Genomic DNA, 57,671 nt, shown 5'->3' with positions numbered 1-57,671 from the left:
TGACGCTGGCGCTCGTTATCGTCAATGTTGCGCTGATTGTTTTTCTGATCCTGCTGATTTGTCGTGAAGTCTATCGCATTGTGTCGGCGCGCCGGTCAGGAAAGGCTGCTTCCCGGCTGCACGTCCGTATTGTCGCGCTGTTCTCACTGATTGCGGCTATTCCGGCCATCTTGGTGGCAATCGTTGCGTCGGTGACGCTCAATCTTGGGCTTGATCGCTGGTTTGATACCAATACGCGCGACATTGTGAGTTCATCGCAAAGTCTGACGACTGCTTACATTCGTGAAACGGCACTCAATCTGCAAAGCACATCGTTCTCGATGTTGCAGGAACTCGATGCTCAGCGCACGCTTTACAGCCTCGATCGGGGCGGCTTCATCCGCTATATGACGCTCCAGGCCGGTGGTCGTGGGTTGCTTGGCGCATTCCTTGTGCGTGAAGGCGGCGATGTCATTGTCAAAAGTGAAACCGGTGTTGAGACGCGCCTTCCACCTCCTACCGAAGATGCATTGAAAACTGCCGTTGATGGCAAGCCTGTGATCATCCCTCCCGGCAACAGTAATTTCGTCGGTGCGGTTATAAAGATGCGCGAGATTCCGGATCTTTATCTTTACACGGTTCGTGCCGTTGATCAGCAGATTCTGGAAGCCATGCGCCTGATGGAAGCGAACACACAACGCTATCAGGAGATGGATGCCAATCGTATTCCGACCCAGATCGCTTTTGCGTTGCTCTATTTCGGTTTGACGCTGATTCTTCTGTTATCGGCTATATGGACCGGTATTGCGGTTGCTGACCGTCTCGTACGTCCAATTCGCCTGTTGATTGGGGCAGCTGATAATGTGGCGGCGGGTAATCTCGATATTTCCGTGCCTGTTCGTTCATCGGATGGTGACGTGGGGGCGCTTTCGGGAACGTTCAACAACATGGTTGCGGAGCTGAAGAGCCAGCGTAACGAACTTATTTCTGCAAAAGATCAGATCGATGAGCGTCGCCGCTTCTCCGAAGCCGTGCTTTCGGGGGTGACTGCCGGTGTTATTGGCATTGAGTCCGATGGATCCATTTCGATCCTCAATCGCTCTGCCGAACACATGTTCGGGGTGAGCTCACAGGATGCAATTGGCAAAAGCCTTACCAGTATCGCGCCGGAAATTGGACAGGCCTTCGAGGTCGCACGCACTACAGGACGCACTGTGCATCGCGAACAAGTCAGCATGACTCGTGGAGGTGCTGCACGCAACTTCAACGTGCAGGTTACGGTAGAGGACGCGGAATCTGACGATTATTCCTATGTGGTGACGGTCGATGACATTACCGATCTTGTTCAGGCACAGCGTTCTTCCGCATGGGCCGATGTTGCGCGTCGCATTGCACATGAAATCAAGAACCCACTGACCCCGATCCAGCTTTCAGCAGAACGCATTCGCCGTCGTTACGGCAAGGTGATTACGGAAGACCGGGAAGTCTTCGATCAATGCACGGAAACGATCATCCGGCAGGTCGGTGATATTGGTCGCATGGTTGATGAGTTTTCGGCTTTTGCGCGTATGCCGAAGCCGGAAATGCGTGCAATGGACCTGCGAGAAGCGCTTCGTGAAGCATCCTTTCTTATCGAAGTCAGCCGGAATGATATTCATTTCAACCATGAATATGGTTCTGAAAAGCTCATCGGCTCTTTCGATAGCCGATTGCTGGGACAGGCCTTTGGTAATGTCATCAAGAACGCCAGTGAGGCTATTGATGCAGTTTCCAAGGAAGAGCGTGGGGATGGATATATTCTCGTTCGGTCGCAAAAAATCGACGGACAACTCGTGGTCGATGTTATCGACAACGGTAAAGGTTTGCCGGGCGATGACCGTCAGAAACTGCTCGAGCCCTATATGACCACGCGTGAAAAGGGCACGGGACTTGGTCTCGCTATCGTTCGCAAGATTGTTGAAGAACATGGCGGACATTTGGAATTGCATGATGCGCCAGCAGATTTCCACGGAGGACGTGGCGCAATGATACGTATGATCTTTCCTGAGATTTCCACCGGTGTGACCGGTACGGAAGAGGGGAATCACGGAAACAAGATAATTGGACAGGTGAATTGATATGGCAGCCGATATTCTTGTAGTTGATGATGAAGCGGACATTCGGGAACTCGTTGCAGGTATTCTGAGCGACGAAGGCTATGAAACCCGTACTGCTTTTGACGCTGACAGTGCGCTCGCAGCCATCGATGATCGTGTGCCGCGTCTGGTGTTCCTCGATATCTGGTTGCAAGGCAGCCGTCTTGATGGGCTAGCGCTGCTTGACGAGATCAAGAAGCAACATCCGGAGCTGCCTGTTGTTATGATTTCCGGTCACGGCAATATCGAGACAGCAGTGTCCGCGATCCGCCGCGGAGCTTATGATTTCATTGAAAAGCCATTCAAGGCTGACCGCCTCATTCTGGTTGCGGAGCGCGCTCTGGAGACATCCAAGCTCAAGCGTGAAGTTTCCAACCTGCGTAAGCGCAGTGGCGATAATCTGGATTTGATCGGTGCGTCGCTGGCTATCAATCAGCTTCGCCAGACAATCGAGCGCGTAGCGCCGACCAATAGCCGTATTATGATCACTGGTCCTTCCGGTGCCGGCAAGGAGTTGGCCGCGCGTGCCATTCATGCGCAATCAACGCGCGCCAATGGGCCGTTTGTAACGGTCAATGCTGCAACCATTACGCCGGAACGCATGGAAATCGAGCTGTTCGGTACGGAAATGGATGGTGGTGAGCGTAAAGTTGGTGCGCTTGAAGAAGCACATGGGGGTATTCTCTATCTCGATGAAGTTGCCGATATGCCGCGTGAGACGCAGAACAAGATTTTGCGTGTTCTGGTCGATCAGCAGTTTGAGCGGGTGGGTGGAACCAAGCGTGTGAAGGTTGATGTCCGCATCATTTCTTCGACCGCACAGAACCTTGAAGGCATGATTGCTGAGGGTACATTCCGCGAAGACCTTTTCCATCGTCTTTCGGTGGTGCCGGTGCATGTGCCAGCCCTTGCGGCGCGGCGCGAAGATATTCCAGCGCTGGTCGAATATTTCATGACGCAGATTGCCGAACAGGCCGGTATCAAGCCGCGCAAGATCGGTTCCGATGCTATGGCGGTTTTGCAGTCCCATAGTTGGCCGGGCAATATTCGTCAGCTGCGCAATAATGTGGAACGCGTGATGATTCTGGCGCGTGGCGATGATCCGGAAGCGCCAGTAACCGCCGACCTTCTGCCAGCAGAAATTGGTGACACGCTGCCGCGTGCACCCACTGAGTCCGATCAGCATATCATGGCCCTACCTTTGCGCGAGGCGCGTGAGCGTTTCGAGAAGGAATATCTGATTGCACAGATCAACCGCTTCGGTGGCAATATCTCGCGTACTGCTGAATTCGTCGGCATGGAACGCTCGGCTTTGCATCGCAAACTGAAATCTCTCGGCGTATAAGAGAATTACAAGTTTAAAGCAGGCGGGATGATATGCGGGTAATCGTATGCGGAGCAGGGCAGGTTGGCTATGGCATCGCCGAGCGGCTTGCTGCTGAAGAAAATGACGTCTCCGTCATCGATACGTCTGCACGACATATCGAGATCGTCCGCGATACGCTGGATGTACGCGGCTTTGTTGGTCATGGGTCTCAACCCGATGTGCTGGCTGCTGCTGGTGCCAACGAAGCTGATATGATTATCGCAGTCACCCTATCTGACGAAGTCAATATGGTGGCGTGTCAGGTGGCGCATTCAGTTTTCAACGTGCCGACCAAGATCGCACGCATTCGCGCGCAGTCTTACCTCAAGGCCGAGTATCAGGACCTGTTCCTGCGCGAAAACTTGCCCATCGACGTTATTATTTCACCGGAGCTTGAAGTCGGTGAAGTCGTCTTGCGGCGTATCGCCTTGCAGGGGGCTACTGATGTTCTGCGATTTGCCGATGATAAAATCATCGGTCTTGCAATCGAATGCCTTGATGAATGTCCGGTTATTAATACGCCGCTGAAACAATTGTCAGACCTGTTTCCCGATCTCGCGGCAACGGTCGTTGGCGTTGTTCGCAATGGCAGCCTTTTTATTCCGCGTTCGACGGATCAGCTTCATGCCGGCGATCTCGCCTATGTGGTGACAACCCGCGAACAGGTTCGCAGAACGCTTTCATTGTTCGGGCATGAAAAGCCGGAAGCACATCGTATTGTCATTGCTGGCGGCGGAAATATCGGACTTTATGTTGCCAAAGCGATTGAAGAACGCAAATGGCAAACACGGATCAAGATGATCGAAAGCGAGCACGACCGCGCTTTTGCGATTGCTGATCAGCTTAACAGAACAATGGTTCTGCATGGCAGCGCGCTTGATCAGGCGCTTTTGCAAGAAGCAGATATCGAAGATGCTGATCTTTTTGTGGCACTGACCAATCAGGATCAGGTCAACATTCTATCGAGCATCATGGCGAAGCGTCTTGGCTGCAAGGCTAACATGGCGCTGATCAATACCGTCGCTTATCAGGATTTCACCCACATGGTGGGTATCGATGCATACATTAATCCGAAGGCAGTGACTGTATCGAAGATATTACAGCATGTTCGGCGTGGCCGTATCCGGGCGGTTTATAGTGTCTATCGCGATATGGCTGAAATTATTGAGGCTGAAGCGCTTGAGACCTCCTCATTGGTTGGAGCACCTTTGCGCGACCTCGACCTGCCGGAAGGTTTGCGAATCGGTGCGATTTATCGCGACGGGCAAGTTATCCAGCCAAACGGTAATGTAAGGATCAAACCGCGGGATCGTGTTGTGATTTTTGCAACTGCGGATGCGATCAAACATGTGGAACAGATGTTCCGCGTCAGCCTTGAGTTTTTCTGATCACCCGGCTTTGATTAAAATAGGGCAGTACTTTCATCGGGGCTTATATGGATATCTGCACTTTTTGGTACGGACCGCGTCTGCGTGAAGTTGATCAAATCTGTCTGGCCTCGATGGTCATGACGGGTCAACGCGTGAAATTGTTTTCTTACGCGCCAATAGAAAACGTGCCACAGGGAGTAGAACTGTGTGACGCCAGCGAGATATTGCCCGAACAGGTCTTTAAACGGCTGGATCCGGGATATCCAAACTTTCGCAGCAGGACGACCATCGTTCAGTTCAGCGATATTTTCCGTATAATGCTGATGAAGCACAAGCAGGGCGTCTGGCTTGATACAGATGTCTATCTGCTCAAACAATTTCATCCTGATCCGTTAAAGCCGTATCTCGCACGTGAGAATCGTTTCCGAGTGGGAGTTTCAGCGCTTTATCTGCCGCACGACCATCCTATCATCCGCGAATTTGAAGCTTATGTTGCTGCGAGCTATCCATTGCCTCGCTGGCTTGGCCTGAGACGCGGTAAGCTGCGTCCGCTTTATTATCGAATGACTGGCAAAGACATTACACCAGCCGCCATCGGGATCACGATCTTCGGCAATGATGGTATTTCGCGTTTGGCCCGCAAGTACGGCATATTCAAAAATGCGGCACCGCAGGAGAATTTCTACTACTGGGTCGGGAGGGAAGCTACACGCATTTATGACCCTGCTTATGGCCTGGAACCAACGAAGCATCCGGACTTTATCGGATTTCATATCCATAAGAAGCACAAGGAAGTGGTTTTTCTTAAGCCCGGTAGCTTTTATATGTGGGCGATTGAGCGTGTTAAACCACTACTCGATGGACCATTCCAAGATGTCGTTGAGACAATGTAACAAATTGGCCTAAGGCTTTTTCCTCTCAGCTCCTTGAAAAGAATGCCAGATTTGTGGGGCCTGAAAGATTTGCCTGCATGCATTTGAAATTGCCGGTTGCGCAAAGATTCCCATCCTGTTAACCGAAGCTAAAGAGCGAAGCAGTTGTCTTTCCACAGCAATTGCGATCAGTGACCGGTTTTGCGCAATCCGGGAGCTTGATTTATGTGTGTGCGCGTGCTCGTCTGGCATTTGGCGAGCTGACTGCTGATCGATTAAAGGAATAAAAACAATGGCTGAACGATCGCAAAATCTTCAAGACCTTTTTCTCAATTCTGTACGCAAGCAGAAAATTTCACTGACCATCTTCCTTATTAATGGCGTGAAACTCACGGGTATCGTGACGTCCTTTGACAATTTCTGCGTATTGCTGCGTCGCGATGGCCATTCGCAGCTTGTATATAAGCATGCAATTTCGACCATCATGCCAAGTCAGCCTGTGCAGATGTTCGAGGGTGAGGAAGTCTGACGCTTACCAGTTATTGGCCAGCTTAACTGGCCAGTTTTTGCTGGAGCGTGGTGATTTCGCAAAGCTGTCACTCCGCTCCAGTTTTTTCGATTCCAATCTCGCCAGATCTGGTGTTCGGATTGTAATTTGATTAGCCGGGGCGTCGTCTGCATAATTTCTTAAATCGGGATCGATTTAAGATTGAATTATTCAGTAAACTTAAACTGTTAGAGCGACCTTTGTGCGCCCGTTGGGACGCACGGTGCTCTAATGTTTGAAACCGCTTGTGCGGAGACCTATCTGCATGGGTAGTTCGTTTCCGTATCCCGGAGTAAATCTATTTGTCGAAATTCAAGGATAAGAACATATCGCCTGCCGATGAAAACAAGGGATTTGGCCTGTCTGAGCCAGAACCCACCAGAGCAGCGGTTATCGTTCCTATATTGCCAGAACGGCACAATACAAGCACTGCAAGTGAAGAAGGTGAAAGACCCCAGTTCCAGCGCTCTAACGAAGCGCGGCTGGAGGAAGCTGTCGGTCTTGCGCGTGCGATCAATCTCGAAATTGCTCATGCCGAAAATGTAGTGGTGAACACGCCACGCCCCGCAACCCTGCTGGGGACAGGTAAGGTAGAGACGATTGCTGAAATTCTTGAAGACAAGTCAATCGGGCTTGTCATCGTAGATCATTCACTGACACCGGTGCAGCAACGCAATCTGGAGAAGGAATGGAACGTCAAGGTTATCGACCGCACGGGCCTCATTCTGGAGATTTTCGGCGAGAGAGCGCGCACCAAGGAAGGTGCGCTGCAGGTTGAACTTGCACATCTGAACTATCAGAAGGGGCGTCTTGTCAGAAGCTGGACCCACCTTGAGCGTCAGCGCGGTGGTGGCGGGTTCCTTGGCGGTCCGGGTGAAACACAGATCGAAGCCGACAGACGTATGCTTCAAGACAAGATTTTGAAGATCAAGCGTGAGCTGGAAACAGTTGTTCGCACGCGTACGCTGCATCGCCAGAAGCGCCGTAAGGTGCCACATCCCGTTGTTGCGCTCGTCGGTTATACAAATGCGGGCAAATCGACACTGTTCAACCGCATGACCGGCGCTGATGTTCTGGCTGAGGACATGCTGTTTGCTACGCTGGACCCGACGCTTCGCCGTATCCGTCTTCCGCATGGCGAAACGGTTATCCTGTCCGATACCGTGGGCTTTATTTCGAACCTTCCTCACCATCTGGTAGCGGCGTTTCGCGCGACGCTTGAAGAGGTCGTCGAGGCTGACCTGATTTTGCATGTGCGCGATATTTCCGATCCGGATAATGCTGCACAGGCAGAGGATGTAGAGAGCATTCTTGCAGGTCTTGGCGTCGAACCTCATGACCACAAACGCGTGATCCAGATATGGAACAAGATCGACAATCTGGATGAAGCGGGGCGCGAGGCAGCATCTCGTCTTGCTGCTGCAGGCAGTGACGAAGGCCGTCCGATTCCGCTTTCAGCCTGGACAGGTGAAGGCGTTGACAGGTTGCTTTCGCTTATCGAGACCCGCATTGCAGGGGCGCTCGGTTCGGTAGACGTCGTATTGTCTCCGTTTGAGATGCAAATCCTTGACTGGATTTACCAGCACGGCAGTGACGTAAAGCGAGAAGATCTGGAGGATGGGTCGGTTCGTATCCGCGCCCGCCTGACTGAAACATCGCGTAAAATGCTGGATGAGAAACGTGGCATTAAGCCTGTCATTGATGATTCCGACTGGGATTGATCGGCATCTTGCGGAACAGGGCTGCAAAGCCCTATGTATGGAACATCCAAACGATTCATATTCGTCATAAATATGCAGAGGCCCATTATGAGAGATCCCATTGAAACCGTCATGAACCTCGTGCCGATGGTGGTCGAGCAGACCAACCGTGGTGAGCGGGCCTATGATATCTTCTCGCGCTTGCTGAAAGAACGCATCATCTTCGTCAACGGTCCTGTCGAAGACGGCATGTCCATGCTGATTTGCGCGCAGCTTCTCTTTCTTGAATCGGAAAACCCGAAGAAAGAGATCAACATGTACATCAATTCGCCCGGTGGCGTTGTGACCTCCGGTATGGCGATCTATGACACGATGCAGTTCATTAAGCCGCCCGTTTCCACGCTTTGCATGGGGCAGGCTGCGTCGATGGGCTCTCTGCTGCTGACCGCCGGTGCAACCGGCCAGCGTTTTGCGCTGCCAAATGCACGCATCATGGTGCATCAGCCATCAGGTGGTTTCCAGGGACAGGCGTCGGATATCGAACGTCATGCGCAGGACATCATCAAGATGAAGCGCCGCCTCAACGAGATTTACGTTAAGCACACTGGCCGTGATTACGAGACGATTGAGCGCACACTTGATCGTGATCATTTCATGACGGCGCAGGAAGCTCTTGAATTCGGTTTGATCGATAAGGTGATCGAATCACGCGAAACTGGTGCTGAAGAATCGAAGTAAACAGAGGCCGGTTTACCCGGTTTGCTGGATTTTTAGCGTCCGTTGCCACAAAAGCGGCTTATTTCTTGGTCGTACGTGAAGGTTAACGCATCGCGTTAAGCATCTGTTGGGGTTCCGGGCGCTAAAATTGTTCAGATTATGCGGAATCTCGTCGGGGAACCTGATTTTTCAATTGTTCCCCGCTTTAGGTTCTGCAAAAGTCACCACTTAGGGCTTCTTCGGTCGGGAAGCCTGCGGTGACTGGAATCCCGAGACTAGAAGCAGCGCGTTGAAGCTGCTGATGGACCGTCAAGGAAGTGTGTTTTGCTTCCCCAAATGGATCCGAACCGGAAAAAACGATCGGAATGAACACGCGATGAGGTTGTTGTTCATTTCGGTTTATTGAAAGGAAACTGCAATGAGCAAAGTCAGCAACAGCGGCGGCGATTCAAAGAATACGCTTTATTGCTCGTTCTGTGGCAAAAGCCAGCATGAAGTGCGTAAGCTGATTGCAGGCCCGACCGTATTTATCTGCGACGAGTGCGTCGAACTTTGCATGGATATCATCCGCGAGGAAAACAAAACCTCGATGGTGAAGTCGCGCGAAGGTGTGCCTACGCCGCAGGAAATTATGGACGTTCTTGACGATTATGTTATTGGCCAGAAGGGCGCTAAGCGCGTTCTCGCTGTTGCCGTGCACAATCACTACAAGCGTCTCGCGCATCAGACGAAGAGCAGCGACATCGAACTGGCAAAGTCCAACATTCTGTTGGTCGGCCCGACGGGCTGCGGCAAGACCTATCTTGCTCAGACGCTCGCTCGTATCATCGATGTTCCATTCACCATGGCTGATGCTACGACGCTGACAGAAGCAGGCTATGTCGGTGAAGACGTCGAAAATATTATTCTGAAGCTGCTTCAGTCGGCTGATTACAACGTTGAACGTGCGCAGCGCGGCATCGTCTATATCGATGAAGTCGACAAGATCAGCCGCAAATCGGACAATCCATCGATTACCCGTGACGTATCGGGCGAAGGCGTTCAGCAGGCGCTTCTGAAGATCATGGAAGGTACTGTCGCTTCCGTGCCGCCGCAGGGTGGTCGCAAGCATCCGCAGCAGGAGTTCCTGCAGGTGGATACGACAAACATTCTGTTCATCTGTGGTGGTGCTTTTGCCGGTCTCGACAAGATCATCTCTGCTCGCGGTGAAAAGACGTCGATTGGCTTCAGTGCAACCGTCAAGTCGGTAGATGATCGTCGTATCGGCGATGTCTTCAAGGAACTCGAGCCTGAAGATCTTCTGAAGTTCGGTCTTATTCCGGAATTCGTTGGTCGTCTGCCAGTGATTGCAACACTCGAAGATCTCGATGTTGACGCATTGGTGCAGATCCTGACTGAGCCCAAGAATGCGCTCGTGAAGCAGTATCAGCGTCTGTTCGACATGGAAAATGTCGAGCTGAGCTTCCACGACGATGCCCTGCGGGCGATTGCCAATAAGGCCGTGGAACGCAAGACGGGTGCACGTGGTTTGCGCTCGATCATGGAAAAGATCCTGCTCGATACGATGTTCGAGCTTCCGACGCTGGAAGGCGTGCAGGAAGTGGTCATTTCTGGCGATGTTGTGGATGGTAGTGCACGTCCACTGTATATCTACGCCGAGCGTCAGGACGAAAAAGGCAACGCGTCAGCCTGACGATTGCCGGATTTTCTGAGATAAGGCCGCGAAAGCGGCCTTTTTCTTGTCTATGTGTTGGCGCAGGCTGGATACATCGCGCAGTTGTTATTGTACAAATTCCTGTGACGGCGCAGGATAGATGACGATTCTATGAATGCTGCTCTGAAAGCAGCTTGAATTTAGGAGTTCGACACTCCAATTATGGACCGACGCACTGGTTGTGGACTGCCTCATAATGAAAGGGGACACAACCTGTGGCAATCGGGTCGAATGACCTGAGAAAGGACTGAATAATGACGGGTATTGAACAGAAGACGCCTTTGGGTGGTTCTGCTGCGGGCGGCGAAGACGGGCTGTATGCCGTTCTGCCGTTGCGTGACATTGTAGTCTTCCCCCATATGATCGTCCCGCTGTTTGTCGGACGCGAAAAGTCGATCAAAGCACTTGAAGAAGTGATGGGTGTCGACAAGCAGATTCTGCTCGCAACGCAGAAGAATGCGGCTGACGACGATCCGGCACCGGATGCAATCTATGAAATCGGCACGATTGCCAATGTGCTGCAGCTTCTCAAGCTGCCAGATGGGACCGTCAAGGTTCTCGTCGAAGGCACTGCACGCGCCAAGGTTTCCAAGTTTACTGATCGTGAAGATTATCACGAAGCCTATGCCGCAGCTCTTCCAGAGCCTGAAGAAGATGCCGTTGAAGTTGAGGCATTGTCTCGTTCGGTGGTCTCGGACTTTGAAAACTACGTCAAGCTGAACAAGAAGATTTCGCCGGAAGTGGTTGGCGCTGCCAGCCAGATTGACGACTATTCCAAGCTTGCGGATACGGTGGCTTCGCATCTCGCGATCAAAATTCCTGAAAAGCAGGAAATGCTGTCGATTCTCTCGGTGCGTGAGCGTCTTGAGAAGGCGCTTTCGTTCATGGAAGCCGAGATTTCGGTTCTTCAGGTTGAGAAGCGCATCCGTGGCCGCGTCAAGCGTCAGATGGAAAAGACACAGCGCGAATATTACCTTAACGAGCAGATGAAGGCGATCCAGAAGGAGCTTGGTGATGGCGAGGATGGTCGCGATGAAGCGGCTGAGCTCGAAGAACGCATCAACAAGACCAAGCTTTCCAAAGAAGCCCGCGAAAAGGCCCAGGCTGAGCTGAAGAAGCTGCGCAGCATGAGCCCGATGTCTGCCGAAGCAACGGTCGTCCGCAACTATCTCGACTGGCTGCTGTCCATTCCGTGGGGCAAGAAGTCGAAGATCAAGCAGGACCTGAACTTTGCCGAAGGCGTACTCGGTGACGATCACTTTGGTCTTGAAAAGGTTAAGGAGCGCATTGTCGAGTATCTCGCAGTGCAGGCTCGTTCGACCAAGATCAAGGGTCCGATTCTTTGCCTCGTTGGACCTCCCGGTGTTGGTAAGACCTCGCTTGCACGTTCGATTGCCAAGGCTACCGGCCGTGAATATGTCCGTATGTCGCTTGGCGGCGTGCGTGACGAGGCTGAAATTCGTGGTCACCGCCGCACATATATCGGTTCGATGCCTGGTAAGGTCATCCAGTCGATGAAGAAGGCGAAGAAGTCCAATCCGCTCTTCCTGCTCGATGAAATCGACAAGATGGGCCAGGACTTCCGCGGCGATCCGTCATCGGCAATGCTCGAGGTGCTGGACCCGGAACAGAACTCGACCTTCATGGATCATTACCTTGAGGTTGAATATGATCTGTCGAACGTCATGTTCGTGACGACTGCCAATACGCTGAACATTCCTGGTCCACTTCTGGACCGTATGGAAGTCATCCGTATTGCCGGTTACACCGAAGATGAAAAGCTCGAGATTGCCAAGCGGCACCTGCTGCCAAAGGCGATCAAGGATCATGCTCTGCAGCCGAAGGAGTTTTCGGTCACGGACGATGCGCTGCGCAATGTTATCCGCCTTTACACACGTGAAGCCGGTGTGCGTAGCCTTGAACGTGAAATGATGACTCTGGCCCGTAAGGCCGTGACCGAGATTCTGAAGTCGAAGAAGAAGTCGGTGAAAATCACTGATAAGAATCTCTCCGATTATCTCGGCGTTGAGCGCTTCCGTTACGGTCAGATCGATGGTGAAGATCAGGTCGGCGTTGTCACAGGTCTCGCCTGGACTGAAGTTGGCGGCGAGCTGTTGACCATTGAAGGTGTCATGATGCCGGGCAAGGGGCGCATGACCGTCACGGGTAACCTCCGCGATGTGATGAAGGAATCGATCTCTGCGGCGGCATCTTATGTTCGTTCGCGTGCGGTTGATTTCGGAATTGAGCCTCCGCTGTTCGACAAACGCGATATCCACGTGCACGTACCGGAAGGTGCGACGCCAAAGGATGGTCCGTCGGCAGGTATCGCTATGGTTACTGCAATCGTCTCTGTTTTAACCGGCATTCCGGTTCGCAAGGACATCGCAATGACGGGTGAAGTTACCCTTCGTGGCCGTGTGCTGCCAATCGGTGGTCTCAAGGAAAAGCTGCTTGCCGCATTGCGTGGCGGCATCAAGAAAGTTCTGATCCCGGAAGAAAACGCCAAAGATCTGGCGGAGATTCCGGATAATGTGAAGAATAATCTTGAGATCGTTCCTGTGTCGCGTGTCGGTGAGGTTCTTGAGCATGCGCTGCTCCGCAAGCCAGAACCAATCGAATGGACAGAGCCTGCGACTCCTGTTGCAGCCGCTCCAGCGGACGATGAAGCAGGCGTTTCGACAGCTCATTGATCGTTGCTAGTGGCTAATAAGATAACAATGCCGGGCAAAATGCCCGGCATTTCTGTGTTTAACCCCGGTTTTCCGGGGTTTTTTCATGTTGACAGGCTTGGTTTGTCAACCGATTTGAATAAACTGCACGCAATCCGGTCGCGTTATTCGTTCCGGTAGATAAAGAAAGGAAATGCCTATGAACAAGAACGAATTGGTCGCCGCTGTAGCGGAAAAGGGCGGTTTGACAAAGGCCGACGCAGGAACTGCTGTTGACGCTGTACTCGCAGCTGTCACCGGTGCACTCAAGGCTGGTGAAGAAGTTCGCCTGCCAGGTTTCGGCGTTTTCTCCGTTTCGCATCGCGCAGCATCGACTGGCCGTAACCCGTCGACTGGCATGGAAGTTGCCATTCCGGCCCGTAACGTGCCGAAGTTCTCGGCTGGCAAGGGCCTGAAGGACGCCGTTAACGGCTAATCCTATAAACTGACGCGATATGATCGCGAGCAGTTTTGCGAGAAGGCCCGGTTTGACCGGGCTTTTTTCATTTCAACGGTCTATGGTTTTGATTGGGGGAGGTTTCGCGATGCGCTTTCGTAAAATGAGTATGGCACTCCCGGCTATTGGCTTTGCAGGCTTGCTTTTCGGTATGCAACCGGCGCTGGCGGAAACCTGCGACGATCAGGTCTTTCAGGACACAAAATTCATAATCTGCACAGTGAAGGCCAAAGAAAATCTACGTCTCTTCTGGAAGGGCTCTGATGGCGAGCCATATCGCAATTTCTCGAAGGTGGCAGACGCTGTAACGCAAGACGGCAAGACGTTATCATTTGCCTTGAATGCGGGAATGTATCAGGTCGATTTTACGCCTATGGGACTATATGTCGAGAATGGGCAGGAGTTGGTTGCGGCCGACACCAAAGCGCCCACGCGTTCCTCCGGCCCGGTTCCAAACTTTTACAAAAAACCCAATGGCATTTTCTATTTCGGGGATGACAGCGCCGGTATTGTTTCGACCGACAGGTTTTTGAAGCGCAAACCGCAGGCGCATTTTGCCACGCAATCCGGACCGATGCTGGTCATTCAGAACAAGCTCAATCCGATTCTGATCAAGGGATCGACTGACCGGACCCGCAGAAGCGGGGTTGGTGTCTGCGCGGATCAATCCATCCGCTTTGCCATCAGCGAAGATGCGGTGAATTTCTACGATTTCGCCATGTTATTTCGAGACGGGCTCAAATGCCCGAATGCGTTGTTTCTCGATGGCGGCGGCGGTGCCGGGATCTACAGCCCTGCCATGGGAAGAAACGATATCTCATGGCATGGTGGATATGGCCCGGTTGTCGGCTTTATCGAGTAATAAAAAAAGCCGGGTGTGAAACCCGGCTTTTTATGCTCATTCAGCAGCTTCAGCTTTGCGCCTAGGACGGCGTTCAAGCAGATCCTTGAGGAACTGGCCTGTGTAAGAGCGTTTCTCCTTCACGATGTCCTCCGGGCGGCCCACAGCGACGATCTCACCACCACCGTCGCCACCCTCTGGACCGAGATCGATCACCCAGTCAGCAGTCTTGATGACTTCAAGATTGTGCTCGATGACGACGACCGTGTTGCCCTGTTCGACCAGCTCATGCAGCACTTCGAGAAGCTTTGCCACGTCGTGGAAGTGCAGGCCGGTGGTTGGCTCATCAAGAATGTAGAGTGTGCGTCCGGTTGCGCGGCGCGACAGTTCCTTGGCAAGTTTCACACGCTGTGCTTCACCGCCGGAAAGTGTCGTTGCCTGTTGACCAACTTTGATATAGCCGAGGCCAACCTTGACGAGTGTTTCAAGCTTGTCCCGAACCGCCGGAACAGCGGTGAAGAACTCAGCGCCTTCTTCAACCGTCATGTCGAGCACGTCGGCAATTGATTTGCCTTTGAAGTGCACTTCAAGCGTTTCACGATTGTAGCGCTTGCCGTGGCAGACGTCACAAGTGACGTAGACGTCGGGCAGGAAGTGCATTTCGATCTTGATGACACCATCGCCCTGACAGGCTTCGCAGCGCCCACCCTTTACGTTGAATGAGAAGCGGCCTGGCTGATAGCCGCGTGCCTTTGCTTCTGGCAAGCCAGCGAACCAGTCGCGGATCGGCGTGAATGCGCCCGTATAGGTGGCAGGATTGGAACGCGGTGTGCGGCCAATCGGTGACTGGTCGATATCGATGACCTTGTCGAGGAACTCCAGTCCTTCAATACGGTCATGTTCTGCTGGATGCTCGCGCGAGCCCATGATGCGGCGCGATGCAGCCTTGAACAGGGTTTCGATCAGGAAGGTGGACTTACCGCCGCCTGAAACGCCTGTGACCGCGGTAAATGTTCCCAGTGGAATATCTGCGGAGACATTTTTCAGGTTATTGCCGCGCGCACCGACGACCTTGATGCGCTTTGCCTTGGAGATTTCGCGGCGTTCCGCCGGAACGGCTACTTCCAGCACGCCCGACAAATATTTGCCAGTAAGCGAGTCGGCATTGGACATGACATCATCGGGCGAACCCTGCGCGATGATCTTGCCACCATGAACACCGGCAGCTGGACCGATATCAACCACATAGTCAGCCGTCAGGATGGCATCTTCGTCATGCTCAACGACGATAACCGTATTACCGAGATCGCGCAGATGGCGCAGCGTGTCGAGAAGACGGGCATTGTCGCGTTGATGCAGGCCGATAGACGGCTCATCAAGAACATAAAGCACACCCGTAAGGCCAGAACCGATTTGCGAAGCCAAGCGGATGCGCTGGCTTTCACCGCCCGATAGCGTACCGGAGTTACGCGCCAACGTCAGATAATCTAGGCCGACGTCGTTGAGGAATTCCAGACGTTCGCGGATTTCCTTGAGGATGCGCGCCGCAATTTCACGCTGCTTATCGTTGAAGCTGCCGTCTACATCGCGGAACCATGCGTCAGCATTGCGGATCGACATGCTGGTGATTTCACCAATATGCTTCATGCCGATCTTTACGGCTAAGGATTCTGGCTTCAAACGATATCCGCTACAGGCCGGGCAGGGCGTCGAGGACATGAAACGTTCGATTTCCTCACGCGACCAGGCAGAATCGGTTTCTTTCCAGCGGCGTTCCAGATTGGGAATGACGCCTTCAAAAGCCTTCGTAGTCTGATAGGAGCGCAAACCATCATCATAGTTGAAGGTGATTTCGCGTCCCTTCGTGCCATGAAGTATCGCGTCCTGCGCTTCATCTGGCAGGTCCGCCCAACGAGCGCTGACCTTGAACCCATAGGCTTTGCCAAGTGCTTCAAGTGTCTGATTGTAATAAGGCGATGAAGAGCGCGCCCACGGTGCAACTGCGCCATCTTTCAGAGGTACGGACTCATCGGGAATGATCAGGTTCGGATCAATCGCCTGTTGTGTGCCAAGGCCATCACAGGTGGCGCAGGCACCAAAGGGATTGTTGAACGAGAAAAGGCGCGGTTCGATTTCAGGAATCGTGAAGCCTGAGACCGGGCAGGCAAATTTTTCTGAAAACATAACGCGTTCATGCGTTTCATTTGCAGATTTGTTCGCACCACCACCTGCTGATGTATCTTCAGCCAGTAGCGGCTTGTCTGCAAATTCCGCTATGGCGAGACCTTCTGCCAGTTTGAGGCAGGTTTCAAGACTATCGGCAAGGCGGGTCGAAAGATCAGACCGCACCACGACACGGTCCACGACCACATCGATATCGTGCTTGTACTTCTTGTCGAGCGCTGGAACGTCAGCGATTTCGTAAAAAGTGCCATCGACCTTGACGCGCTGGAAGCCCTTCTTCTGAAGTTCTGCCAGTTCCTTTTTATATTCGCCCTTACGGCCACGCACGATGGGGGCCAGAATATAAAGACGGGTGCCTTCCTCCAGCATCAGGATGCGGTCAACCATCTGGCTGACTGTCTGGCTTTCAATAGGCAAGCCAGTCGCCGGGGAATAAGGAATGCCCACGCGCGCAAACAGAAGGCGCATATAGTCGTAGATTTCGGTGACAGTGCCGACGGTCGAACGCGGATTGCGGCTCGTGGTCTTCTGTTCGATGGAAATGGCAGGAGACAGACCGTCGATCTGGTCCACATCCGGCTTTTGCATCATTTCGAGGAACTGGCGCGCATAGGCCGAAAGGCTTTCGACATAACGCCGCTGACCTTCCGCATAGATCGTATCGAAAGCGAGTGAGGATTTTCCTGAACCCGAAAGGCCTGTCATCACGATCAGCTTGTCGCGCGGCAGATCAAGATCGACATTTTTCAGATTGTGTTCACGCGCGCCACGTATGGAAATGAATTTCTGATCGCTCATTCCGCGTCCTGCCTGTTTCGTCATGTCATGGAGTCTTCAGGCGCCGATGAAACTTACGTCGCGCCGCTCCACAATATGGGGATGAACCCCTCCAAGGAGAAGGGGGGCTGCTCAATCGCTATTGGCACATTTAGCACCAGAACAAAGATCGAACAACCAGCCTTCTGATAGGCGATACGAAATGTGAACGCAAGAGCGTTGACTGTCACTCCTGACAGGAGCACACTACCCATACTCACTGGTTGCGGAGAGATATCGGAAAGGGATGAAACGATATCGGCAAGAGGTCCCGCCAGTTGAGCCAACGAACCGGGAGGTAAAGGAGCATGAGTCCACCTGACGACGTTGCATAGCTTTCACATTGATGGAAGCACAATTGCTTGCAGTCATAATTGCTTCATTTGCAAGGAATGACGCTTTTTTGATTGAAACGAGTGATTGCAGAAAATTTAAAAAATGCGCGGCGATCTGGTCTCATATTTCAGATTTCCGATTAGATTTATCGGCGAAGTACTGTCGATATAAGAGCTATGCTCAACCCCAAGCCCTGCGCGCCAAAGAAACAGTGAGCGGCAGGGCTTTTCCTTGGATGGTCATTTGATGGCTTTTCATTTAAGGCCTCCAACATGTGAAAAATGCATGGAAAGTGATGTATGTACTTGTAATTTGAACAAAACAAGAACATAACTTCTGTGGACATTGGTTGAATTCGCGGCGCTGGGATGAGCGCAGCGGTGGCTGCTGCTGTAAGGTGGTAGCTGAATTTCAGGTCAGTACATTCAGGTGATTGGCCATTCTTTAGGAGCAGGCACCGTTTGGCAGGGCAAGAGCCCGCTCAACAAGTGTATGCGAGAGATCCGGAGTAAGTTTTCGATGGCTGGTAGCGTCAATAAAGTCATTCTGGTCGGCAATCTTGGTGCTGATCCAGAAATCCGTCGCCTCAATTCTGGTGATCAGATTGCTAATCTGCGCATCGCAACCTCGGAAAGCTGGCGCGACCGTCAGAGCGGCGAGCGCAAGGATCGCACCGAGTGGCACAGCGTTGTCATCTTCAATGAGAACCTCGCCAAAGTGGCTGAGCAGTATCTGAAGAAGGGTTCCAAGGTTTATATCGAAGGTGCGCTCCAGACACGTAAGTGGCAGGATCAAAACGGTAATGATCGTTACAGCACCGAAATCGTGCTGCAGAAGTTCCGTGGTGAATTGCAGATGCTCGACAGTCGTGGTGAAGGCGGCGGTGAAGGTCGTTCGTTCGGCGGTGGCGGTGGTAATCGCAACCAGATGTCTGATTATTCCGGTGGCGGCGGTGATTTCGGCTCGTCTGGTCCATCCAATCAGGGTGGCAACAGCGGTGGTTTCTCGCGCGATCTGGACGACGAAATTCCGTTCTGAGAACGGACATAATCCAGTTTATAAGTGAAATATGATAAGGCGCTGTTTTACAGCGCCTTTTCTTTTGGATTATACTTCCAATTCTCTAGGAAACATGATGTCCGATTCCGAGTTCGTCAGTGTGACTTTTCCTCAGATTTAACCTGCTCGCCGTCTTCTTTGGTGAATGAAGCAACGGGGTTTTCCAGAAGCGGCAGAACCAGTTCGGAAGGACGGCAAAGCCTGGTGCCGAGCGGTGTTTCAACAATAGGCCTGTTGATCAGGATCGGATGGGCCATCATGAAGTCGATCAGCTCGGCATCGGTCCATTTCGGATCGGACAGGCCGAGTTCTGCATAGGGTGTGCCTTTTTCGCGCAGCAGTTCGCGCGGTGTCAGGTTCATTGCTGCAAGCAGGCCAACCAGACGTTCCGGCGTGGGCGGATTCTGCACATATTCGACGATGACGGGCTCTTCGCCACTCGCACGGATCATCGCCAGCGTATTGCGCGAGGTACCGCATTTCGGGTTGTGAAAAATGGTCACGGTCATCGGTGATTTCCTGTCTGTGTGGCGGGCTTTTGATCAGTGCCGCGTTCATAGCGCTTTGAGAGCGGTTTAGCGCTAACAAGATTCAGTTCATGTCATTCATCTGCGGGGCGCCAGGATAAGTGTCGATAGAAAATTCCATGCTGTCAGCAGAAAACCGTGTCAGCGAATACTGGATAGGCACCCCGTCGGTATTCACATTGATTGCCTTAGCTGTCAGCACAATTGCGCCGGGCGAAAGTTTTAAATGTTTCAGATCATCCGAATCCGCATGACGGGCAGATATAATTGTCGATTTACGGAAGTAATCGGCAATGCCTGCTTTTCGAAAAGCCACGGTGATTGAACCACTTTCCTCATAATCCTTGGCGATTTCCGGGAATTGTTCGGCTCTGATCCAGAGTGTTGCGCGCGATACGGGGCGTCCGTCTGCGCTGTGTAAGGTCTCCAGCCGCATGACAGGTGAGCCGGGTTCGATCTCAAGAGCCTCGGCTATATCCGGAGAGGCGGGTGCTGTGCCGGAAGCGAGCAGCGTGCCCTTCATGTCGCGTACCTGCGAAGCCAGCGATTGCGAAATGCGGGTGCGGCGTCCGATCTGGTAGGTGAGACGCTTCGCATTGGCAACGAAGGTGCCGCGCCCTTGCTCGGCACGCAGCACACCTTCCTGTGTCAGCGCGGCAATGGCGCTGCGGACTGTGTGGCGATTGACACCAAACCGATCAGCCAATTCCATCTCGGCGGGCATGCGGGCGCCTGACTGAAGTTTCCCGGCCATGATATCGCCGCGTATCTCATCGGCAATTTGCCGCCAGATGGCTACGCCGCTGTTTCGTTCAATTCGTTTTGTCTTTGCCATGCTTTGTCATCGTCCTGTCATTGGCAGGGTATAAGAATGGTGTTATTGTATAGTTGTCTAGATAAATAGACAACTGAAGCGATAAAGTCAACAAGATTAGGGTAGGGCGGATAAGCTCATGCAGACGACGCGGCATAGCACGGGTGAAAGTGGAGCGAGCTTCACGACTGGAAACAGAACGGCGCCAGATGCGACGCAGATTGCACGTCAGGCCAGCTTGGCAGTTCTAGCGCACGCCAGTGGCGAAGAACTGAAATTATTCTGGCAGAACTGGCCGAATAAGCCGGAATTTGAGGTCTTGCGTGGTCCCGAAACCGGACTGGTTATGCTGCGCGGTCGCATTGGCGGCGGCGGTGCGCCATTCAATGTCGGTGAAGCGACAGTAACGAGAGCGACCGTTCGTCTGTCCGATGGCTCAGTTGGTCATTCTTATGCACTCGGACGCGATCAGGAAAAGGCGAAGCTCGCTGCCTTGTTCGATGCGCTGTGGCTCGATGAAGATCGGCGTGACGCTGTTGAGAGCCAGGTGCTGAACGTGCTGCGCAGCCGCATTGATGATGCGGATACCAAGCTGCGCGCCGAGGCCGCTGCCACCAAGGTCGATTTCTTCACTATGGTTCGGGGGGATAACTGATGCTCCACTCTTCTTCTGCTTTCGAAGGCGGTCTGGCTGATCCGGTTAATGAGGCGCAATCGGCGTTTCATGCTGTGATGCACGCTATTGCAAATCCCGGCCGCATTTATTCGTTGGTTCAAGCTGCGATGCCACCACAGCCGCTTACGCCTGAGCTTGGTGTGATTGCTGCAACATTGCTTGATCACGACGCCAGCGTCTGGGTTGATGCTGAAATCGTTGCCAACAAGGACGCGACGGCCTGGCTTACATTCCATACCGGCACACCAATCGTCGATGACCAGTCCAAAGCGCAGTTTGCGCTTGTCACAAGCGCGCAATCCTTGCCTGTTCTCTCTTCTTTTGCGCAGGGCAATGCGGAATTTCCGGACCGTTCGACGACTGTTGTTCTAGCAGTTTCGTCTCTGACGAGCGGGCAGAGTTTCAGCCTCAAAGGCCCGGGCATCAAGGATGAAACTGTGCTGACCGTTGATGGTTTGCCGCAGGATTTTGCCGCGCAATGGCGTGAAAATGGCGCGTTGTTTCCGCTGGGTATCGATCTGGTGCTCGTCGCTGACGGCAACGTCGCAGCTCTACCGCGTACCACCCGTATTATTAATTTGGAGGGCTGATCCATGTATGTTGCTGTAAAGGGCGGTGAAACCGCCATCCGCAATGCCCACCGTCTGCTTGATGATCGCCGTCGCGGTGACCGCTCGGTTCCAGCGTTGCGTCTTGACCAGATTGCTGAACAGCTGGGTCTCGCCGTTGATCGTGTCATGGCCGAAGGCTCGCTTTATGATCGCGAACTTGCGGCACTCGCCGTGCGCCAGTCGCGTGGCGATCTGATTGAGGCAATCTTTCTGGTCCGTGCCTACCGCACAACCTTGCCGCGTTTTGGCTATTCGCTGCCACTTGAAACCGCGAACATGCTGATCGAACGCCGCATTTCGGCCACCTATAAGGATCTGCCCGGTGGGCAGCTCTTGGGGCCGACATTTGACTACACACATCGACTGCTTGATCCGGAATTGGCAGGCGACGTGAGCGTCCCTGAACCGGAAGTGCGTGCGACGGAAGCTGAGGCGACGCCACGCGTTACCGATATTCTCGGCGTCAACGGCATGATCGAGGAAGATGGTGCAATGCCGGAAGGGCATGAGCCGGGCGATCTTACCCGCGAACCGTGGACGTTCCCGATGCCGCGCGATCTGCGCTTGCAGGCCTTGGCGCGCGGTGATGAAGGTTTCCTGCTGGCGCTCGGTTATTCCACGCAGCGCGGCTATGGCAACACGCATCCCTTTGTCGGTGAAATCCGCATTGGTGAAGTGGAAGTCGAGTTCGACGTACCGGAGTTGGGCTTTTCCATATCGCTTGGTCGCGTGCAGCTGACCGAATGCCAGATGGTGAGCCAGTTTAAAGGCTCGTCCAAGCAGGCACCACAATTCACCCGTGGGTATGGTCTGGTGTTCGGGCAGAGCGAACGCAAAGCCATGTCGATGTCGCTTTGCGACCGTGCGCTTCGCGTTCGTGAATTCGATACGGATGTGACAGCACCGGCGCAGGATGAAGAATTCGTCATCTCCCATTCCGACAATGTGCAGTCGACTGGCTTTGTCGAGCATCTGAAATTGCCGCATTACGTGGATTTTCAGGCGGAGCTCGACCTCATCCGCCGGATGCGTGCCGAATATGAGGAAACGCAAATTCAGGGCAAGGAAGCAGCAGAATGAGCGATTTAGCCAATTACAATTTCGCCTATCTGGATGAGCAGACAAAGCGGATGATCCGTCGTGCGATCCTGAAAGCCATCGCTATTCCCGGTTATCAGGTGCCGTTTGCAAGCCGTGAAATGCCGATGCCTTATGGCTGGGGCACCGGTGGTGTGCAGGTAACAGCTGCCATTCTGGGGCCAGATGATGTGCTGAAGGTCATAGATCAGGGCGCTGATGATACGACCAATGCCGTTTCCATCCGTGCTTTCTTCCAGAAGACAGCTGATGTCGCCGTCACCACCCATACGGGCGAGGCGACCATCATACAGACCCGCCACCGTATCCCGGAATATCCGCTGACTGAGGGGCAGGTGATTGTCTATCAGGTGCCGATCCCGGAACCGCTGCGTTTTCTGGAGCCACGCGAAACCGAAACTCGCAAGATGCACGCGCTCGCCGAATATGGCCTCATGCATGTTAAGCTTTACGAGGATATTGCGCGTCACGGTCATATCGCCAAGACATATGATTATCCGGTGATGATCGAAGGACGCTATGTAATGGCGCCGTCGCCGACGCCGAAGTTCGACAATCCAAAGATGCACATGTCGCCAGCCTTGCAGCTCTTTGGTGCCGGTCGTGAAAAGCGCATCTATGCCGTCCCGCCATATACAGATGTTGTGAGCCTCGACTTCGAGGATCATCCGTTCGAAGTGCAGAAATTCAAGGAGCCTTGCGCATTGTGTGGCGCACGCGGCGTCTATCTCGACGAAGTCGTGCTGGATGATCGTGGCGGCTCGATGTTTGTCTGCTCCGACACCGATTATTGTGAAGATCGTCAGGCTAACGGCCATTTCGGTCATCTGGCAGCGAATAAGGAGGCAGCAGAATGAACAACGAACCTCTGCTGAGAGTAAACGGCCTGTCGAAGTTTTACGGCAATCGCCGTGGCTGTGCAGACATTTCCTTCAATCTGTGGCCAGGCGAAGTGCTGGCCATCGTCGGCGAATCCGGTTCCGGCAAAACGACACTCCTGAACTGTCTGGCAACCCGTCTGGAGCCAACTGCGGGCACCGTCGAATACCGGATGCGTGATGGTGAATTCCGCAATCTCTACAAAATTGGCGAGGCGGAACGCCGTTTCCTGATGCGGACCGACTGGGGTTTTGTGCACCAGAACCCGGCAGATGGATTGCGTATGACCGTTTCGGCTGGCGCCAATGTCGGCGAACGTCTGATGGCAGTCGGAGAACGCCATTACGGCAATATCCGCTCGACGGCCACCGAATGGCTGGGACGTGTCGAAATAGCCTCTGACCGTATCGACGATCAGCCGCGCGCCTTCTCCGGCGGTATGCGCCAGCGCTTGCAGATTGCCCGCAATCTGGTGACCGCACCGCGTCTTGTCTTCATGGATGAACCGACCGGCGGTCTCGACGTGTCCGTGCAGGCGCGTCTTCTCGACCTGCTCCGCGGTCTGGTGAGCGATCTCGGCCTTTCGGTTGTCATAGTGACCCACGATCTCGCTGTGGCGCGTCTTCTGTCCCATCGCATCATGGTCATGAAAGACGGCCATATTGTCGAGCAGGGCCTGACCGACCGCGTTCTGGATGACCCGCAAGCGCCTTATACACAGCTTCTCGTGTCGTCTATTTTGCAGGTTTAGTAAATTAAAACAGATGTTTGCAGCGTGTTGTTCGTAAATTAGCGAAACTTCATGCGCGAGGTGAGAAATGACACAAGTTAAAACATCCTCTCCGCTGGCCGTGTCGGGCCTCGCGAAGACATTCACGATGCACTTGCAGGGCGGTATTCAGCTGCCGGTCGTAAGCGGTGTGGATTTCGCTCTTGAATCTGGCGAATGCGCTGTGCTTGGTGGACCTTCGGGTGCCGGTAAAAGCTCCATTCTCAAGATGGTCTACGGAAACTATGCGGTGAATGCAGGCTCGATCCTCATTCGTCACGAAGACCGTATGGTGGATCTGGCAACGGCCGATCCGCGTGAAGTGCTGGCAGTGCGTCGCGATACGATTGGCTATGTCAGCCAGTTTCTGCGCACATTGCCGCGCGTCGCAGCAATCGATGTGGTTGCCGAGCCTCTGGTTGCGCGTGGCGTTGATCGCGAAGTGGCGCTGAACCGCGCTCGCGAGCTTCTGTCACAGCTCAACCTGCCGGAACGGCTGTGGGCCTTGCCGCCTGCAACCTTCTCCGGCGGCGAACAGCAGCGCGTGAACATCGCGCGCGGTTTCATCACGGATCATCCGGTGTTGCTGCTTGATGAGCCGACCGCTTCGCTCGATGCGAAGAACCGGGCTGTCGTGGTTGATCTCATCAAGACCAAGAAGGAGCAGGGCGTCGCCATGCTCGGCATCTTCCACGATGAAGATGTGCGTACGGAGGTTGCGGACCGGATTATCGACGTGACGGCTTTTTCTCCGAGGGCCGCTGCATGACCAAGCTCTCGCTGGAGCCACTGGTGCATGAAACCGCTATCGTCAGTGGTTGCACACTCGGTCGCTATACGGAGATCGGCGAGCGCAGCCGTGTTTCGGAAACCGTGCTCAATGATTATTCCTATCTCGGCGTCGATTGCGAAATATGGTGCGCGGAAATTGGCAAGTTTTCCAATATCGCCAGCCATGTGCGTATCAACGCCACCAACCATCCGACATGGCGTCCGACCCTGCATCATTTTACCTATCGCGCCGGTGATTACTGGCCGGAAGAAAAGGATGAGACGGAGTTCTTTGATTGGCGTCGTGGCAATGCCGTGAAAATCGGTCACGACACATGGCTCGGCCATGGCTCCACAATTTTGCCGGGTGTGAGCGTTGGCAATGGTGCGGTTGTCGGTGCCGGTGCGGTCGTGAGCAAGGACGTTGCACCCTATACGATTGTTGGCGGTGTGCCTGCGCGTCTCATTCGCGAACGTTTTGACGCTGCGACCGGCAGTCGTCTGGACCGGCTGTCCTGGTGGGACTGGAGCCATGAGCGTCTGCGCGAAGCGCTCGATGATTTCCGTGCGCTCGATATCGAAGCTTTCCTCTCGAAATATGAAACGGCCGCAAATACGAATGCGGTCATGAAAGAGCTATCCAATGGCTAATGAAATCGTTCTGAAAAATGCACAGATCGTGCTCGCGGATGAGATTGTTTCCGGTTCTATCCTGATCCGCGATGGCAAAATTGCAGCCATCGATCAAGGCTATGCCAATGGCGGCGATGACATGGATGGCGATTATGTCATTCCGGGCCTCATCGAGTTGCACACCGACCAGCTGGAAAGCCATTACGCGCCGCGTCCGAAAGTGCGCTGGAATGTCGATGCCGCAGTTCAGGCGCATGATGCGCAGGTCGCAGCATCCGGTATCACAACGGTTTTCGATGCGATGCGCGTCGGCTCTGACTATGACCGCGACTTCGTTGGCAAGGATATGCGGATGCTTGCGGATGCCATCGAAAGCGGTGTCCGCGAAAACCGGCTGCGTGCAGACCATTTTTTGCATCTGCGCTGTGAAGTTTCCTCAGCAGATTGCCTTGAAACATTTGAGCTTTTCGCGGGCGATGACCGCGTAAAACTCGCTTCGCTGATGGATCATGCACCGGGGCAGCGTCAATTCGTTGATCTTGAGACCTATCGCACTTATTACATGCGCAAGATGAAGCTCACGGATGAGGAGTTCCGGGTGCATTGTGAGAAACGTATGGCGGATTCGGACGCCTATTCGGCCAAACATCGTCGCGCGATAGCCGATTTGTCGGCTCATCGCGGTATCGTTTTGGCGAGTCATGACGACGCGACGAGTAATCACGTCGATGAATCGCTTGATCATGGTGTGCGGATTGCCGAATTCCCGACCACTATGGAAGCAGCAAATGCCTCCAAGGGAGCCGGATTGTCGATCCTGATGGGCGCGCCAAACATCGTTCGCGGCGGCTCGCATTCCGGCAATATCGCTGCACGCGATCTTGTCGATAATGGCAGTCTCGACATCCTGTCTTCGGATTATATTCCATTCAGCCTTATTCAGTCGGCTTTCGGTCTTGCTTCGGGCGAGCGTCCGATTGCTCTGCCACAGGCTGTCCGCCTTGTGACCAAGAACCCTGCCGACGCCATGGCTATGGATGATCGCGGCGAGATCGCCATTGGCAAACGCGCCGATCTGGTTCGGGTGCGCCCGAAAGGTGCAATTCCGGTTGTGCGCACTGTCTGGCGCGAAGGTGAGCGTGTTTTGTGATGCAGGCTGCAAATGAGTTCAAGGGTTGTTTCGTTGCCGTTGTCGGTCCCAGTGGGGCCGGCAAGGACACGATTATGGATGCAGCGCGTGTAGCTCTTGCGGGCGACACGCGGTTTCATTTTGTACGCCGGATCATCACACGCCCGCAAATGCCGGGCACGGAAGATCATGACAGTCTGGATGAAACAGCATTTACGAAAGCCGCAGGCGAGGGTGCTTTCGCCCTGCACTGGCAGGCTCATGGACTGAACTATGGATTGCCGAAATCGCTTGATGATGAAATCGCCGACGGTATCGTCGTGATTGCCAATGTCTCACGGCGCGTGCTTGGCGATATCCGCAGGCTTTATTCGGAACGGTCCGTGGTTGTCATCTCGGCAAGGCCGGAAGTACTTGCAGAGCGGCTTGCATCGCGTGGACGTGAAAGTCGAGAAGAAATCGCTTTGCGACTTAAGCGCGAAGTGAGTTTCGATGACAGGGCTGACGATGTTGTCATAATAGACAATTCGGGTGAAGTCGCTGCTTCCACAGATGCCTTCCTGCGTCACCTGCAGGAAATGAGCATTAAAACAATCGCCTAAATTAAGAACTTAAAGCGGAATGTAAGTTTACACAAACGTCATGGTCCGTTCATTGCAGTGTCATTGAACGGATCAATAGTGAGCATGAATGGAGATGAATTCATGCTTCAACTAAAAAACGTAACGCGCCGCTATAATGATAAGGTGGCGGTTTCGGGGGTTGATCTCGAAATCGAGCCGGGCTCGTTTGTGGGAATTATCGGGCGTTCGGGCGCAGGCAAGTCGACGCTGCTGCGTATGATCAATCGCCTGGTTGAACCTTCAGAGGGAACAATTTATTGGGATGGTCGCGACGTTACCGGGCTCAAGGGTTCGGGATTGCGTGATTGGCGCGCACAATGCGCGATGATTTTCCAGCATTTCAATCTGGTCGATCGTCTTGATGTTCTGACCAATGTTTTGATGGGGCGCCTGAACTATGTTTCGACGCCCAAATCGCTCCTGCGTATCTGGAGCGACGAAGAACGCCTGATCGCTCTTTCCGCTTTGCAGCAGTTCGATATTGCGCATCTTGCGGCGCACCGCGCCGATGAACTTTCGGGTGGCCAGCAGCAGCGTGTGGCCATTGCCCGTGCTCTCGTGCAGCAGCCACGCATTATTCTTGCCGACGAGCCGATTGCATCGCTCGATCCGCGCAATACCCGCAGCGTCATGGACGCTCTGCGTCGCATCAATCGCGAATATGGCATCACGGTTCTCTGCAATCTGCACTCGCTCGATATCGCACGCAGCTATTGCGACCGCCTCGTCGGCATGTCTGCAGGCAAGATCGTATTCCGCGGCACACCGTCGATGCTGACAGATATGGCATCACGCGACCTTTACGGCATGGAAGCCGACGAAGTCATCGATGCCGATGGACAGGCTGAAACAATGCCAATGCCAGTTCCGCAGTCGGCAGAAGCCGTTCTGCGCCAGCTTTCCGCCTGAGCACGCAACGCTCCGGAAAAATTACGCTCCAAAATCAGGGATTAACAGGAGATAACTATGCTTAACCGTAGAAACTTTCTGGCGGCTGCTGCGCTCACCGCTACGCTGACCATGCCAATGATGGCTTCCACTGCGCAGGCTGCAGACTGGAGCAAGGATTATCCGGAAATCGTTCTGGGTGTGATCCCGGCGGAAAATGCTTCGACCACTTCCGACCGTTATGCGCCTCTGGCTGCCTATCTCGGCAAGGAACTCGGCACGAAGGTCACGCTGCGCGTTGCTAATGACTATGCCGCCGTTATCGAAGGCCAGCGCGCTGGCAACATCCAGATCGCATTCTATGGCCCGGCTTCTTATGCCCGCGCGGTCATGACCGGCGTTGAAACCACGCCGCTTGTCAATCAGCGCCACAACACCGGCGTCAACGGTTACTATTCGGTTGTTTATGTGCTCAATGACAGCCCATACAAGACGATGGATGACCTGAAGGGCAAAGCGATTGCTCTGGTTGATCCAAACTCAACCTCGGGCAACAATGCACCGCGCTTCTTCCTCAACCGCGAAGGCTATAGCGTCGATACGTTCTTCGGTAAAAACTTCTTCGCTGGCAGCCATGAAAATGCAGTTCTCGCTCTCGCACAGGGCACAGCAGATGCAGCAGCAAATTCGTGGAATTCGGAAGACGATTCCAACCTGACCCGCATGGTCAGCCGTGGCGTTTTGAAAGACGCAAACGGCAAGGCAATGACGAAGGATGATTTCCGCGTCATCTTCAAGTCGGACTTCCTTCCTGAAGGTCCGTTCGCTGTTCTCAGCACTTTGCCAGACCAGCTGAAGGCCGACATCAAGCAGGCTTTCCTCGACATGCCGAAGAAGGACAAGGCTGGGTTTGATGCCCTTTCCGACGGCAAGGATCAGGAATTCGTGGCGACCGAAGCCAAGGAATATGAGCCAATCATCGAGATGCTCAAGTTCAACGACAAGGCTCGCAAGTCCTAATCCGTAGAACAATTGAAGTGCCCGAAGCCGCAAAAGCTTCGGGCATTTTTGTTAGGGAATCTCGCATGACGGTATCCTCACTCGACGGCAACGGAGCAAAAAGCCTGCTTGCCGATTATCGGAGAGAAGTCGGCAAACGGCGTCTCTACGGTATCGCGCTCCTCCTTGCGCTCGTCGTCGTCGCCATTGCTGCCTCCGTCGTTGCCGATGTTCGGCCGGGCACTCTGGTCGAAAATCTCTTTCGCTTTACAAGCTATCTTGGTCGCATTCTGCCGGATTTGACCATTGCCAATTTCTGGGGCGATCTCGCTGCCTGGTACTGGAACCTTGGCGGTTGGCTCAAGATGCTGTTTGAGACGCTGCTCATTGCCTATCTGGCAACCTTGATCGGCGGCATCATCGCCTTTGCCGCGTCATTTGCGGCGTCATCCAATATGGCCCCCAATTCGACGGTGCGTTTCGTTGTTCGTCGTGGATTGGAGCTGCTGCGTACGGTTCCCGAAATCGTATTCGCGCTTTTGTTTGTCATCGCTTTCGGTCTTGGGCCGATGGCCGGTGTGCTGGCGCTGATGCTTCACACAACGGGTGCACTGGGCAAGCTGTTCTCCGAAGTTGTTGAGAATATCGATATGCGCCCGGTGGAAGGCATTCGTGCATCGGGTGGTTCCGGTTTTCAGGTCATCCGCTTTGCCGTGCTTCCACAGGTGGCCGCGAATTTTGCTTCCTATGGCCTGCTACGCTTTGAAATCAACGTGCGCGGTGCTTCGGTCATGGGTTTTGTCGGGGCAGGTGGTATCGGGCAGGAATTGCTCACATCGATCCGCCAGTTTTACTACAGCGATGTCAGCGCCATCCTGCTTCTGATTATCGTGACCATTGTTGCCATCGATCTCATTACGCAGCGTATTCGCCACGCGCTTCTGGGCCGTATTGGTTGAGGAACGTGATCCCGAAAAGTGGGAACCGGTTTTCGGAAAAGATCATGCTCAAACAAAAGAGAGAATTATGACCGATATTGCACAAAGTCTCTCCCGTGAGGCGCATGCGCATGAAAAGGAACTTCGGGCAGAACATGCCGAATTGTTTGGAAACGCGCGCGCGTGGCGTAATCTGGCGATTTTAACCGTAGCATTGGTTGCTTCGGTCTGGTTCGCTTTCTATTGGCTCGATTTCTCGTTGCTGCGTATCCTTAACGGCCTTGGTCGTCTCGGTGACTTCGCCTTGATGATGATGCCGCCATCGTCCGGCGGTCGTTTCAGCCTCTATCTCTGGTCGATGATGGAAACGCTGGCAATCGCCTATCTTGGCACATTGCTGGCGGCGATCCTTGCCTTTCCATTCGGTTTTCTGGCGGCGAAGAACATCATTCCCAACGTCTTCATGCATTTCGGCATCCGTCGCTTCCTCGATACCATTCGTGGCGTCGATACGCTGATCTGGGCGCTGATCTGGGTATCGGTGGTGGGACTCGGACCATTCGCCGGTATTCTCGCAATTGCCTGCTCGGATTTCGGCGCATTCGGCAAACTGTTCTCGGAAGCCATTGAAGGCGCCGATAAGAAGCCGGTCGAGGGGGTGGTCTCGTCGGGTGGCGGTAGGCTGCACGGCTATCGCTTTGGCGTGCTGCCGCAGGTTCTGCCGCTCATGGGCAGTCAGGTGCTTTACTTCTTCGAGTCAAACACCCGTTCTGCGACGATCATCGGTATTGTCGGCGCAGGCGGCATCGGTGCGCATCTGGCGGAACAGATCAAGGTTCTGAACCTTCAGGACGTTTCTTTCCTGATCCTCATGATCCTCGTGGCGGTCGCCGTTATCGACTGGTTCTCGTCCAAGCTTCGTCATGCGATGATTGGCAAGAAGGCGCAGAAATCAGCTTAGCCGCTGATGAGTGTCTTGACGCCATCTGCAACGAACTGAACCGCAAGTGCAGCCAGAATGACGCCGAGAAGGCGGGTCAGAATAGAACGGCCGGTTTCGCCAAGAAACCGGTCGACGCGTTCTGCGAGCAGCAACACGAAATAGGTAATCAGCAAACAGACGGCTATGACGCCGAGAAGGGCGGCACGGGGACCGATGCCGTCAAACGAATCTGATGTCAGCACGATAGCCGAAATAGCACCCGGACCTGCGATCAGCGGAATGGCGAGCGGGAAGGCGGCGATATTACGGATATGATCCTTGGTGATGGCAACCTCGGCGCTCTTTTCCTTACGCTCGGTTCGTTTTTCGAAAATCATTTCGAAAGCGATCCAGAACAGCAACAAGCCACCCGCAACGCGGAAAGCACCAATGCTGATGCCGAACATGCCCAGTATCTGTGCGCCCGCAATAGCAAACAGCGCCATGACAATGAAACCGATGATGGACGCGCGCAGGGCAACCTGACTGCGATGGCTGCGGTCCATGCCGGGTGTGAGGGCCAAGAATAGCGGCGCAAGACCGGGCGGATCAATGGTGACGAGGAGGGTGACGAAGGCGCTGAAAACCGTATCGTAGAACCCCATGCTAAACTCGCCCCTTTTGTTGGTATTCTTTGTTTCAATTGTGAAACGGATTGTAGCCGATGAGAGGTGCATGGTCGACGGAAAGCACGCTTTGCGGCAACATCATTGCGCGATCTTTATGTGAATATCTTTTAAGCTGTTGATTTAATAAAGGAAATAAGCTGGTTGAAATGGTCGTGAAATTGGCGTTTTGTACCGTTTTACTTTATAAAGTGACTTTATCGATTCTGTTGAGAAAGATATCTGAATAGTGTCAGATCAAACGCCTCCACCTGGTTCCGACGATATGAATGGTGGCCCGAGCGGCCCTACAGGTATCGAACCAATTTCCATTATTGAGGAGATGCAGCGCTCCTATCTCGATTACGCAATGAGCGTTATCGTGAGTCGCGCTCTGCCTGACGTGCGTGACGGCCTCAAGCCTGTGCACCGGCGTATTCTCCATGCCATGAACGAGATGAACCTCGCTTACAATCGTCCCTACCGTAAATCGGCAGGTGTGATCGGTGAAGTGATGGGTAAGTACCATCCGCATGGCGACGCATCTATTTACGACGCCCTCGTGCGTATGGCGCAGGACTTCTCGCTGCGTGATCCACTTGTGGACGGGCAGGGCAATTTCGGTTCCATCGATGGCGATCCGCCAGCGGCGATGCGTTATACCGAATGCCGTCTGGAAAAAGTCACCGAATCCCTTCTGTCGGATATCGACAAGGATACGGTTGATTTTCAGGACAACTATGATGGCCGCGAGCGTGAACCTATGGTTCTGCCTGCGCGCTTTCCGAATCTGCTCGTCAATGGTTCGGGTGGTATTGCGGTCGGTATGGCGACCAACATTCCACCGCATAATCTCGGCGAAGTCATTGATGGTTGCGTAGCGCTCATCGAAAATCCGGCTATTGAGCTGGAAGAAATGATGGAGATCATCCCCGGTCCGGATTTCCCGACCGGCGGTATCATCCTCGGACGCGCTGGCATCAATTCTGCCTACACTACGGGTCGTGGCTCGGTGATCATGCGTGGTCGCGTAGCGATTGAACCGATGCGTGGCGACCGTGAAGCTATTATCATCACCGAGATTCCTTATCAGGTGAACAAAGCTTCGATGATCGAGAAAATGGCCGAACTGGTACGCGACAAGCGTATTGAAGGCATTTCCGATCTGCGCGACGAATCTGACCGCGAAGGCTATCGCGTTGTGGTCGAGCTCAAGCGCGATGCTGTTGCCGATGTCGTACTGAATCAGCTTTACCGCTATACGCCGTTGCAAACCTCGTTTGGCTGCAACATGGTGGCGCTGAATGGTGGCAAGCCGGAGCAGCTCAATCTTCTCGATATGCTGCGTGCTTTCGTCGCCTTCCGCGAGGAAGTTGTTACGCGTCGCACGAAATTCCTGCTCAACAAGGCACGTGATCGTGCACATGTCTTGGTTGGTCTGGCTATTGCAGTCGCCAATATTGACGAGATTATCGCTCTCATTCGTCGTGCGCCGGATCCGGCGACCGCTCGTGAGCAGTTGATGGAACGTCGCTGGCCTGCAGCCGACGTTGCGCCGTTGATCCGTCTTATTGACGACCCGCGTCACGCGATCAATGCAGACAACACGTATAACCTCTCGGAAGAGCAGGCACGTGCCATTCTTGATCTGCGTCTGCAGCGCCTGACAGCACTTGGCCGCGACGAAGTTGCGGACGAGTTGAACAAGATCGGCGAAGAAATCCGTGACTATCTGGATATTCTTGGCTCGCGCATTCGCGTCATGACAATCGTCAAAGAAGAGATGATTGCCGTACGTGACGAGTTCGCCACGCCGCGTCGCACCGAGTTTGGTCTTGGCGGCGCTGAAATGGATGATGAAGACCTCATCGCCCGCGAAGATATGGTCGTCACCGTCAGCCATGCCGGTTATATCAAGCGTGTGCCGCTGGCGACCTATCGTGCGCAGCGTCGTGGCGGCAAGGGTCGCTCCGGCATGGCAACGAAGGACGAGGATTTCGTAACCCGTCTGTTCGTCGCCAATACACATACGCCGGTGCTGTTCTTCTCCTCGCGCGGTATCGTCTATAAGGAAAAAGTCTGGCGTCTGCCGGTGGGTAATCCGCAGTCGCGCGGCAAGGCGCTCATCAACATGCTGCCATTGCAGCAGGGCGAGCGCATCACTACGATCATGCCATTGCCGGAGGATGAAGAATCCTGGGCAAACCTCGACGTCATGTTCTCGACGACGCGCGGTACGGTTCGCCGTAACAAGCTTTCCGACTTCGTTCAGGTCAACCGTAACGGTAAGATCGCGATGAAGCTGGAAGAAGAAGGCGATGAAATCCTCTCGGTTGATACATGTACCGAATTCGATGACGTTCTACTGACCTGTGCCGGTGGCCAGTGTATTCGCTTCCCTGTTACCGATGTTCGCGTCTTTGCAGGCCGTAATTCGATCGGTGTTCGCGGTATCAATCTGGCGGATGGCGACAAGGTCATTTCGATGGCGATCCTGCATCATGTGGATGCGGATGCATCGACCCGTTCTGCCTATCTCAAGCGTTCGATTGCCGAACGCCGTGCGCAGGGTGCTGACGACGCAGATGATATCGTTGTTGTCGGTGAAGAAGTTGCGGTGGAAGCCGATCTTTCCGAAGAGCTTTATCAGGAACTGAAGGCACGCGAAGAAACCGTTCTCACGGTCAGTGAGTATGGTTACGGCAAGCGTTCCTCGTCTTATGAGTTCCGTGTTTCCGGCCGTGGTGGTAAGGGTATCCGTGCAACTGATACCTCGAAAACCGACGAAATTGGCAAGCTGGTTGCTCTGTTCCCGGTTGAAGCAAGTGACCAGATCCTGCTGGTTTCCGATGGTGGTCAGTTGATCCGCGTGCCGGTTGGCGGCATTCGTATCGCTGGACGCTCGACCAAGGGTGTCACAATCTTCAACACGGCTGACGGCGAGAAGGTCGTCTCGGTCGAACGCATTTCAGAAACGGAAAGCGACGAAGAAAATGGTGCTGCGGAGGCTGGTGATTCTGCCTCTGAAGGTGAAACGCCTGTAGCCCCGAGTGAGGAATAAGCGAGAGCCCGGTGCTTACAGTATCGGGTGATCCTTGAATTAAATAAAAAGGCCGATGGTTCAACATCGGCCTTTTTTCAGATGCCAGGACTGGAGGGAACTGGCGATCTCAGGAAACTCAAAACGGAACTTAATGCGATCTGAGCTTACGCATGGTGCTCAGATTAAAAGCGGCGGGACGTACGCGTTGGCGCTTCGCTTCGTTCTCTTCCAGAAGCAATACAATCGCCGATGCAGCCATCGCTACCATCATGGATAATGCCAGAAGAAATATCATCATCGCGGTATCCTTTCGTTATAGATACGCTTGAGAAGCGAAAAGGTTGCACCAAACTTGCGCCTATCCTGGTAAATCGGTTGTGAACTTGTCGTGAAATCGTTGTTCATATTGCATTCATCTGTTTTCTTGGTTTCTGATTTCTTTCCAATTGTGGTTGTTGTTGAAAATCTGACGAGAAAAGGCTAGCTGGAAGAAATGACGATCGCGATTTATGCTGGCTCCTTCGACCCGGTGACCAATGGCCATATAGATGTGCTGAAAGGTGCGCTGCGCCTTGCGGACAGGGTTATTGTCGCCATTGGTGTGCATCCGGGCAAAAAACCACTGTTTAGTTTTGAGGAACGCGTCGAGCTTATCGGTGCGAGCGCCAAGCCTATTCTGGGTGAGGATGCCAATCGACTATCTGTGATCTCCTTCGACAATCTGGTGATCGATGCCGCACGTAAACATGGCGCGCAGCTCATGGTTCGTGGATTACGCGACGGCACCGATCTCGATTATGAGATGCAGATGGCTGGCATGAATGGCACAATGGCACCGGAACTCCAGACTGTTTTTCTGCCTGCCGATCCAGCCGTGCGCACGATTACTGCCACATTGGTTCGTCAGATTGCCTCTATGGGAGGCGACATAAAGCCCTTCGTTCCAGTCGCGGTAGCCACAGCACTGGAAGCAAAATTCAAATCCTGATTCAGGGAGTTTCTCGATTATGTCATTCATCCGTTCGGCTTTCGCCGCAACTGCTATTGTTGCGCTTTCTCAAGGTGCGGCCTTTGCTGCCGACACCCTCAATCTGCAGCTCAAAGATGGCAATGTCGCTATTGAGCTGAGCCCAAATCTTGCGCCAAAGCATGTCGCACAGATTGAAAAGCTGGTGAAGGAAGGCGCTTACGATGGCGTTGCATTCCACCGTGTTATTCCTGGTTTCATGGCTCAGACCGGTGATGTGAAGTTCGGTAACGTCGACAAGGGCTTCAATGCATCGCGCGTTGGCACCGGTGGTTCTGAACTGCCGAACATTCCGGCTGAATTCTCAAAGGAACCATTTGTGCGTGGCACGGTTGGTATGGCGCGCAGCCAGGACCCGAATTCCGCCAACTCGCAGTTCTTCATCATGTTCAACGAAGGTTCATTCCTGAACGGCCAGTACACTGTTGTTGGCAAGGTTGTCAGTGGTATGGACGTGGTTGATAAGATCAAAAAGGGTAGTGAATCCGACAATGGTTCGGTAGAAAATCCTGACAAGATCATCAAGGCCACGATCGATAAGAAATAAGTTTTAGAGCGCTTTTCGATCTGATTGAAAGTGATCGGCGCTCTAAATATCTGTTTTAACGCGCATCTTATCCGAAAACCGTTTCATACTTTTCGGGATGCGCTCTAAATTCAACACGTATCCCTGTCCCAAAAAATGATTCAAGCATTTGGGCAAACTTTTGAGGATACGCTCAATAGGAGAGGCCCGATGGCTTACAAAGACCCGGAAAACACACTCGTTCTTGAAACCACCAAGGGCAATGTTGTTCTCGAACTTTACCCTGATCTAGCTCCTGGCCATGTCGAGCGCATCAAGGAACTGGCACGCGAAGGCGCTTATGACGGCGTTGTGTTCCATCGCGTTATCGACGGTTTCATGGCTCAGACCGGCGATGTTAAGTTCGGCAAGACCGGCGGCGCACATTTCAATGGCTCGCGCGCTGGCATGGGCGGTTCGGACAAGCCTGATCTGAAGGCTGAATTCTCGAACACCCAGCATAAGCGCGGTACTGCGTCGATGGCTCGTTCGCAGAACCCGAATTCGGCTAACTCGCAGTTCTTCATTTGCTTCACCGATGCTCCATGGCTTGATCGTCAGTACACCGTCTGGGGTCAGGTCATTGAAGGCATGGACAATGTCGACAAGATCAAGCGCGGCGAACCTGTTACTGATCCGGACACGATTGTAACTGCACGTATCGCTGCCGACATCTAATTCTGTCGTTACTATAGAAATACAGCGGCTCCGGTTTTGCCGGGGCCGCTCTTGCTTTGATGCATTTCCGGTCGTGACATTCCGACGGAAGTGCTCTGATGAGGTTTATGATGCGTGTTGATCTTTTCGATTTCGATTTGCCGGAAGAGAGCATTGCTCTGCGTCCAGCCGAGCCGCGCGACCACGCCAAGCTTTTGCGTGTGCGTCCCGGTCAGCCATTCGAAGATCGACAGGTGTTTGAGCTGCCTGATCTGTTGCAGCCGGGCGATGCGCTCGTTTTCAATGATACAAAAGTCATTCCCGCGCAGCTTGAAGGTATGCGCGAGCGCGATGGCAATATTTCGCAGGTCAGTGCGACACTTCACATGCGTACCGGCCCTGATCGCTGGAAAGCATTCCTGCGTCCTGCCAAGCGCGTGAAGGAAGGCGACCGCATCCGTTTTGGCCATTCAGGTTCAAGCTGCTTCATGGGCGCGCTCGATGCAACCGTTGCCGAGAAGGGTGACGCGGGTGAGGTGCTGCTGGTTTTCGACCTTTCGGGTGCTATGCTTGACGAAGCGATTGCCGCCGTCGGCCATATTCCTTTGCCGCCTTATATTGCATCCAAGCGCGCTGAGGATGAGCGCGACCGCAGCGACTATCAAACTGTTTATGCGCGGGAAGAAGGTGCTGTTGCTGCACCAACTGCCGGACTGCATTTCACGCCTGATCTTCTCAAAAAAATCCGCGAACGCGGTATCGAAGAGCATTTCGTGACGCTGCATGTCGGTGCGGGCACATTTCTGCCGGTAAAAGCCGACGACACGGTGGACCATAAGATGCATTCCGAGATCGGCTATGTTTCGCAAGAGACGGCGGATGCGCTCAATGCTGTTCATGCGCGTGGCGGTCGAGTGATCTGTGTTGGTACGACATCACTGCGCCTGATCGAGAGTGCTGCCGGTGAAGATAGCATCATTCGCCCGTGGGCAGGCCCGACCGATATTTTCATCACGCCGGGCTACAAATTCCGTGCAGTCGATCTGCTGATGACCAATTTCCATCTGCCGCGCTCGACACTTTTCATGCTGGTTTCGGCCTTCAGCGGTTTCGACACAATGCAGGAAGCATATAAGCGCGCAATTGAGACGGGCTACCGCTTCTATTCCTACGGCGATGCAAGCTTGCTTGAACGAGCTTGAGATATTAGAGACACGGCATGACCAGCGAAAATTTTGAATTCAAAGTGCTTGCGCGTGATGGCGCAGCGCGTCAGGGCGAGATCTCCATGCCGCGCGGCGTGGTGCGGACGCCTGCCTTCATGCCGGTTGGCACAGCCGGAACCGTCAAGGCTATGTATATGGATCAGGTAAAGGAGCTGGGGGCTGATATCATCCTCGGCAATACCTATCATCTGATGCTGCGCCCGGGTGCCGAACGCGTGGCGCGTCTCGGTGGTTTGCACGAGTTTGGTGGCTGGAAAGGCCCGATCCTGACCGATTCCGGCGGCTTTCAGGTCATGTCGCTCGCACAGTTGCGCAAGCTTAATGAAAACGGCGTGACGTTCCGTTCACATATCGACGGCAAGCCTTATGAAATGACGCCTGAGCGCTCCATCGAAATTCAGGGGCTGCTCGATAGCGATATTCAGATGCAGCTCGATGAGTGCGTGGCGCTGCCATCGCCTGAAAAGAACACCGAACGCGCCATGGAATTGTCGTTGCGCTGGGCAGAACGCTGCAAGGTGGCGTTCGGCACACAGGCTGGGAAGGCGATGTTTGGCATCGTGCAGGGCGGTGACAATGCGCGCCTGCGTGAGCGCTCGGCTGAAGCGCTCAAAGCCATGGACCTCAAAGGCTATTCCGTTGGTGGTCTGGCCGTTGGTGAACCGCAGAACGTCATGCTTGACATGCTCGAAGTGGTTTGCCCAATACTGCCTACAGAAAAGCCACGCTATCTGATGGGCGTTGGTACACCTGATGACATCCTGAAATCGGTTGCCCGCGGTATCGACATGTTCGATTGCGTGATGCCGACGCGTGCCGGTCGTCATGGTCTCGCATTCACGCGCTTTGGCAAGGTGAATCTGCGCAATGCGCGTCATGCCGATGATCATCGTCCGCTTGATCCAGAATCAAACTGCCCGGCGACGCGTGATTACAGCCGCGCCTATCTGCATCATCTGGTCAAATCGGGTGAAGCACTGGGCGGAATGCTGCTGACATGGAACAATCTGGCCTATTACCAATATCTGATGCAGGGCATTCGCGCGGCAATCGCCGAAGGGCGCTTTGAAGATTTTGCCGCTGAAACGACAGCCGGATGGGAGAGGGGCGACATTCCAGCCCTGTAACTTCATCTTCGTTACAAACAAAACGCGCCATTTATGGCGCGTTTTTTGTATCAATTATCGGTCGCAGATGGGGTTAACCAGCTTCCAATAGCTTCTCGAGCCGACAGATAACCGAGTGACGCTCTTCATCACTGACGATATCACAATCGAGCAAACGTCCACATTCCAGACCTGTAAGCGCCAGATAGGTAATCAAAACAAGATTATCGTCGGTCGCATCTTTCAGCATCCTGTCCAGCAAGGCTCTGTGATAATGCCTGACCGGGATCATAAAATCAGGGTTTTCGACCAGTGCAGCCAGAATTCCGCTGGCTGGCGGTTCATCGTCTGCCTGAACGCGATAAACATCAAAAAAAGCACGCGCAACACGGTTTTTATCACCGCTTTGAAGGTTCTCCTGAACATTCATCGCCCGGTCATGCTCTTTCATATACTCTTCGACAACACCTTCAAGCAGCTTTGCTTTCGTTGGAAACGAATAAAGCAATCCTCCTTTTGAGAGGCCTGCGCGGGCCGCCACTGCATCAAGCGATATATGTGCGGGTCCAACTTCTTGAGCGAGTTCAACGGCTGCGCGCAATATGCGCTCTCGCGAAGAGACCTTATTCTTTGTGTGCAATTCCTTGGGTCTCCTGACAGTTCCATAGTTGACAATACCGTCCAGACGGTACAGTTATTTTCATCTGATATTCAAGTAAAATACGTGCGACCAAATTGTGAGGAACATAAAGGAAGCACGCCAACGACGCCCTGGAGTGCATCCGCAATGATCAAACGCCTTATTCTGGCAATAATTTTCCTCGTGATCGTCGTGGGGGGGCTTGTTGGATTTAACCTGTTCAGAACGCAGGCGATTAAAGATTTCTTCGCCAATATGCAGCAGCCTGCCAAGACGGTTTCAACTGTTACATTGGAGCCGGGCGTATGGACGCCCGGTATTGAAGCTATCGGTTCTGCGAACGCGACCAATGGTGTTGATCTCACCGTTCAGGTCAATGGCATCGTTGATAAAATCAACTTCAAGGCCAATCAGGAAGTGAAGCAGGGCGACATTCTGCTTGAACTGGAAAACAGCATTGAGACTGCCGATCTGGTGGCCGCCAAGGCCGAAGCAGTTCTTGCAGATCAGAACCTGAAGCGTGCTGAAACACTGCGCGCGCGCGGTGTTGGTGCAGTTTCTGATGTCGATACAACCGCTGCTGCGGCAAGTGCCAAACAGGCGACTGTTGCGAGAATGCAGGCCGTACTTGATCAGAAGACTGTTACTGCTCCCTTTGATGGCATTATCGGTATTTCGAAAGTCGATCTTGGCCAGTATCTGACGCCCGGTACCGTAATCGGCACCTTGCAGGAAATTGACAAGATGCGGATTGATTTCACTGTGCCGGAGCAATCCCTGACGTCGCTCAAACTCGGCCAGGTTGTGAAGGTCGGTCCAAGCGCAGATAAACTCAATTACAATGGAACGATTGTTGGTATTGATCCGAAGATCGACCCATCAAGCCGCCTGGTTTCGGTCCGTGCAGAGGTTCAGAACGATGAGCCGCGCCTGGTCCCTGGCCAGTTCGTTCAGGTCCGCATTGAGCTTCCGCAGGAAGACAATGTTCTTGCGCTGCCTCAGACTGCAATCGTGACCAGCCTTTATGGCGATTATGCCTATGCTGTTCGTCCGCAACAGCCGAAGGAAGGCGAAAAGGCTCCCGAAGGGCAAGCTGAAAAGCTTGTCGCTCAGCAGGTCTTTGTCAAACTCGGTCGTCGTTATGGCGGCGTTGTAGAAATTACCGATGGTCTGAAGGCGGGCGATATCGTGATCAGTGCAGGTCAGAACCGGCTTTCGCCAGGAGCTGCTGTTACGATCGACAACACAGTCAATCCGCTCCCTGCGGCTGACAAGTAATAGGCGAGCAAGATGAGCTTTTCCGATATCTTCATCCGGCGACCCGTACTTGCTACCGTGGTCGCTCTCATGATTATTCTTCTCGGGCTTCAGGGGATTGCGCAGCTTAGTGTGCGTGAATACCCAAAGGTCGATGAAACCGTTATTACCGTTACTACGGCTTATGCGGGCGCGAGTGCTGAGCTCATTCAGGGCTTTATCACATCACCGATCGCTGAATCTGTAGCGACCACTGAAAACATTGACTACGTCACGTCGTCCAGCCGTCCATCATCAAGCACGGTGACGGTTCAGATGAAACTTGGTGCAAATCCGGATGCGGCACTCACCGAAGTGATTGCTAAGGTCAATCAGGTTCGTGGCAATCTGCCAACTGAATCGGATGATCCGGTTATCGTCAAGGGAACGGGCCAGAGTTTCGCTACCATGTATCTGGCAGCGCAAAACCCGAATATGACCAGCGAACAGATCACGGAATATCTGGAGCGGGTTATTCAGCCTCGTATGTCCACTATCCAGGGCGTCGCAAAGGCCGAAATTCTCGGTGGCCAGGTCTATTCGATGCGTGTTTGGATTGATCCGATCCAGTTGGCTGCACGCGAAATTACGGCGCCTGAAGTTCTGGCCGCTATCAATGCTTCGAACTTCCTGTCTGCGCCCGGCACAACCAAGAACCAGTATGTGTCGTCTTCGATTACGCTGGAATCGACCCTGCAGACACCTGAAGCCTTCGGCGCGATGCCGATCAAGACTTCCGGCGATGAAGTCGTACGTCTGCGCGACGTTGCAAAAATCGAACTGGCTGCAAAGAGCACGGATACGATTGTTGCGTTCAATGGTTCAGCCGGCACGTTTCTTGGCGTTTATCCGACGCCTGCTGCAAACCCGATCGATATGGCGAATGCCGTTCGCAAGGAGTTACCGTCGATCCAGGCGTCGCTGCCTGAAGGCATGACGCTTGATCTCGTTTATGACGCGACCGAGCAGATCAGCTCTTCGATCAAGGAAGTGTTCTCGACCATCGGCGAAGCTGTGGCCATTGTTATTCTGGTCATCATCGTCTTCCTGGGTTCGTTCCGCTCGGTTCTTATTCCAATCGTAACGATCCCGATTTCGCTGATCGGCGTGTGCTTCTTCCTTTATATCTTCGGCTTCTCGATCAATCTTCTATCGCTGCTTGCGATGGTTCTGGCGATTGGTCTGGTGGTCGACGACGCTATCGTGGTGCTGGAGAATATTCACCGTCATATCGAAGAAGGATTGCGTCCGATGGATGCCGCCTTCAAAGGTATGAAGGAAATCACCGGCTCGATTATCGCTATGACGATCACGCTGGCAGCGGTGTTTGCGCCTCTCGGATTTACCGGCGGCTTGACCGGTTCGCTGTTCCGCGAGTTTGCTTTCACACTGGCAGGCGCGGTTATCATCTCCGGTGTAGCGGCATTGACGATTTCGCCGATGATGTGCGCGCGTATGCTCAAACATGGCGAAGCATCGCGGTTCCAGAAGTTCATCGACAGCACCTTCTCGAGATTCGAGAAGTGGTATCATCGCATGGTGTCGGGGTCGCTTAATTATCGCCCGATCACACTGATGATTGTTATTGCTCTGGTCGGTCTTACAGGCTTCTTGTTTGTGAACACATCGACCGAACTGGCACCTGAAGAAGATTCCGGTGCACTGTTCTCGATGTTCCAGGCTCCGCAATATGCGACTTCTGCATACACCAATCTCTATGCCGAGCAGATCGATGGTCTGACCAAGGATCTTCCAGAACTGGACACACGTTTCCAGATCGTTGGTATGGACGGCGGTACGAATTCAGGTATTGCGCTTTGGGTGTTGAAGGACTGGTCTGAGCGCACGCGTTCGCAGAAGGAAATCCAGCAGGATTTGACCGGCCGTCTGAGCAAGGTTGCCGGTGTTGAAGCCTTTATCTTCGCACCACCTTCCCTGCCGGGGACGGGCGGCGGTCTGCCGATCTCGATTGCACTTCAGTCGACAGGTCCTTCGGATCAGGTTTTCGAACTTGCTGAGGAAATCAAGAACGAAGCACAGGCAACTGGCCAGTTCATCATCGTTCAGAACTCTATGTCCTATAATGCGCCGCAGACTACGATCACAATCGACCGCGATCGTGCTGCAACGCTTGGCGTGCAGGTCAGTGATATTGGCTCGACACTTGGTCTTCTGACCGGTGGTGCAAAGATTGCCCAGTTTGACCGCGATTCAAACAGCTACGACATCATCAGTCAGGTGCCGGACATCTATCGTTCCAATCCCGAAAAGCTTGGCGATTTCTATGTTCGCAGTGTTTCGGGTTCGATGGTTCCTCTGTCGTCGGTGATCCAGATCAAGACGAATGCTTCGCCTGCGGCGATTGAGCAGTTCAATCAGCTCAACTCGGCTACGATTTCCGCTCTGCCTATGCCAAGTGTCACAACAGGTCAGGGCCTGCAGACACTCGTCAATCTGGCGCAGCAGAAGATGCCGGAAGGCTTCTTCCTCGACTATTCCGGTCAGTCGCGTCTGGAAGTCGAGCAGGGTAACACGATTATGATCGCCTTCGGCCTCGCCGTCATTGTGATCTATCTCGTGCTGGCGGCGCAGTTTGAAAGCTTCCGTGATCCATTCATCATCATGATGTCGGTTCCGCTTTCGATCTTCGGTGCTATCGTTCCGCTTAATCTGGGTTTGGGTACACTGAATATCTACACGCAGGTGGGCATGATCACACTTGTGGGACTGATAACCAAGCACGGCATTCTGATGGTGGAATTCGCCAATCAGCAACGCCGTCTGCATGGTCATTCGCGTCGTGAAGCCATCATCATCGCCGCAGAAACCCGTCTGCGACCGATTCTGATGACGACGGCTGCTATGGCGCTTGGTGTTGTTCCGCTGATCATCGCAAGTGGCGCGGGTGCGGCGGCTCGTTACTCGATGGGTCTGGTGATCTTCACCGGTATCACCGTCGGTACGGTCTTCACGCTTTTCGTGGTGCCGATGTTCTACACATTCATTGCAAAGAAAGACGTGGAAGGCGAGTTCGTGCCAGAGCAGGAAGAGGGCGGTCAGCCAGCTCCGGCTCAACATCATTGAAACTTGTCCATCACTGAAACTTGTATTGAATAATCAGATTAAGGGCGGCCACATGTGGGCCGCCCTTTTTGTTGGCATGAAGTTGCATCCCAACCGTTCCACACCATATGAGCAAGCATGATACCTTTATCCGTACTCGATCTTTCACCCGTCCCTGAAGGCAGCGATGCAGGACAGTCTCTGCGCAATACGCTCGAACTGGCCCAGCAGGCCGAAAAACTGGGCTTTACGCGCTATTGGCTGGCCGAGCATCACAACATGCCGGGTATTGCCAGTGCTGCAACTTCGGTAGTTATCGGCCATGTGGCGGCGGGCACGTCCACAATTCGCGTTGGGGCAGGTGGAATCATGCTGCCCAACCATTCACCGCTGGTGATCGCCGAACAGTTTGGCACGCTGGCATCGCTGTTTCCGGGTCGTATCGATCTGGGCCTTGGTCGTGCGCCGGGCACCGATCAGCTGACGGCGCATGCGCTGCGCCGCAATCTGGAAAGCAGCGCCAATGATTTTCCGCGCGATGTTGTGGAGCTTCTCAATTATTTCAAGCCGGCCGATCCCGCACAGCGCGTACAGGCCGTGCCGGGCGCAGGGCTGAATGTTCCTGTCTGGATTCTCGGCTCAAGCCTGTTTGGCGCGCAACTGGCTGCGATGCTGGGTCTGCCTTATGGCTTCGCCTCGCATTTTGCGCCAGCTGACATGGAACGCGCCGTAGACCTTTATCGCGAACGTTTTGAGCCGTCCGAATATCTGCAAAAGCCTTATGTGATGCTGGGACTCAACGTCATTGCAGCCGATACGGATGAAGAAGCACATCATCTGTTTACGTCACAATTGCAGGCATTTGTGAACTTGCGCAGTGGTCGTCCGGGCAAGTTGCCTGCGCCTGTTGTGGGTTATCAGGAGCAGCTTGATCCGTCCGCGCAGGCACTCGTTCGCCAGATGCTGTCATGCCGTGTCGTGGGTGGCCCTGAAACCGTCGACAAGGGCATTCGCGAGTTTGCCGAACGCACCGGCGCTGATGAATTGATGGTGACGGGCATGATCTATGACCATCAGAAGCGTCTTCGTTCCTATGAGATCGTCAGCAACTCGATGGCGTGAGGATCAAATTCGCGATTGACTTCCGTCAGAAGCCAGTCGCGAAAAGCTTTGACCGCAGGCGTGTTTGCACGCGCCTGCGGTGTTACAAAGTAATAGCTGCTCGGGCTTTTGACTGTGTGCTGATAGGCCACGACAAGCTGCCCGCTTTCAATTTCGGCACTGATCAGAAACAGCGGCATCAGTGCAATCCCAAGACCTGCGATACAAGCCTGCGAAACATTTGAGAACTGCTCGAAGCGCATTCCGGCTGCTACCGGCGCCGCAATTTCGAGGCTTTTGAACCAGTGGCTCCATGCGCCGGGGCGTGATGCCATGTTGAAAAGTGGCAGGCGCAACAGGTCTGCCGGCTCGGTGATCGCGTGCTGTTTCAGAAAAGCCGGGCTGCACACAGGCGCAACCGTTTCCTCCATCAGAAATGTGCAGTCTGCATTGGACCAGTCCGGTTGGCCAATATGGATTGCCGCATCAAGGCCCTCGCGTTCAAAGTCGAACTGGCCAATGCGCGTGGCAAAATTCAGAATAATATCAGGATATTGTGCGACAAAACGCGGGATTCTCGGGATCAGCCAGCGGGTGCCAAAGGTCGGAAGAAATGCGAGATTGAGCGTTGTGCCCCTCATGTGTGACATGACCTGCAACGATGCCGCGCGTATGGAGGCAAGGGCAGGGGCGATAGCATTCAGATAGGCACGCCCGGCATCGGTCAGCAAAACGTGGCGGCTGGTACGATCAAACAGAGCGGCACCAAGCTGTTCTTCCAGTGTTGCGATTTGACGGCTGACCGCACCTTGCGTCAGAGAGAGTTCTTCTGCTGCGCTCGAAAAACTCTCATGCCGCGCCACTGCATCAAAGGCAGCAAGCGCGCTTGTCGAAGGAAGCAAGCGTCTCGATAGCGATGTCATGATCTATTACTAAATGGAATAGATCGATGAGTAAACGTAAATTGCATAACTAGGCTTGTCACGTCATATTCGGGCACCTGAATTTGAGGAGATTGTTCATGTCGCGTGCCGTATTTAACTGGGAAGATCCGTTTCTGCTTGATGAGCAACTGACCGAAGACGAACGGATGATCCGCGACTCGGCGCAGGCTTTCGCGAGCGATGTTCTGCTGCCACGCATTGAAAAAGCCTATCTTGACGAGACGACTGACCCTGATCTGTTTCGCCTGATGGGGCAGGCTGGTCTTCTCGGCGTAACGCTGCCTGAAGAATATGGCGCGGCGAATGCCGGTTATGTTTCTTATGGTCTGGTGGCGCGCGAAGTCGAGCGTATCGATTCTGGCTACCGCTCTATGATGAGCGTTCAGTCTTCGCTCGTGATGTATCCGATTTATGCTTACGGCTCAGACGAGCAGCGCAAGAAATATCTGCCCGGTCTGGTTTCCGGCGAGTTGATTGGTTGCTTCGGTCTCACCGAACCGGATGCCGGTTCCGATCCCGCAGGTATGAAAACCCGTGCTGACAAGATCGATGGCGGCTATCGCATCAGCGGTTCCAAAATGTGGATTTCCAATTCACCGATTGCTGACGTTTTCGTAGTCTGGGCCAAGTCGACAGCGCATGACAATGCGATCCGTGGCTTTGTGCTCGAAAAGGGCATGAAGGGGCTTTCTGCACCCAAGATTGGCGGAAAGCTTTCGTTGCGTGCTTCGATCACCGGCGAAATCGTCATGGATGGCGTGGAAGTATCGGAAGACGCATTGTTGCCGAATGTATCGGGCCTCAAGGGTCCGTTCGGCTGTCTCAACCGTGCACGCTACGGCATTTCATGGGGCGTGCTGGGTGCGGCAGAGGATTGCTGGTTCCGCGCACGTCAGTATGGTCTGGATCGCAAGCAGTTCGACAAGCCTCTGGCTGGCACGCAGCTTTATCAGAAGAAGCTTGCCGATATGCAGACCGAAATTACGCTTGGCTTGCAAGCTTCTCTGCGCGTTGGCCGTTTGTTTGACGAAGGCAAGATGGCGCCCGAAATGATTTCTATCGTCAAGCGTAACAATTGCGGTAAGGCACTCGATATTGCACGTCAGGCCCGCGATATGCACGGCGGCAACGGTATTCAGATCGAATATCATGTCATGCGCCACTCGCAGAACCTCGAGACAGTCAACACCTATGAGGGTACGCATGATGTTCATGCGCTGATCCTCGGACGTGCGCAGACCGGCATTCAGGCCTTTTTCTGATCGCAATTCGATCGTTCGGAGAGGTTTTGAGAAATGCAAAATACACCGCTTGCGGGTCTGAAAGTCATTGAACTGGCCCGCATTCTGGCGGGCCCATGGGTCGGGCAGACGCTGTCCGACCTTGGCGCTGATGTTATCAAGGTCGAAAGCCCTGAAGGTGACGATACCCGCACATGGGGTCCGCCATTTATCGAGGTTGAAGGCGAAAAGTCGGCAGCTTATTTCCACGCCTGCAATCGTGGCAAGCAATCGATCATTGCCGATTTTCGCACTGATGAGGGGCGGGCACTTGTGCGCAAGCTCGTTGCCGATGCGGATGTGGTGATTGAGAATTTCAAGCTCGGCGGTCTTGATAAATATGGTCTCGACTATGAAAGCCTGAAAGCGATCAATCCACGGCTGATCTATTGCTCTATCACGGGGTTCGGCCACACCGGGCCTTACGCAGAACGTGCGGGTTATGATTTCATGATCCAGGGTATGGGTGGCATCATGGACCTGACCGGCGAGCCGGACGGGCAACCGCAGAAGATTGGTGTGGCTTTCGCTGACATTTTCACCGGGCTTTACAGCGTCATCGCTATTCAGTCGGCTCTCATCATGCGTGAGCGCACGGGCAAGGGGCAGCATATCGATATGGCGTTGTTTGATTGCATGTCGGCGGTTCTTGCCAATCAGGCGATGAATTATCTGGCGTCGGGTGTTTCTCCCAAGCGGATGGGCAACGCGCATCCCAATATCGCGCCTTATCAGACGCTGCCTGTATCGGACGGTTATTTCATTATCGCCTGCGGCAATGACGGGCAGTTTGCAAAGCTGACGGCTTTGCTGGGAATCGGTGAAATCGCAGGTGATTCTCGCTTCCTCACCAATTCGTCGCGCGTCGCCAATCGAGACGCACTCACGGCAATGCTTGAAGAGCGCACGAAGCAATGGTTGCGAGATGATCTTCTGGCAGCGCTTGCCAAAACAGGCGTACCCGCCGGACCGATCAATACAGTTGAAGATGTGTTTGCCGATCCTCAATTCATCGCGCGCAATATGAGAATCGACCCCGATGGCGTGCCGGGCCTGCGAACGCCAATCCGATTCTCGGATGCCGAACTGAAACTCGACAGACGTTCGCCGAAACTGGGCGAGCATAGCAACGACGTATAGCTTATCTTCCAAAATGCAAAAACCCCGCTTTTGGCGGGGTTTTTCTTTAGGCTTATCAAGATAATCCGCTGCTGCCGAAAAGGCGCGATCAAATTGTCTCTGAAAGAAAATGGTGCGGTCGAGAAGACTCGAACTTCCACGGGTTGCCCCACAGCGACCTCAACGCTGCGCGTCTACCAATTCCGCCACGACCGCACTGTGTGGTAGAAGCTGAACACTGTCAGCGAGAGGGCATTTAGCAAATCGGTTTCGACTACACAAGGCCATTCTTGCAGTTCAACACAATTGAATGGAATTATTTTATGCCAGGCTTAAATATCTGATTTTAAAAAGCAAAAAAGCTCCGCTTCATCTGGTGTTAAGCCAGATCTCAGAGCTGTGTCTTAATAGAAATTATAACTCTTGGGAGAGAATGGTGCGGTCGAGAAGACTCGAACTTCCACGGGTTGCCCCACAGCGACCTCAACGCTGCGCGTCTACCAATTCCGCCACGACCGCACGTGGTAGAGCTGAACAATGTCAGCGAGGAGGCATCTAGCAAATCGATCCGACAGGCACAAGCCCGTTCTTGTGCTTCTGCCAATCTTTTTCAAAAAAGAGTGGGTAAAAGTCGTAATACTGCAATTTAAAGCACTTAAAGCTTCAATTTTCCTAGCTTTTTCGTGTCAGGATGGAAGCCATTTTTGGGGTGTCAGCGCTGATCTATGCGAATTTGCCATAGATCATGACGAATCTGCCGCGTCTATCAACCGCTTATGCCCTGAAGTCTTTTGATGTCTTCCAGCCGCTTTACCGTTTCCGCATAACCAATGTCGATAGCCTCGGAGGCGCGGTGGAAGTCGGCTAGCCCGATTTGTCCGACAGTTGGCATCAGGGAAACATCCGGCGGATCGCCAGCCATACGGGCGCGCGAAATTCGGTCCTGAATGATGTTGAAGGCCTCCATCATGACACCGGTGATGCCGAGGCGGCTTTCCTTCTCACCATGAATCGTTTCAGCAAAACCTTCCTGACGCGACTGTGCGTGTTTGATGACTGCCGCACGACCGAACTGGTCGTAATGCAGGTTTACCGCCAGAACGAGGCGTTGTTCGTAGGCACGGCACACCGAGACAGGAACCGGATTGACCAGCGCACCATCGACCAGAACGCGCTCCTGCCATCGCACCGGCTCGAAGACACCCGGCAGAGCATAGGATGCCCGCATGGCTTCAACGAGCGGACCAGTAGAGAGCCAGATTTCATGGCCCGTGCGCAATTCGGTGCAAACCGCGACGAATGGGCGATCCAGATCCTCAAGGCGCAAGCCGTCGAGATGCTCACGCATACGCCCGTCGAGCTTCATGCCGCCGAACAGGCCGCTGCCGCGAAATGTGATGTCGAGAAGATTGAACATGCGGCGCCGTGTCAGGCTGCGAGCAAATTCTTCGAGCTGGTCGAGCTTACCTGCCAGATAGCAGCCGCCGACAAGAGCGCCGATTGAGGTGCCGGCAATCATTTCAATTTCGATGCCCGCTTCATCGAGTGCGCGTAGAACGCCGATATGGGCCCAGCCGCGTGCAGCTCCGCCGCCCAAGGCGAGTGCAATGCGACGTGGTTCATGCCGCACCTGCGGCAGATCGATGATTTCTTCTTCTGGCTTCAAGGGTTGCGTATTGGCTGCCTTGCGCCTTTGACCCCATGCGAGCATATCGACCAAGCACCTCTTGTTTCGGGGGAGTGTATCAAAACACTGTATCGAAACAATAAATGCTGCAAATTGAAGGCGCGAGAGAAAATCGCGCCATCACATCGATTTGAGGGAGTTCACAGATCGTGAGAAAAATTAGTGATTGTGGTCGCAGGAGCCATTCAGCGACAGACTGACCTGACCATCAACAGATTGAACCTGTCGGTAAAAACACGAGCGGCGACCTGTGTGGCAAGTGGGACCATCACCAGCAACGCTGACTTTCAGCCAAAGCGCATCCTGATCGCAATCGGTACGCAATTCGATCACGCTTTGCAGATTGCCAGAGGTTTCGCCCTTTTTCCAAAGCCTATTGCGGGAGCGCGACCAATAATGCGCGATCCCGGTTTCAAGCGTCAGGCGCAACGCTTCCTCGTTCATATGGGCGACCATCAGCAACTCACCATCACGCGCGTCTGTTACGACAGCAGTGATAAGACCAGATGAATCGAAGCGCGGCATGAAAACCGCGCCTTCTTCAATCGCCTTCTTGTCGGAAGGCTGGGCAGGAAAAATGCTCATTGTTGCGCCTGATTATATGTCTTACTTGCGAATAAGGCTCATGAAACGAACCTGTTCGTTCACTTCTTCCTTAAAAGTGCCGGTAAAGGTTGTCGTGATTGTGCTTGAGCCCTGTTTGCGAATGCCGCGCATCGCCATGCACATATGTTCTGCATCAATCATGACTGCTACACCGCGAGGCTTCAGAATACGCTGAATGCTTTCAGCGATCTGAGCGGTGATGCTTTCCTGTGTTTGCAGGCGACGGGCAAAAATATCGACGACGCGAGCAATCTTCGACAGACCGAGCACTTTGCCATCCGGCAAATAGGCAACATGTGCCTTGCCGATGATCGGCACCATATGATGCTCACAATGCGAGAAGAAGGAGATGTCCTTCACAAGCACCATATCATCATAGCCGGAGACTTCCTCAAAAGTGGTGCCAAGAACATCCTTAGGACTTTCGGCATAACCGCCGAAAAGCTCACTATAGGATTTAGCAACGCGCTGTGGCGTGTCCAGCAGACCTTCACGGTCGGGATTGTCTCCCGCCCAGCGAAGAAGTGTGCGCACAGCAGCTTCTGCTTCGGCCTGCGTTGGCTTTGGCAAATCTGCGGTCAAATTGGATTCGTCATCGATTTTAAGGATGCGAGCGTCCATCAGTATTCTCCAGTAGTCTCCTTCAAGGAGGAGACGAGTTAAACGGACAATACAACGATGCGCTTTACGAGCGTGCGATGTATTGATCCGGCAACACCTAGCTGCCGGACGGATAATCGTGCGGCTGCTCATAACCATGTGATAATCTGTCCATGGCGCAGTCACGACTTGCCTATTATATAGACAGGAAAATGCAACTTCAAACCGTACCCGGGCGATAAATTTACGTTTTTATCCGGTAAGACGGAAGGTTTGTCCAAATGATCGACGATGTTTACAACAAACGTATCCTTGAATTTGCAGGGAATATCGAACGGATAGGGCGGATTGCTAACCCTGATGCGGTCGCAACTGTTCACTCAAAATTGTGCGGGTCGACTGTCACCGTTTATCTAAAGATGGCTGATGGAGTAGTTACGGATTTCGCACATGAGATAAAGGCTTGCGCATTGGGGCAGGCGTCGTCATCGGTTATGGCGCGAAATGTGATCGGTTGCTCTTCAGAAGAGCTAAGGGCTGCACGTGATGCGATGTATAAGATGCTCAAAGAAAATGGCCCTGCACCAGAAGGTCGCTTTGAGGATCTGAAATATTTCGAACCGGTGCGTGAATACAGAGCACGCCATGCATCGACGCTTTTGACTTTTGACGCAGTCGTCGACTGCATTCGCCAGATCGAAGAAAAGGTGCAGGCCGCCTGATATGTGCAGTTGCGGGAAAGATCATCCGGGTGAAGCAACAACAGTCAAGAAGCGCCATACCCGCAATTTCACTGATCCGTGGCGGAAAACGCCGGGCAGGGTACTCGGCACGAGCTTGATAAGGCTTTATCAGCTCACCCTTTCCTCATTTATCGGCAATTCCTGCCGCCATATGCCAACCTGTTCAGAATATACCTACGAATCTGTAGCCCGTTACGGATTGTGGAACGGTAGCTGGATGGGGCTTTTCCGGATCATGCGCTGTGGCCCCATGGGGACTCACGGTTTCGATCCCGTGCCCAGGGAATTATCAGGCTATTATCGCTGGTATTTGCCTTGGCGGTACTGGCGGGTGTCGTCACCCACAGGCTAACTATTTGTTTTTTAAAGATTGATACAAATATGTTAATTTATTGTCCGCTGATTAGAATTCGTTAATGATAAATCTGTTTTATCGGGAAAAGGAAATCAGGTCGGCCCGGCGTCTTTATCGCGCCGCAATTCGGCTTCATTTGCATCGTGTTTTCTTTTCTTGTGAGCCAATATGCATAAATCGTTGTCCCGCACCTCCCAGCTGATTGCCGGTGTTGCGCTTGGTGCCAGTATCTTCTGCGCAACCAACGCCATGGCGAATGTTTCGTGGGTGGTTTTTGATGCCGATACCGGCGTTGTTCTGGGACAGGACGATGCAACTGAACAACACGCTCCTGCGTCATTGGCCAAGATGATGACGCTTTATCTGACGTTCGAAGCTCTCAAGACTGGTAAGTTGCATTGGGATGAAGAAATGCCCATCTCCAGGAATGCAGCTGCAAAAGTTAGAATGAAGCTGTATCTGAAGGCGGGCGAAACGATTTCCGTCCGCGATGCAGTCAACGGCATGGTCATTGTTTCTGCGAATGATGCTGCCACCGTTGTTGGCGAATATCTGGGTGGTTCAGAAGCAAGCTTTGGTCGTCTCATGACGCAGAGAGCTCGAAACCTTGGCATGAAAAGCACTTATTTTGCCAATCCATCGGGCTTGACCGCGAAGATGACCCAGCTGACGACCGCACGCGACATGGCCGTGCTTGGTATGTCGCTGCGTCGCGATTTCCCGCAGGAATATGCGCTGTTTTCCCAGCGTTCGTTTACCTATAAAGGCCGTCCGTTCAATGGCCATAACAACCTGATGTATCGCTATCAGGGTGTTGATGGGATCAAGACCGGCTATACCGATGTTTCGGGCTATAACCTTGTCTCGTCCGCCATCATCAATGACAAGCATCTCGTGGGCGTTGTGCTCGGTGCCGGCTCATCGCGTGAGCGTGACGATCGCATGGCGAAGCTGCTGACCCGCTTTGGCACTGAAGGCACTGGAACGGCAACGGAAGAAGTTGTTGCCGCAGTTCAGACGCCATTGCCGGTTATCTCGCCGCTTAAGCCTCAGAAGCCGAAGGTTGATGCTGTTGCCGATATGATCGATGATTCCAAGATCGAGCAAGGCGATGGTGGCTTTCTGGTAAAATCTGCAATGTCTGCCTGGCGCGTTCAGGTTGGTGTATCTCCATCACGCAAAGGTGCAGATGAATTGCAGGCCAAGTATTTGCCTGTCGTGAGCCGTCTGGTTCCGGGCACGAAGGCTGAGATTTCGACCGCTCCGCGTGGCCGCAAGGTTTATCGTGTTCGTTTCACAGGCTTCAAAGATTCGGAAGCTGCTGAAAAGACATGCACGAAGCTCAAGCAGCAGGGCGTTCCCTGTCTCGCAATCCGCAACTGAGTTCATTTAGAGCGTCGTGCGTCCAAGGGGGCGCACAAAGGCCGCTCTAACAGTTTAAACATGCTGCATAATTTTACCGTAAATCGATTCTGATTTAAGGAATTATGCAGTGGTTTCCAGAACTCTGACAGGCGCCGTGATGCAGTTTGCCACGGCGCTTTTGCTTTACGGACTGGCCAAAAAAGACTAATAGCCAGTCTTCATTCAAAGTTGCAAAAGCAACATATAGGCGGTTCTGCGAACTTAAGCAGGATCGTTTCATGCAAAACCACCCGCAATCGTTGGCGGGACTGGATAAGGAAAATATGATGTCGAATGTTTCCATGCAATTTCCCGATGGCTCGGTGCGCGAATATGATGCCGCCACAACCGGCGCCGAACTTGCAGAATCAATCTCCAAATCACTTGCAAAGAAAGCCGTGGCTTATGCCGTGGATGGTACCGTGCGTGATCTTTCCGATCCGCTGGGTGCTTCCGGCGCCATTGAAATTCTGACCCGCGAAGATCCGCGCTCGCTGGAACTGATCCGTCACGACACGGCTCACGTTTTGGCTGAAGCCGTGCAGGAGCTTTTCCCGGGAACGCAGGTAACGATCGGCCCAGTCATCGAGAATGGCTTCTATTACGACTTCGCGCGTAACGAACCGTTCACGCCAGATGATCTGCCGGTGATCGAAAAGAAGATGCGCGAAATCATTCAGCGCAACAAGCCGTTCACCAAGCAGGTTTGGTCGCGCGAGAAGGCCAAGCAGGTTTTTGCCGATAAGGGCGAAAGCTACAAAGTGGAGCTCGTCGATGCGATCCCTGAAGGTCAGGATCTGAAGATCTACAATCAGGGTGAATGGTTCGATCTCTGCCGTGGTCCACATATGGCGTCCACAGGCCAGATCGGCAATTCCTTCAAGCTGATGAAGGTTGCAGGCGCTTACTGGCGCGGTGATGCCAACAATCCGATGCTGACACGTATCTACGGTACGGCATTTGCCAACGACAATGATCTCAACGCCTATCTTCATATGCTTGAAGAAGCTGAAAAGCGTGATCACCGCCGCCTTGGTCGCGAAATGGATCTGTTCCATTTCCAGGAAGAAGGTCCGGGCGTTGTGTTCTGGCACGCCAAAGGCTGGCGTATGTTCCAGACGCTGGTAGCTTATATGCGTCGTCGTCTCGACAGCCATGGCTATCAGGAGGTCAATGCGCCACAGGTGCTGGACAAGTCTCTTTGGGAGACTTCCGGTCACTGGGGTTGGTATCGCGACAACATGTTCAAGGTCACTGTTGCCGGTGATGATACCGACGATGACCGCGTGTTTGCTTTGAAGCCGATGAACTGCCCGGGCCACGTTCAGATATTTAAGCATGGTCTTAAGTCTTACCGCGATCTGCCTATAAAGCTTGCGGAATTTGGCAATGTGCATCGCTATGAGCCATCGGGTGCGCTGCATGGTCTGATGCGTGTTCGCGGCTTCACACAGGACGACGCGCATGTATTCTGCACTGAAGAGCAGATGGCTTCGGAGTGCTTGCGGATCAATGATCTTATTCTGTCGGTTTATAAGGACTTCGGCTTCAAGGGCATCACGATCAAGCTTTCGACCCGTCCTGAAAAGCGTGTTGGTTCGGATGAATTGTGGGATCGCGCCGAAAGCGTGATGATGACGGTTCTTGAGCAGATCAAGGAACAGTCAGATGACATCAAGACCGGCATTTTGCCGGGCGAAGGTGCCTTCTACGGTCCGAAGTTCGAATATACGCTGAAAGACGCGATCGGTCGCGAATGGCAGTGCGGAACGACACAGGTCGACTTCAACTTGCCGGAACGTTTCGGCGCATTCTACATCGACAGCAACTCGGAAAAGACCCAGCCGGTCATGATCCATCGCGCGATCTGCGGATCGATGGAACGTTTCCTTGGTATTCTGATCGAAAATTTCGCCGGTCATATGCCGCTCTGGTTTGCGCCTATTCAGGTTGTTGTTGCAACAATCACGTCGGAAGCTGATGGTTATGCAGCCGAAGTTGCAGCCAAGCTCAAGGCTGCAGGCCTGCAGGTCGTGACCGACGTTCGTAATGAGAAAATCAATTACAAGGTCCGTGAACATTCTGTTCAGAAGGTTCCGGTCATTCTCGTTTGCGGCATGCGTGAAGCGGAAGAAAAGACGGTCAATATGCGTCGTCTTGGTTCACGTGATCAGGAATCGATGACGCTGGATGAAGCGATTGCCCGTCTGACGGAAGAAGCAACACCACCGGACCTGCTGCGTCTGCGCAATGCATAATAGAAAAAGGCCCGCGAAAGCGGGCCTTTTTTATTTGGAAATTAAGCTCAATCAATCTTGCGCAGCCAGCCCGTCATCAGGCGCTTCGGATTCGCGGTTTGCGACCACTTCCACTTCGCCATTTGCACCAGAGGTCACTTTGAAATCGCGCTGATAGATGCGGTCTTTGTTCTTGGCGACGGCAACATAATCGCCTTCAATCAGAACCATTGACGAGTACGCTCCAGCGCTTTCTCGTACGACGTCGCCAGAAGCATTCAGAATTGACCAGGACGTGTCGGCGAGGGCCTCGCCACCTTTTTCACGCACCAGCTTCAACACGACCTCGGCAGCGCGATGCTGAACGGTTGCTTCAGTCAGCTTGCCTGCCTCCACACGTATATCTGCACGGATGACAGCATTCGCAGTGCCGTAGTTGGAAACCACGTGATAAGTGCCGCTATTCAATCGGATGATTGCATCTGGCTTAACATCCGGAACGATGAGCGAACGGTCGTTGTTATCTTCGTCGGCATAAATGGAGAAGCGAACGAGATCGCTTTTGATCTTACCTTCATCGGGCAGGACAGCGCTAAGCTTCATGCCGCCTGCATCGAGTGTCATCACCTCATGACGACTGGCATTCGTAAGCGTAATGCGTTTGGTTGCACCTGCGCGGCCATATGCAGCGTGCACCAAATAACTGCCTTCTGGCAGATTGAACACTGTACTGCCGCCTTTTGACGAGGCGATGAGTGCCAACTGTCCATCCGGTCCAACCTCTGGTGCAAAGACGCGCCATACAAGGCCGGTCGAAATATCCGGGCCATCCTCATTGAGACGTGCTTTCAGGTCCAGCTCACTCGTTTTGACCAGAGGATTATTCTCGGGGCTTGTCGGGTTTGCATAAGGGCTGAGTGTTGGCAAATTGAGCTTTGGTTCCGGAAAGTTCGGAAGACCAATCGTGCTGTTTGTCTGTACTGCTCCGTTGCTACCCGAGGGATCCGGTATAGCAGGGGCCGGTGCAGGTGGTTCTAGTTGGAAACCCGGTAGTTTGAATCCGCCATCAGAACCGCCTTGCCGACCACCGCCAAAGCCATCACCCATTCCGCCACCCATGCCACCACCGCCGGGACCACCCGGTCCGCCTGGTCCACCGGGGCCCTGTGCGAACGCAGAGGAAGCCATCAGGACAAACGAAAGCGTCGCCACAAATGACTTGCTGC

At 53.4% G+C, this 57,671-nt stretch carries 51 protein-coding genes, 2 tRNA genes and 1 pseudogene (1 of these 54 only partly in view); 41 read left to right on the top strand and 13 right to left on the bottom strand.

Features of this window, described 5'->3' with window-relative positions:
* The 12 genes and pseudogenes from ACSME1_RS01355 to ACSME1_RS01300 all read left to right on the top strand — a co-directional run.
* On the top strand, positions 1–2,096 hold the 3' portion of the coding sequence (locus tag ACSME1_RS01355) for a sensor histidine kinase NtrY-like (protein ID WP_024897125.1). The gene continues 220 nt to the left of window position 1, outside the view; 2,096 of the gene's 2,316 nt are visible here — the last part of the coding sequence; its start codon lies beyond the left edge, outside the window; the stop codon is at positions 2,094–2,096.
* A 1-nt stretch (position 2,097) separates the two neighbouring features.
* Positions 2,098–3,459, top strand: a complete 1,362-nt coding sequence (gene ntrX, locus ACSME1_RS01350) for a nitrogen assimilation response regulator NtrX (RefSeq protein ID WP_024897126.1) — start codon at positions 2,098–2,100, stop codon at positions 3,457–3,459.
* Positions 3,460–3,491: 32 nt separating this feature from the next.
* The gene (gene trkA / locus ACSME1_RS01345; protein WP_024897127.1) at positions 3,492–4,868 is read left to right on the top strand and encodes a Trk system potassium transporter TrkA; all 1,377 of its coding nucleotides are present in this window, start codon (positions 3,492–3,494) and stop codon (positions 4,866–4,868) included.
* Positions 4,869–4,915: 47 nt separating this feature from the next.
* Positions 4,916–5,743: a glycosyltransferase gene (locus tag ACSME1_RS01340; RefSeq protein WP_024897128.1), complete on the top strand. Its 828-nt coding sequence runs from the start codon at positions 4,916–4,918 to the stop codon at positions 5,741–5,743.
* 67 nt (positions 5,744–5,810) lie between these two features.
* A pseudogene (locus tag ACSME1_RS01335) lies at positions 5,811–6,009 on the top strand (hypothetical protein).
* A gap of 5 nt (positions 6,010–6,014) precedes the next feature.
* Positions 6,015–6,251: an RNA chaperone Hfq gene (gene hfq, locus ACSME1_RS01330; RefSeq protein WP_007875113.1), complete on the top strand. Its 237-nt coding sequence runs from the start codon at positions 6,015–6,017 to the stop codon at positions 6,249–6,251.
* 320 nt (positions 6,252–6,571) lie between these two features.
* Entirely contained in the window at positions 6,572–7,990 is a 1,419-nt protein-coding gene (gene hflX / locus ACSME1_RS01325) for a GTPase HflX (protein ID WP_024897129.1), read from the top strand.
* Between the two features lie 87 nt (positions 7,991–8,077).
* A complete protein-coding gene (gene clpP, locus ACSME1_RS01320; RefSeq protein ID WP_024897130.1) occupies positions 8,078–8,707 on the top strand; it encodes an ATP-dependent Clp endopeptidase proteolytic subunit ClpP in 630 nt (209 codons plus the stop codon).
* A gap of 397 nt (positions 8,708–9,104) precedes the next feature.
* Entirely contained in the window at positions 9,105–10,379 is a 1,275-nt protein-coding gene (clpX, locus tag ACSME1_RS01315) for an ATP-dependent Clp protease ATP-binding subunit ClpX (protein ID WP_024897131.1), read from the top strand.
* Positions 10,380–10,654: 275 nt separating this feature from the next.
* Positions 10,655–13,093 (top strand): endopeptidase La, encoded by a 2,439-nt coding sequence (gene lon / locus ACSME1_RS01310; protein ID WP_024897132.1) that lies wholly within the window; start codon positions 10,655–10,657, stop codon positions 13,091–13,093.
* 178 nt (positions 13,094–13,271) lie between these two features.
* Positions 13,272–13,547 carry an HU family DNA-binding protein gene (locus ACSME1_RS01305; protein WP_007875106.1) on the top strand — a complete coding sequence of 92 codons (276 nt, stop codon included), beginning with the start codon at positions 13,272–13,274 and terminating at the stop codon, positions 13,545–13,547.
* Positions 13,548–13,656: 109 nt separating this feature from the next.
* Positions 13,657–14,430 carry a phosphodiester glycosidase family protein gene (locus tag ACSME1_RS01300; protein ID WP_105705890.1) on the top strand — a complete coding sequence of 258 codons (774 nt, stop codon included), beginning with the start codon at positions 13,657–13,659 and terminating at the stop codon, positions 14,428–14,430.
* 36 nt (positions 14,431–14,466) lie between these two features.
* On the opposite strand, the gene uvrA is transcribed toward ACSME1_RS01300, so the two are convergent.
* Entirely contained in the window at positions 14,467–17,391 is a 2,925-nt protein-coding gene (gene uvrA, locus ACSME1_RS01295) for an excinuclease ABC subunit UvrA (protein ID WP_105706059.1), read from the bottom strand.
* A gap of 873 nt (positions 17,392–18,264) precedes the next feature.
* Between uvrA and ssb the strand changes: the two genes are divergently transcribed.
* Positions 18,265–18,783, top strand: a complete 519-nt coding sequence (ssb, locus tag ACSME1_RS01290; RefSeq protein ID WP_105705894.1) for a single-stranded DNA-binding protein — start codon at positions 18,265–18,267, stop codon at positions 18,781–18,783.
* A gap of 116 nt (positions 18,784–18,899) precedes the next feature.
* Here the strand turns inward: ssb and arsC are convergent, their stop codons facing one another.
* On the bottom strand, positions 18,900–19,313 hold the full coding sequence (gene arsC, locus ACSME1_RS01285; protein ID WP_105705896.1) for an arsenate reductase (glutaredoxin): 414 nt from the start codon (positions 19,311–19,313) through the stop codon (positions 18,900–18,902).
* An 82-nt stretch (positions 19,314–19,395) separates the two neighbouring features.
* Positions 19,396–20,166: a phosphonate metabolism transcriptional regulator PhnF gene (phnF, locus tag ACSME1_RS01280; RefSeq protein WP_105705898.1), complete on the bottom strand. Its 771-nt coding sequence runs from the start codon at positions 20,164–20,166 to the stop codon at positions 19,396–19,398.
* Positions 20,167–20,284: 118 nt separating this feature from the next.
* On the opposite strand from phnF, the gene phnG reads away from it, so the two are divergent.
* The 13 genes from phnG (at position 20,285) to phnE (ACSME1_RS01215) (ending at position 31,120) form a co-directional block, all read left to right on the top strand.
* Complete coding sequence (phnG, locus tag ACSME1_RS01275) at positions 20,285–20,800, top strand: phosphonate C-P lyase system protein PhnG (protein ID WP_105705900.1); 516 nt, start codon at positions 20,285–20,287, stop codon at positions 20,798–20,800.
* Complete coding sequence (phnH, locus tag ACSME1_RS01270; protein ID WP_105705901.1) at positions 20,800–21,411, top strand: phosphonate C-P lyase system protein PhnH; 612 nt, start codon at positions 20,800–20,802, stop codon at positions 21,409–21,411. The genes phnG and phnH overlap by 1 nt, the downstream gene beginning before the upstream one ends.
* 3 nt (positions 21,412–21,414) lie before the next feature.
* Positions 21,415–22,512 (top strand): carbon-phosphorus lyase complex subunit PhnI, encoded by a 1,098-nt coding sequence (locus ACSME1_RS01265; protein WP_024897140.1) that lies wholly within the window; start codon positions 21,415–21,417, stop codon positions 22,510–22,512.
* Complete coding sequence (locus ACSME1_RS01260) at positions 22,509–23,387, top strand: alpha-D-ribose 1-methylphosphonate 5-phosphate C-P-lyase PhnJ (RefSeq protein ID WP_024897141.1); 879 nt, start codon at positions 22,509–22,511, stop codon at positions 23,385–23,387. Before ACSME1_RS01265 ends, ACSME1_RS01260 begins: the two co-directional genes overlap by 4 nt.
* Positions 23,384–24,160 (top strand): phosphonate C-P lyase system protein PhnK, encoded by a 777-nt coding sequence (gene phnK / locus ACSME1_RS01255; protein ID WP_105705903.1) that lies wholly within the window; start codon positions 23,384–23,386, stop codon positions 24,158–24,160. Before ACSME1_RS01260 ends, phnK begins: the two co-directional genes overlap by 4 nt.
* A 67-nt stretch (positions 24,161–24,227) precedes the next feature.
* Positions 24,228–24,947 carry a phosphonate C-P lyase system protein PhnL gene (phnL, locus tag ACSME1_RS01250; protein WP_435654932.1) on the top strand — a complete coding sequence of 240 codons (720 nt, stop codon included), beginning with the start codon at positions 24,228–24,230 and terminating at the stop codon, positions 24,945–24,947.
* Positions 24,944–25,600 carry a DapH/DapD/GlmU-related protein gene (locus tag ACSME1_RS01245; protein WP_105705906.1) on the top strand — a complete coding sequence of 219 codons (657 nt, stop codon included), beginning with the start codon at positions 24,944–24,946 and terminating at the stop codon, positions 25,598–25,600. Before phnL ends, ACSME1_RS01245 begins: the two co-directional genes overlap by 4 nt.
* Positions 25,593–26,732, top strand: a complete 1,140-nt coding sequence (locus ACSME1_RS01240; RefSeq protein ID WP_105705908.1) for an alpha-D-ribose 1-methylphosphonate 5-triphosphate diphosphatase — start codon at positions 25,593–25,595, stop codon at positions 26,730–26,732. Before ACSME1_RS01245 ends, ACSME1_RS01240 begins: the two co-directional genes overlap by 8 nt.
* A complete protein-coding gene (gene phnN, locus ACSME1_RS01235; RefSeq protein WP_105705909.1) occupies positions 26,732–27,313 on the top strand; it encodes a phosphonate metabolism protein/1,5-bisphosphokinase (PRPP-forming) PhnN in 582 nt (193 codons plus the stop codon). The genes ACSME1_RS01240 and phnN overlap by 1 nt, the downstream gene beginning before the upstream one ends.
* A gap of 102 nt (positions 27,314–27,415) precedes the next feature.
* Positions 27,416–28,243 carry a phosphonate ABC transporter ATP-binding protein gene (phnC, locus tag ACSME1_RS01230; protein ID WP_105705911.1) on the top strand — a complete coding sequence of 276 codons (828 nt, stop codon included), beginning with the start codon at positions 27,416–27,418 and terminating at the stop codon, positions 28,241–28,243.
* 57 nt (positions 28,244–28,300) lie between these two features.
* Positions 28,301–29,242, top strand: coding sequence for a phosphonate ABC transporter substrate-binding protein (phnD, locus tag ACSME1_RS01225; RefSeq protein WP_024897148.1), 942 nt, complete (start codon positions 28,301–28,303; stop codon positions 29,240–29,242).
* A 65-nt stretch (positions 29,243–29,307) separates the two neighbouring features.
* Positions 29,308–30,180, top strand: coding sequence for a phosphonate ABC transporter, permease protein PhnE (gene phnE, locus ACSME1_RS01220; protein WP_024897149.1), 873 nt, complete (start codon positions 29,308–29,310; stop codon positions 30,178–30,180).
* Between the two features lie 67 nt (positions 30,181–30,247).
* Positions 30,248–31,120: a phosphonate ABC transporter, permease protein PhnE gene (phnE, locus tag ACSME1_RS01215; protein WP_024897150.1), complete on the top strand. Its 873-nt coding sequence runs from the start codon at positions 30,248–30,250 to the stop codon at positions 31,118–31,120.
* Here the strand turns inward: phnE (ACSME1_RS01215) and ACSME1_RS01210 are convergent.
* Entirely contained in the window at positions 31,117–31,746 is a 630-nt protein-coding gene (locus tag ACSME1_RS01210) for a MarC family protein (RefSeq protein WP_024897151.1), read from the bottom strand. The two genes, phnE (ACSME1_RS01215) and ACSME1_RS01210, sit on opposite strands and share 4 nt — an antisense overlap.
* A 286-nt stretch (positions 31,747–32,032) precedes the next feature.
* Between ACSME1_RS01210 and gyrA the strand changes: the two genes are divergently transcribed.
* Positions 32,033–34,807 carry a DNA gyrase subunit A gene (gene gyrA, locus ACSME1_RS01205; protein WP_105706061.1) on the top strand — a complete coding sequence of 925 codons (2,775 nt, stop codon included), beginning with the start codon at positions 32,033–32,035 and terminating at the stop codon, positions 34,805–34,807.
* A gap of 130 nt (positions 34,808–34,937) precedes the next feature.
* Here the strand turns inward: gyrA and ACSME1_RS01200 are convergent, their stop codons facing one another.
* Positions 34,938–35,087, bottom strand: a complete 150-nt coding sequence (locus ACSME1_RS01200; protein ID WP_164844637.1) for a hypothetical protein — start codon at positions 35,085–35,087, stop codon at positions 34,938–34,940.
* A 195-nt stretch (positions 35,088–35,282) separates the two neighbouring features.
* Between ACSME1_RS01200 and coaD the strand changes: the two genes are divergently transcribed.
* The 5 genes from coaD (at position 35,283) to tgt (ending at position 39,391) form a co-directional block, all read left to right on the top strand.
* Positions 35,283–35,777 carry a pantetheine-phosphate adenylyltransferase gene (coaD, locus tag ACSME1_RS01195; RefSeq protein WP_105705913.1) on the top strand — a complete coding sequence of 165 codons (495 nt, stop codon included), beginning with the start codon at positions 35,283–35,285 and terminating at the stop codon, positions 35,775–35,777.
* 19 nt (positions 35,778–35,796) lie between these two features.
* Entirely contained in the window at positions 35,797–36,363 is a 567-nt protein-coding gene (locus ACSME1_RS01190; RefSeq protein ID WP_105705915.1) for a peptidylprolyl isomerase, read from the top strand.
* A 189-nt stretch (positions 36,364–36,552) separates the two neighbouring features.
* On the top strand, positions 36,553–37,059 hold the full coding sequence (locus ACSME1_RS01185) for a peptidylprolyl isomerase (RefSeq protein WP_024897155.1): 507 nt from the start codon (positions 36,553–36,555) through the stop codon (positions 37,057–37,059).
* A 110-nt stretch (positions 37,060–37,169) separates the two neighbouring features.
* Positions 37,170–38,240, top strand: a complete 1,071-nt coding sequence (gene queA, locus ACSME1_RS01180; protein ID WP_105705917.1) for a tRNA preQ1(34) S-adenosylmethionine ribosyltransferase-isomerase QueA — start codon at positions 37,170–37,172, stop codon at positions 38,238–38,240.
* A 17-nt stretch (positions 38,241–38,257) separates the two neighbouring features.
* A complete protein-coding gene (gene tgt / locus ACSME1_RS01175) occupies positions 38,258–39,391 on the top strand; it encodes a tRNA guanosine(34) transglycosylase Tgt (protein WP_100558937.1) in 1,134 nt (377 codons plus the stop codon).
* Between the two features lie 73 nt (positions 39,392–39,464).
* Here the strand turns inward: tgt and ACSME1_RS01170 are convergent, their stop codons facing one another.
* Positions 39,465–40,010: a TetR/AcrR family transcriptional regulator gene (locus ACSME1_RS01170; protein ID WP_024897157.1), complete on the bottom strand. Its 546-nt coding sequence runs from the start codon at positions 40,008–40,010 to the stop codon at positions 39,465–39,467.
* Between the two features lie 147 nt (positions 40,011–40,157).
* Between ACSME1_RS01170 and ACSME1_RS01165 the strand changes: the two genes are divergently transcribed.
* The 3 genes from ACSME1_RS01165 (at position 40,158) to ACSME1_RS01155 (ending at position 45,491) form a co-directional block, all read left to right on the top strand.
* Positions 40,158–41,288 carry an efflux RND transporter periplasmic adaptor subunit gene (locus ACSME1_RS01165; RefSeq protein ID WP_024897158.1) on the top strand — a complete coding sequence of 377 codons (1,131 nt, stop codon included), beginning with the start codon at positions 40,158–40,160 and terminating at the stop codon, positions 41,286–41,288.
* Between the two features lie 12 nt (positions 41,289–41,300).
* A complete protein-coding gene (locus tag ACSME1_RS01160; protein ID WP_105705918.1) occupies positions 41,301–44,390 on the top strand; it encodes an efflux RND transporter permease subunit in 3,090 nt (1,029 codons plus the stop codon).
* A gap of 117 nt (positions 44,391–44,507) precedes the next feature.
* Positions 44,508–45,491: an LLM class flavin-dependent oxidoreductase gene (locus ACSME1_RS01155; protein ID WP_024897160.1), complete on the top strand. Its 984-nt coding sequence runs from the start codon at positions 44,508–44,510 to the stop codon at positions 45,489–45,491.
* Here ACSME1_RS01155 and ACSME1_RS01150 read toward each other — a convergent pair.
* Positions 45,461–46,393, bottom strand: coding sequence for a LysR family transcriptional regulator (locus tag ACSME1_RS01150; RefSeq protein WP_105705920.1), 933 nt, complete (start codon positions 46,391–46,393; stop codon positions 45,461–45,463). The two genes, ACSME1_RS01155 and ACSME1_RS01150, sit on opposite strands and share 31 nt — an antisense overlap.
* A gap of 98 nt (positions 46,394–46,491) precedes the next feature.
* On the opposite strand from ACSME1_RS01150, the gene ACSME1_RS01145 reads away from it, so the two are divergent.
* Both ACSME1_RS01145 and ACSME1_RS01140 read left to right on the top strand, forming a co-directional pair.
* The gene (locus ACSME1_RS01145; protein ID WP_024897162.1) at positions 46,492–47,676 is read left to right on the top strand and encodes an acyl-CoA dehydrogenase; all 1,185 of its coding nucleotides are present in this window, start codon (positions 46,492–46,494) and stop codon (positions 47,674–47,676) included.
* Positions 47,677–47,709: 33 nt separating this feature from the next.
* Entirely contained in the window at positions 47,710–48,834 is a 1,125-nt protein-coding gene (locus ACSME1_RS01140) for a CaiB/BaiF CoA transferase family protein (protein ID WP_105705922.1), read from the top strand.
* Positions 48,835–48,944: 110 nt separating this feature from the next.
* Here ACSME1_RS01140 and ACSME1_RS01135 read toward each other — a convergent pair.
* The 5 genes from ACSME1_RS01135 to folE form a co-directional block, all read right to left on the bottom strand.
* Positions 48,945–49,029, bottom strand: a tRNA-Leu gene (locus ACSME1_RS01135).
* Between the two features lie 218 nt (positions 49,030–49,247).
* A tRNA-Leu gene (locus ACSME1_RS01130) sits at positions 49,248–49,332 on the bottom strand.
* A 247-nt stretch (positions 49,333–49,579) separates the two neighbouring features.
* Complete coding sequence (locus tag ACSME1_RS01125; RefSeq protein WP_024897164.1) at positions 49,580–50,524, bottom strand: patatin-like phospholipase family protein; 945 nt, start codon at positions 50,522–50,524, stop codon at positions 49,580–49,582.
* 135 nt (positions 50,525–50,659) lie between these two features.
* A complete protein-coding gene (hisI, locus tag ACSME1_RS01120) occupies positions 50,660–51,085 on the bottom strand; it encodes a phosphoribosyl-AMP cyclohydrolase (protein WP_024897165.1) in 426 nt (141 codons plus the stop codon).
* Between the two features lie 21 nt (positions 51,086–51,106).
* Positions 51,107–51,727, bottom strand: coding sequence for a GTP cyclohydrolase I FolE (gene folE / locus ACSME1_RS01115; protein ID WP_024897166.1), 621 nt, complete (start codon positions 51,725–51,727; stop codon positions 51,107–51,109).
* A 260-nt stretch (positions 51,728–51,987) separates the two neighbouring features.
* On the opposite strand from folE, the gene ACSME1_RS01110 reads away from it, so the two are divergent.
* The 4 genes from ACSME1_RS01110 to thrS all read left to right on the top strand — a co-directional run bounded on the left by ACSME1_RS01110 (position 51,988) and on the right by thrS (position 56,466).
* Positions 51,988–52,428, top strand: coding sequence for an iron-sulfur cluster assembly scaffold protein (locus ACSME1_RS01110; RefSeq protein WP_024897167.1), 441 nt, complete (start codon positions 51,988–51,990; stop codon positions 52,426–52,428).
* Between the two features lies 1 nt (position 52,429).
* A complete protein-coding gene (yidD, locus tag ACSME1_RS01105) occupies positions 52,430–52,801 on the top strand; it encodes a membrane protein insertion efficiency factor YidD (protein ID WP_084486780.1) in 372 nt (123 codons plus the stop codon).
* Positions 52,802–52,972: 171 nt separating this feature from the next.
* Positions 52,973–54,187: a D-alanyl-D-alanine carboxypeptidase gene (locus tag ACSME1_RS01100; protein WP_100558953.1), complete on the top strand. Its 1,215-nt coding sequence runs from the start codon at positions 52,973–52,975 to the stop codon at positions 54,185–54,187.
* A 305-nt stretch (positions 54,188–54,492) separates the two neighbouring features.
* Positions 54,493–56,466, top strand: coding sequence for a threonine--tRNA ligase (thrS, locus tag ACSME1_RS01095; RefSeq protein WP_105706063.1), 1,974 nt, complete (start codon positions 54,493–54,495; stop codon positions 56,464–56,466).
* A 51-nt stretch (positions 56,467–56,517) separates the two neighbouring features.
* On the opposite strand, the gene ACSME1_RS01090 is transcribed toward thrS, so the two are convergent.
* Positions 56,518–57,456 carry a hypothetical protein gene (locus ACSME1_RS01090; protein ID WP_435654958.1) on the bottom strand — a complete coding sequence of 313 codons (939 nt, stop codon included), beginning with the start codon at positions 57,454–57,456 and terminating at the stop codon, positions 56,518–56,520.
* Between the last annotated feature and the right edge of the window lie 215 nt (positions 57,457–57,671).

It is taken from the genome of Brucella pituitosa, assembly GCF_965577835.1.
Taxonomy (GTDB): domain Bacteria; phylum Pseudomonadota; class Alphaproteobacteria; order Rhizobiales; family Rhizobiaceae; genus Brucella; species Brucella pituitosa.
Note: the sequence above shows the minus strand (reverse complement) of the source record. Positions and strands in the feature narration are given on the sequence as shown.

Excerpts from the sequence above, each read along its gene's own strand:
- arsC (WP_105705896.1), bottom strand. The coding sequence starts at position 19,313 with ATGACCGTGACCATTTTTCACAACCCGAAATGCGGTACCTCGCGCAAT.
- phnN (WP_105705909.1), top strand. The coding sequence starts at position 26,732 with ATGCAGGCTGCAAATGAGTTCAAGGGTTGTTTCGTTGCCGTTGTCGGT.
- ACSME1_RS01200 (WP_164844637.1), bottom strand. The coding sequence starts at position 35,087 with ATGATGATATTTCTTCTGGCATTATCCATGATGGTAGCGATGGCTGCA.
- ACSME1_RS01145 (WP_024897162.1), top strand. The coding sequence starts at position 46,492 with ATGTCGCGTGCCGTATTTAACTGGGAAGATCCGTTTCTGCTTGATGAG.
- phnL (WP_435654932.1), top strand. The coding sequence starts at position 24,228 with ATGACACAAGTTAAAACATCCTCTCCGCTGGCCGTGTCGGGCCTCGCG.
- uvrA (WP_105706059.1), bottom strand. The coding sequence starts at position 17,391 with ATGAGCGATCAGAAATTCATTTCCATACGTGGCGCGCGTGAACACAAT.
- thrS (WP_105706063.1), top strand. The coding sequence starts at position 54,493 with ATGATGTCGAATGTTTCCATGCAATTTCCCGATGGCTCGGTGCGCGAA.
- hfq (WP_007875113.1), top strand. The coding sequence starts at position 6,015 with ATGGCTGAACGATCGCAAAATCTTCAAGACCTTTTTCTCAATTCTGTA.
- ACSME1_RS01265 (WP_024897140.1), top strand. The coding sequence starts at position 21,415 with ATGTATGTTGCTGTAAAGGGCGGTGAAACCGCCATCCGCAATGCCCAC.
- ACSME1_RS01140 (WP_105705922.1), top strand. The coding sequence starts at position 47,710 with ATGCAAAATACACCGCTTGCGGGTCTGAAAGTCATTGAACTGGCCCGC.
- queA (WP_105705917.1), top strand. The coding sequence starts at position 37,170 with ATGCGTGTTGATCTTTTCGATTTCGATTTGCCGGAAGAGAGCATTGCT.
- phnG (WP_105705900.1), top strand. The coding sequence starts at position 20,285 with ATGCAGACGACGCGGCATAGCACGGGTGAAAGTGGAGCGAGCTTCACG.
- ACSME1_RS01125 (WP_024897164.1), bottom strand. The coding sequence starts at position 50,524 with ATGCTCGCATGGGGTCAAAGGCGCAAGGCAGCCAATACGCAACCCTTG.
- clpX (WP_024897131.1), top strand. The coding sequence starts at position 9,105 with ATGAGCAAAGTCAGCAACAGCGGCGGCGATTCAAAGAATACGCTTTAT.
- gyrA (WP_105706061.1), top strand. The coding sequence starts at position 32,033 with ATGAATGGTGGCCCGAGCGGCCCTACAGGTATCGAACCAATTTCCATT.
- phnK (WP_105705903.1), top strand. The coding sequence starts at position 23,384 with ATGAACAACGAACCTCTGCTGAGAGTAAACGGCCTGTCGAAGTTTTAC.
- phnC (WP_105705911.1), top strand. The coding sequence starts at position 27,416 with ATGCTTCAACTAAAAAACGTAACGCGCCGCTATAATGATAAGGTGGCG.
- ACSME1_RS01300 (WP_105705890.1), top strand. The coding sequence starts at position 13,657 with ATGCGCTTTCGTAAAATGAGTATGGCACTCCCGGCTATTGGCTTTGCA.
- ACSME1_RS01190 (WP_105705915.1), top strand. The coding sequence starts at position 35,797 with ATGTCATTCATCCGTTCGGCTTTCGCCGCAACTGCTATTGTTGCGCTT.
- phnD (WP_024897148.1), top strand. The coding sequence starts at position 28,301 with ATGCTTAACCGTAGAAACTTTCTGGCGGCTGCTGCGCTCACCGCTACG.
- ACSME1_RS01240 (WP_105705908.1), top strand. The coding sequence starts at position 25,593 with ATGGCTAATGAAATCGTTCTGAAAAATGCACAGATCGTGCTCGCGGAT.
- lon (WP_024897132.1), top strand. The coding sequence starts at position 10,655 with ATGACGGGTATTGAACAGAAGACGCCTTTGGGTGGTTCTGCTGCGGGC.
- phnH (WP_105705901.1), top strand. The coding sequence starts at position 20,800 with ATGCTCCACTCTTCTTCTGCTTTCGAAGGCGGTCTGGCTGATCCGGTT.
- ACSME1_RS01100 (WP_100558953.1), top strand. The coding sequence starts at position 52,973 with ATGCATAAATCGTTGTCCCGCACCTCCCAGCTGATTGCCGGTGTTGCG.
- phnE (WP_024897150.1), top strand. The coding sequence starts at position 30,248 with ATGACCGATATTGCACAAAGTCTCTCCCGTGAGGCGCATGCGCATGAA.
- ntrX (WP_024897126.1), top strand. The coding sequence starts at position 2,098 with ATGGCAGCCGATATTCTTGTAGTTGATGATGAAGCGGACATTCGGGAA.
- ACSME1_RS01155 (WP_024897160.1), top strand. The coding sequence starts at position 44,508 with ATGATACCTTTATCCGTACTCGATCTTTCACCCGTCCCTGAAGGCAGC.
- ssb (WP_105705894.1), top strand. The coding sequence starts at position 18,265 with ATGGCTGGTAGCGTCAATAAAGTCATTCTGGTCGGCAATCTTGGTGCT.
- ACSME1_RS01340 (WP_024897128.1), top strand. The coding sequence starts at position 4,916 with ATGGATATCTGCACTTTTTGGTACGGACCGCGTCTGCGTGAAGTTGAT.
- ACSME1_RS01260 (WP_024897141.1), top strand. The coding sequence starts at position 22,509 with ATGAGCGATTTAGCCAATTACAATTTCGCCTATCTGGATGAGCAGACA.
- trkA (WP_024897127.1), top strand. The coding sequence starts at position 3,492 with ATGCGGGTAATCGTATGCGGAGCAGGGCAGGTTGGCTATGGCATCGCC.
- tgt (WP_100558937.1), top strand. The coding sequence starts at position 38,258 with ATGACCAGCGAAAATTTTGAATTCAAAGTGCTTGCGCGTGATGGCGCA.
- phnE (WP_024897149.1), top strand. The coding sequence starts at position 29,308 with ATGACGGTATCCTCACTCGACGGCAACGGAGCAAAAAGCCTGCTTGCC.
- ACSME1_RS01110 (WP_024897167.1), top strand. The coding sequence starts at position 51,988 with ATGATCGACGATGTTTACAACAAACGTATCCTTGAATTTGCAGGGAAT.
- yidD (WP_084486780.1), top strand. The coding sequence starts at position 52,430 with ATGTGCAGTTGCGGGAAAGATCATCCGGGTGAAGCAACAACAGTCAAG.
- folE (WP_024897166.1), bottom strand. The coding sequence starts at position 51,727 with ATGGACGCTCGCATCCTTAAAATCGATGACGAATCCAATTTGACCGCA.
- ACSME1_RS01185 (WP_024897155.1), top strand. The coding sequence starts at position 36,553 with ATGGCTTACAAAGACCCGGAAAACACACTCGTTCTTGAAACCACCAAG.
- hisI (WP_024897165.1), bottom strand. The coding sequence starts at position 51,085 with ATGAGCATTTTTCCTGCCCAGCCTTCCGACAAGAAGGCGATTGAAGAA.
- ACSME1_RS01210 (WP_024897151.1), bottom strand. The coding sequence starts at position 31,746 with ATGGGGTTCTACGATACGGTTTTCAGCGCCTTCGTCACCCTCCTCGTC.
- ACSME1_RS01160 (WP_105705918.1), top strand. The coding sequence starts at position 41,301 with ATGAGCTTTTCCGATATCTTCATCCGGCGACCCGTACTTGCTACCGTG.
- ACSME1_RS01305 (WP_007875106.1), top strand. The coding sequence starts at position 13,272 with ATGAACAAGAACGAATTGGTCGCCGCTGTAGCGGAAAAGGGCGGTTTG.
- ACSME1_RS01165 (WP_024897158.1), top strand. The coding sequence starts at position 40,158 with ATGATCAAACGCCTTATTCTGGCAATAATTTTCCTCGTGATCGTCGTG.
- phnF (WP_105705898.1), bottom strand. The coding sequence starts at position 20,166 with ATGGCAAAGACAAAACGAATTGAACGAAACAGCGGCGTAGCCATCTGG.
- clpP (WP_024897130.1), top strand. The coding sequence starts at position 8,078 with ATGAGAGATCCCATTGAAACCGTCATGAACCTCGTGCCGATGGTGGTC.
- coaD (WP_105705913.1), top strand. The coding sequence starts at position 35,283 with ATGACGATCGCGATTTATGCTGGCTCCTTCGACCCGGTGACCAATGGC.
- ACSME1_RS01150 (WP_105705920.1), bottom strand. The coding sequence starts at position 46,393 with ATGACATCGCTATCGAGACGCTTGCTTCCTTCGACAAGCGCGCTTGCT.
- ACSME1_RS01245 (WP_105705906.1), top strand. The coding sequence starts at position 24,944 with ATGACCAAGCTCTCGCTGGAGCCACTGGTGCATGAAACCGCTATCGTC.